Source organism: Pseudomonas sp. WC2401, assembly GCF_041200115.1.
GTDB lineage: Bacteria > Pseudomonadota > Gammaproteobacteria > Pseudomonadales > Pseudomonadaceae > Aquipseudomonas > Aquipseudomonas fragi.
In genome coordinates this window covers 641,745-699,415 of the sequence record NZ_CP165623.1, presented here as the reverse complement: position 1 = coordinate 699,415, position 57,671 = coordinate 641,745, and the positions used below count along the sequence as shown (strand labels likewise).

Sequence of the window (57,671 nt, the reverse complement as noted above, 5' to 3'; positions counted from 1 at the left end):
TTGAAACGGCAGCTGCAAACCCAACATTAGTAGAACGTCACGCATAGGCCGGGCGCGTTGGTTTCAAATTAAGACATGCCGTGTGCAGCCCGGCAGCTAGTCGTTTCATCCGCGGGTGAATCCCTTTATTATGTGTACTCGCGTGAAACGCCTGAGCCCGAGCGGGCTCTCTCTGAAGGAGACGTTTTGCACAGGTTGCTCGAGTCCACCGGACCCACCTGACAACCGTTTTTGAATCTTTCACACAGTGCACCAATCAAACTTATGGCTATTTTGAACATCCTCGAATTCCCAGACTCGCGTCTGCGTACCATCGCCAAACCCGTGGCGGTTGTGGACGACGAAGTCCGTCAGTTGATCGATGACATGTTTGAAACCATGTACGAGGCGCCGGGCATCGGCCTGGCCGCCACACAGGTCAACGTACACAAACGCATCGTGGTCATGGATCTGAGCGAAGACCGCAGCGAACCGATGGTGTTTATCAACCCCGAGTTCGAGATCCTCTCCGACGAGATGGGCCAGTACCAGGAAGGCTGCCTGTCGGTCCCGGGTTACTACGAGAACGTTGATCGCCCGCAGCGCGTCAAGATCAAGGCGCTGGACCGTGACGGCAAGCCGTTCGAAATGATCGCCGAAGGCCTGTTGGCCGTGTGCATTCAGCATGAGTGCGACCACCTCAACGGCAAGCTGTTCGTCGATTACCTGTCTACGCTCAAGCGTGACCGGATCAAGAAGAAGCTGGAAAAACTGCACCGCCAGAACGCTTGATCGACATAGCGAGCGGCTAACACTTTCGAACATGCAGTGACCCGATGTGGGAGCGGGCTTGCTCGCGATCGGGCCAACGCGATCCTGTTGATACACCGGGTAACCCTCATCGCGAGCAAGCCCGCTCCCACATTAGAAATAAGCCAGCCTGTCCGTTCGCTGGCTCAATGCCGCCAGTTCCTGCGCCCCCCATTCCAAGTGAGTAACCCATGACTGAGCCATTGCGCATCGTCTTTGCCGGCACCCCAGAATTCGCCGCCGAACACCTCAAGGCACTGCTAGCCACGCCTTACGAGATCGTCGCGGTCTACACCCAACCGGACCGTCCGGCAGGGCGCGGGCAAAAGCTGATGCCAAGCCCGGTCAAGCAACTGGCGCTGGAACACAACATCCCGGTGATGCAACCACCCACCCTGCGCGCCCCCGAGGCCCAGGCCGAACTGGCCGCACTCAAGCCGGACTTGATGGTGGTGGTGGCCTACGGCCTGATCCTGCCGCAAGTGGTGCTGGATATTCCACGCCTGGGTTGCATCAACAGCCACGCGTCCTTGCTGCCACGCTGGCGCGGGGCGGCGCCGATCCAGCGCGCCATCGAAGCCGGTGACAGCGAAAGCGGTGTGACCGTAATGCGCATGGAGGCGGGCCTGGACACCGGCCCCATGTTGCTCAAGACCGTGACTGCAATCACCGCCGATGACACCGGTGGCAGCCTGCATGACCGCCTCGCCGAACTGGGCCCACCGGCCGTAATCCAGGCCATCGCCGGTCTGGCGGCTGGAACGCTTGAAGGTGAAGTGCAGGATGACAGCCTGGCGACTTACGCCCACAAGCTGAACAAGGACGAAGCGCGTATCGACTGGAGCCGCCCGGCGGTTGAGCTGGAGCGCCTGATTCGCGCCTTTAACCCGTGGCCGATCTGCCACAGCACCCTCAACGGCGAAGCCCTGAAAGTGCTGGCCGCAAGCATGGCTGACGCTCAAGGCCCTGCGGGACAGATCCTCGCCGCCAGCAAGGAAGGCTTGATCGTGGGTTGCGGTGAAGGCGCCTTGTGCCTGACTCGTCTGCAATTGCCCGGTGGCAAGGCGCTGAACTTCAGCGATTTTTTCAACAGCCGTCGTGAGAAGTTTGCCGTCGGTACAGTATTAGGTGCCGCACAATGAATCCTCGTCTGGCCGCCGCCAAAGCCCTGACTGCCGTGCTCAACGGCAAGGCATCGCTCAACAGTTCGTTGCCGCTGCAACTGGACAAGGTTGAGGCGCGTGACCGCGGCCTGACCCAGGACCTGGCCTTCGGCACAGCCCGCTGGCAACCACGCCTGTCGGCGCTGGCCAACAAGCTGCTGCAAAAACCCTTCAAGGCTGCGGACGCTGATGTTGAAGCACTGCTATTGGTGGGTTTGTACCAACTGCTCTACACCCGCATTCCGGCTCACGCGGCCATCGGCGAAACCGTAGGTTGCGCCGACAAACTGAAAAAACCCTGGGCCAAGGCCCTGCTCAACGCCGTGCTACGCAACGCCCAGCGCGAGAGCGAAGCCTTGCTGGCCGAGCTGGAGCATGACCCGGTCGTGCGCACTGCACACCCGCGCTGGCTGCAAAAATCCTTGAAGGCCTTTTGGCCACAGCAGTGGGAGGCCATTTGCGCAGCCAACAACGCTCACCCGCCGATGATATTGCGGGTCAACCGTCGCCATCACAGCCGCGATGCTTACCTGCAATTGTTGGTCGAAGCCGGGATCGAAGCCCAGCCGTGCACCTTTAGCCAGGATGGCATCGTGCTGGCTGAGGCTTGCGATGTGCGCAACCTGCCGGGCTTTGCCGAAGGCTGGATCAGCGTGCAGGACGAAGCCGCGCAACTGGCCGCCGACTTGCTGGACCTGGCGCCGGGCCAACGTGTGCTCGACGCCTGCTGTGCTCCCGGCGGCAAGACCTGCCACATCCTGGAAGTCGAGCCCAAACTGGCCGGCGTGGTAGCCGTGGACCTGGAAGCCAAGCGCCTGGTGCGTGTGCGTGAAAACCTCGAACGGCTGGGCCTGAGCGCCGAGCTGATCGCCGCTGACGGCCGCGACACCGCCACCTGGTGGGACGGCAAGCCGTTCCAGCGCATATTGCTGGATGCGCCTTGCTCGGCAACGGGCGTTATCCGTCGTCATCCGGACATTAAACTGACTCGCCAACCGGACGACATTGCCGCACTCGCCACCTTGCAGGGCGAATTGCTGGACGCGATGTGGCCAACCCTGGAAGTTGGTGGCATCTTGCTCTATGCCACCTGCTCGACGCTGCCAACCGAAAACACCGAAGTGATTGAAGCGTTCCTGGCCCGTACACCGGGTGCCCGGGAGCTGGATATCGCCGGGCAGTTCGGCATCAAGCAGCCTCACGGGCGCCAGCTGCTGGCGCAAGAGGGCGGGCACGATGGCTTTTATTACGCCAAATTGATCAAGATCGCAGCCGCTCGCGGCTAACGGATTAAGGATTGCAGGCATGAAAATCATCATCCTCGGCGCGGGTCAGGTCGGCGGTACGCTGGCCGAACATCTGGCCAGCGAAGCCAACGACATCACCGTGGTCGACACCGACGGTGAGCGCCTGCGCGACCTCGGTGATCGCCTCGATATCCGCACCGTGCAGGGCCGCGCCTCGCTGCCCAATGTACTGCGCCAGGCAGGTGCGGATGACGCTGACATGCTGGTGGCCGTGACCAACAGCGACGAGACCAATATGGTTGCCTGTCAGGTTGCCTACACGCTGTTTCACACCCCGACCAAAATCGCCCGGGTACGGGAAGCGGCTTATCTGACACGCGGCGAAGAACTGTTCGACAACGACGCCATCCCGGTCGACGTATTGATCAGCCCCGAGCAGGTGGTCACCAACTACATCAAGCGCCTGATCGAACACCCCGGCGCCTTGCAGGTGATCGACTTTGCCGAAGGCAAGGCGCAGCTGGTGGCGGTCAAGGCGTATTACGGTGGCCCGCTGATTGGCCAGCAATTGCGCCAGCTGCGCGAGCACATGCCGAATGTGGATACACGAGTGGCGGCGATTTTCCGACGTGATCGGCCGATTACCCCCCGTGGCGATACCATCATCGAGGCTGATGACGAAGTCTTTTTCATCGCCGCCAAGGCCAATATTCGCGCTGTCATGAGCGAAATGCGCCGTCTCGACGAAAGCTACAAACGCATTGTCATTGCCGGCGGCGGGCAGATCGGCGAGCGTCTGGCCGAGGCCATCGAAAGCCGTTATCAGGTCAAGATCATCGAGATGAGCCCGGCGCGTTGCCGCTATCTGTCCGACACCCTGGACAGCACGGTGGTGCTGCAAGGCAGCGCCTCGGACCGTGACCTGATGCTCGAAGAGAACATCGCCGACGCCGACGTGTTCCTGGCCCTGACCAACGATGACGAGGCCAATATCATGTCCTCGCTGCTGGCCAAACGCCTGGGCGCGAAGAAGGTGATGACCATCATCAACAACCCGGCCTACGTAGACCTGATCCAGGGTGGCGAAATCGATATCGCCATCAGCCCGCAGCTGGCCACCATCGGCACCTTGCTGGCCCACGTGCGCCGTGGCGATATCGTCAGCGTGCACTCACTGCGCCGCGGTGCGGCAGAAGCCATCGAGGCGATTGCCCACGGTGATTCGAAGTCGAGCAAGGTCATCGGGCGCAGCATCGGCGAAATCAACTTGCCGCCGGGCACCACGATTGGCGCGATCATTCGTGATGAAGAAGTGCTGATTGCCCACGACTCAACTGTGATCAATGCGGGCGACCACGTCATACTTTTCCTTGTGGATAAAAAGCATATTCGCGACGTAGAGAAGCTGTTCCATGTGGGATTGAGTTTTTTCTAAGGAGTCAGGGATGCTGGAATCACTGGAAAAAATGCTCGCCAAGGGTGTGGATAACTCATTGCTGCGCTTCGGCCTGGGCAAGGGTTATCTCGACCTTGGGGATAACCTCAAGGCGGCGGAACACCTGCAGCGTTGCGTGGGCTTTGATCCCAAGTATTCGGCGGCCTGGAAGCTGCTGGGCAAGGCGCAACTGGCGGCGGGGGATCGAGTGGCAGCGCGGGCGGCGTGGGAGCAGGGGATAGCTGCAGCGCAGGCCCATGGTGACAAACAGGCCGAAAAAGAAATGACCGTGTTTTTGAAAAAGCTGGATAAAACCTCGTAAGACTCCCCCTGTGGGAGCGGGCTTGCTCGCGATGGGATCGCTGCGGTGCAACTGGAGTACCGCATCGCGGGCAAGCCCGCTCCCACAACAAGCCCGCCCCCACAATGGGAATATGGCCTCAGTACCAGCGCGCCTCACCCGGCGGACGCTTCTTGAAGCGCTTCATGCTCCACATGTACTGGCTCGGATACGCCCGCACATATTTCTCGACCACCTTGCTCATGGCCGCGCACGAAGTGGCCGTGTCAGTGCTGTACATCTCTTCGGGTGCCGCTTCCAGAATCACTTTGAATCCCGACCCGTCCGGCAGGCGCAGTGCGTGCAGGAACACCCCCACCGCCTTGCCGCCCGCCAGCATATTGGGCACAAACTTGCTGGTCAGGGCCATCGTGCCGAGAAATGGCACAAAAATACCGGCCGACTCAGCGGGCTCCGGATCTGCCGGAATGCCCACCTGGCCACCTTTGCGCACTTCCTTGATGACACTCAGAATGCCTTCTTTGGTCGACGCAGCCACACGGTTGCCCAGTTGCACACGTTGCTTTTGCAACAGCTCATCAACCGCCTTGAGCTTGGGCGGACGATAGAAAATGATCGGTTTGCACTGGCTGCAATAAAAGTGGTTAAGCACCTCCCAATTGCCCAGGTGGCTGGTGATGCCGACCACGCCCTTGCCTGAAGCCAAAGCGTCCTTGAGCACGTCCAGGCCTTCAACTTCACGCACCAGGTCAATGGAACGCTGAGCTGGCCAGATCCACGCACAAGCGCTCTCGGTCAGGCTTTTGCCGATGTCCTTGAGGCTTTGGCCCACCAGTTGCTCACGGGCAACCGGGTCCATTTCGGGGAAGCACTTGGCCAGGTTGATACGCACCACATCGCGCGAGCGATTAGGCAGTTTCCACATCAACCAGCCGATGGCCGAGCCCACGCGCTGCACCGCGCCCCACGGGAGCATGGCAAACAACCGCAAAGCCCCGACCAGCAAGGCGCCTTTAAACTTTTCCACAGGATAATCTCTCGAAAGCACTCGTAGCAGCTGCCGAAGGCTGCGTCCGATTGCGAAGCAATCGTCAATGCTGAGTGCTTGATTTTACTGACACATCGCAGGGCCTGACTTCACGACGGCTACGCCGCCGGACGCAGCCTTCGGCAGCTGCTACGGGTTATGCGTGTGGCGAAAAAAGACATTCTAACCGCCGTTTGCCAATTCGGCGTAACGGTCACAGGTGGTGGCATGGTCCATGACCATGCCGCTGGCCTGCATAAAGGCGTAACAAATGGTCGGACCGACGAACGTAAAGCCCGCTTTTTTCAGGCCCTTGCTCATGGCTTCGGCCTCTGGCGTTACCGCCGGGAATTCATGGCGCTCGGTAAAGTGATTGATCTTCGGCTTGCCGCCCACAAACGACCATAAAAACTCCACCGGGTTGTCCAGCGCCAGCCAGGCCTGGGCATTGCGCCGTGCTCCGGCCACCTTGAGACGGTTGCGGATAATCCCCGGGTCTTGCAGCAATGCCTCGATTTCAGCGTCCGTCATGGCCGCCAGGCGCTGCACATCAAAGCCGAACATGACCTTGCGATAGTGCTCGCGCTTCTTTAAAACCGTGATCCACGACAAACCCGCCTGGAACCCTTCGAGCAATAACAACTCGAACAGCCCATGCGCATCGCGCAGCGGCACGCCCCACTCTTGATCGTGATAAGCGACATACAGCGGATCTTCTGAACACCAGAAGCAACGTGGCATATAGGCTCCGAGAGGTAGAGGGGCGACCGAATCGGGTATACTCCCGCTCTTTAAATCGCAGCCCAAGAAACAGGTGAATTTGTGAGCCAGCCTACGCCAGCAGTGCGTACCTTCCAAGACTTGATCCTCGCCCTCCAGCAATACTGGGCCGAGCAAGGTTGTGTGGTGCTTCAGCCCTACGATATGGAAGTGGGCGCCGGCACATTCCATACCGCCACGTTTTTGCGCTCTCTGGGCCCGGAAACCTGGAACGCCGCTTATGTGCAGCCCAGTCGTCGCCCGACTGACGGCCGCTACGGCGAAAACCCCAACCGTTTGCAGCACTACTACCAGTTCCAGGTGGTATTGAAGCCAAACCCGCCAAACTTCCAGGAACTGTACCTGGGCTCGCTGAAACACATCGGCCTGGACCCATTGGTCCACGATATCCGTTTCGTCGAAGACAACTGGGAATCGCCAACACTGGGCGCCTGGGGTCTGGGCTGGGAAATCTGGCTCAACGGCATGGAAGTCACCCAGTTCACCTACTTCCAGCAAGTAGGCGGCATTGAGTGCTACCCGGTTACCGGCGAAATCACCTACGGCCTTGAGCGTCTGGCGATGTACCTGCAGGGCGTGGACTCCGTCTACGACCTGGTATGGACTGACGGCCCGTTCGGCAAAGTGACCTACGGCGACGTGTTCCACCAGAACGAAGTCGAGCAGTCGACCTACAACTTCGAACACGCCAACGTCGACAAACTGTTCGAATTGTTCGATTTCTACGAAAGCGAAGCCAAGCGTCTGATCGAACTGGACCAGCCGCTGCCGTTGCCAAGCTACGAAATGGTGCTCAAGGCATCCCACACCTTCAACCTGCTGGATGCCCGTCGCGCGATTTCCGTGACGGCGCGCCAACAGTACATTCTGCGTGTGCGTACCCTGGCCCGTGCCGTGGCTCAGGCCTATCTCGAAGCTCGCGCCAAGCTGGGCTTCCCGATGGCTCCACCTGATTTGCGTGATGAAGTGTTGGCCAAGTTGGAGGCAGTACAATGAGTGCTCAAGATTTTCTGGTTGAACTGGGCACTGAAGAACTGCCGCCAAAAGCCCTCAATACCCTGGCCGATGCATTCCTCGCCGGGATTGAAAAAGGCCTGCAAACAGCCGGTCTGAAATTCAGCGCGAAAAAAGTCTACGCCGCACCGCGTCGTCTGGCCGTGCTGCTGACCCAGCTGGAAACCCAACAGCCGGACCGCAGCATCAATATCGACGGCCCGCCACGCCAGGCCGCTTTCGATGCCGAAGGCAACCCGACCCAGGCAGCCCTTGGCTTTGCCAAAAAATGCGGCGTTGAGCTGAGCGAAATCGACCAGAGCGGCCCGAAACTGCGTTTCAGCCAGGTGATCGTCGGCAAGCCGACCGCCAGCTTGCTGCCAACCATCGTCGAAGATTCGCTCAACGACCTGCCGATCCCCAAGCGCATGCGCTGGGGTGCACGCAAGGTCGAGTTCGTGCGTCCAACCCAATGGCTGGTCATGCTGCTGGGCGATGAAGTGATTGATTGCACGATCCTGGCGCAAAAAGCCGGTCGCGAATCCCGCGGTCACCGCTTCCACCACCCGGAAAACGTGCGCATCAGCGCACCCGCCAACTACCTCGAAGACCTGCGCAAAGCCTATGTGCTGGCAGACTTCAACGAGCGTCGTGAGCTGATTTCCAAGCGTGTAGCCGAGCTGGCGACCATGCAGGAAGGCACTGCCATCGTGCCACCAAGCCTGCTCGACGAAGTGACTGCGCTGGTTGAATGGCCGGTGCCGCTGGTGTGCTCGTTCGAAGAGCGCTTCCTCGATGTACCGCAAGAAGCCCTGATCACCACCATGCAGGACAACCAGAAGTATTTCTGCCTGCTGGACGTTGATGGCAAGTTGCTGCCGCGCTTTATCACCGTGGCCAACATCGAGAGCAAAGACCCGCAGCAGATCATCTCGGGTAACGAGAAAGTGGTTCGCCCGCGCCTGACCGATGCTGAGTTCTTCTTCAAGCAAGACAAAAAACAGACGCTGGAAAGCTTCAACCTGCGCCTGCAAAACGTGGTGTTCCAGGCTCAACTGGGCAGCGTTTACGACAAGGCCGAGCGCGTTTCGAAACTGGCAGCCTTCATTGCCCCGCGCATTGGCGGCGACGCACCGCGTGCAGCCCGTGCCGGCTTGCTGTCCAAGTGCGACCTGGCGACCGAAATGGTCGGCGAGTTCCCGGAGATGCAAGGCATTGCCGGTTACTACTACGCGCTGAACGACGGCGAGCCTGAAGACGTTGCACTGGCATTGAACGAGCAGTACATGCCGCGTGGCGCTGGCGCCGAGTTGCCAAGCACCTTGACCGGTGCTGCGGTGGCCATCGCCGACAAGCTCGACACCCTGGTGGGCATTTTCGGCATTGGCATGTTGCCTACAGGCAGCAAAGACCCGTACGCACTGCGTCGTGCAGCGCTGGGTATCCTGCGCATCCTGATCGACAAGAAACTCGACCTCGACCTGACGGAAGCAGTGAAATTCGCTGTCAGCGCTTTCGGCGCCAAGATCAAGTCGGCCGGTCTGGCGGATCAGGTACTGGAATTCATCTTCGACCGCCTGCGTGCGCGTTATGAGGATGAAGGCGTGGACGTGGCCACCTACCTCTCGGTGCGTGCCCTCAACCCGACGTCGGCACTGGACTTCGATCAGCGCGTGCAAGCGGTACAGGCGTTCCGTCAATTGCCGGAGGCCGCTGCACTGGCTGCCGTGAACAAGCGTGTATCGAACCTGCTGAGCAAGGTTGAAGGCACGGTTTCGACTCACGTTGAAGCCCGTTATTTCGACAATGCCTGTGAGTTCTCGCTGTTCTCGGCCATCCAGAAGGCCGACGAAGCCGTACAGCCAATGGCTGCTGCCCGTCAGTACAACGAAGCACTGACCCGTCTGGCCTCGCTGCGCGAGCCGGTGGATGCGTTCTTCGAAGCCGTGATGATCAACGCAGAAGACCCGAGCGTGCGGGCTAACCGCTACGCATTGCTGGCCCGTCTGCGTGGCCTGTTCCTGGGCGTTGCCGATATTTCACTGCTGAGCTGAGGGGTTGCCGTTGAAACTGCTGATTCTCGATCGGGACGGGGTGATCAATTTTGACTCCGACGCTTACATCAAGTCAGTCGAGGAGTGGATTCCACTGCCCGGCGCGATTGAGGCCATTGCGCAGTTGAGCAAGGCCGGCTGGACGATCGCCATCGCGACCAACCAGTCCGGCATTGCCCGCGGCTACTATGATGTCGCCACCCTGGACGCCATGCACGCCCGTTTACGGGCGCTGGTGGCGGAGCAGGGTGGTGAGGTCGGATTGATTGTCTATTGCCCACACGGGCCCGACGAGGGGTGCGCGTGCCGCAAGCCCAAACCGGGCATGTTGCAAACGATTGCCAAGCATTACGGCGCTGATTTGGCCCAATGTTGGTTCGTAGGTGACAGTTTGGGTGACTTGCAGGCTGCACAAGCCGTCGATTCTCAGCCAGTTTTGGTAAAAACCGGAAAGGGCCTACAAACATTGGCCAAGTCATTGCCGGTTAATACCCTAATATTTGACGATCTGGCGGCAGTTGCCGCAGAACTTATCCACAAATAGAGCATCTTCGAACACCAGCCTGCCCCCTGTGCGCAGGCCTGTCAGGTGATGCTTTATCCGCAACGGTAAAAGTCGCTATGTCGATACTGCAGGCCATCAGAACCTTCTTCTTTTACCTGCTGCTGGGCACCAGCTCTCTGCTGTGGTGCTCGCTGAGCTTTTTTGTCGCTCCATTTTTGCCGTTCCGTGCGCGCTACCGGTTTATCAACGTTTACTGGTGCCGCTGCGCACTGTGGCTGACACGGGTGTTCCTGAACATTGATGTGCGGGTTACGGGCGCGGAAAACATCCCGCAACGACCCTGCGTGATTCTGGCCAACCACCAAAGTACCTGGGAGACATTTTTTCTCTCGGCCTACTTTCAACCGTTGAGCCAGGTGCTCAAGCGTGAGCTGCTGTATGTGCCTTTCTTTGGCTGGGCGATGGCGATGCTGCGTCCGATTGCCATCGACCGCGATAACCCGAAGGCGGCGCTCAAGCACATTGCCAAAAAGGGTGATGAGCTGCTCAAGGACAACATCTGGGTGCTGATCTTCCCGGAAGGCACCCGCGTGCCCTTTGGCCAGGTCGGTAAATTCTCCCGTGGTGGCACGGCTCTGGCAGTCAACGCCGAGCTGCCGGTACTACCGATTGCCCACAACGCGGGCAAGTTCTGGCCAAAGACCGGCTGGGCCAAAAAGCCCGGCACCATCGAGCTGGTGATTGGCGAACCGATGTACGCCAACGGTACAGGCCCACGCGCTATTGCCGAGCTGAATGACCGGGTACAGGCCTGGAACGAACAGGCTCAGCGTGACATGGGTTCGCTGCCTCCAGTGAGTGAACCTGCTGAAACGATTGGCAGCTAAGAAAATGTGGATAACTTGTGCACAAGTTTTTGTTTTTTGCTGAAAAACAGACGTAAGTTTATGATTTGCATGCTTATTTCAGACTGTTACTTTTCACCGAAAAACGTGCATAAGTTTTTCTAAGCACACAAAAAAACCGGCTTATATCAGCCGGTTTTTTTGTGTCTTATACAAAGCTGTGGGGCGTGCTGTTTAGACTTTGTCGATATCCACGTTCCTGGTTTCCTTGAGGCACAGCATACCCACCACCAGGCTGACCCCGGTAATCACCACCGGGTACCACAGGCCATAGAAGATATCCCCGGTGTACACCACCAGCGCAAACGACACGGTGGGCAGGAAACCACCGAACCAGCCGTTGCCGATATGGTAGGGCAGGGACATCGAGGTGTAGCGGATACGGGTCGGGAACAGCTCGACCATCACGGCAGCCAATGGGCCATAGGTCATGGTGGCAATCAGGGTCAGCAGTACCATCATCAGCACCACCATCGGCTGGTTCACCGAACTCGGGTCTGCCTTGGCCGGGTAGCCTGCTTCGGTCACTGCAGCGCGCATGGCCGCTTCGTCAAAACCGCTGATTTTCTGCTCACCCACCGATACCTGTACTTCTGTGCCGGGTGCAGCCGCTTGCGAGGTGTAGGGCAAGCCCTGTTTAACCAGGAAGGTTTTGACCTTGTCACACGGGCTGTCAAAGCGCGCCTTGCCCACCGGGTCAAACTGGAAGGTGCAGGTGGCCGGATCAGCCATCACCACAATCGGTGACTGGCGGCTGGCGGTATCGATTTGCGGGTTGGCGTAATGGCTCAGTGCTTTGAACAGCGGAAAGTACAGTACCGTGGCCAGCAACAGGCCCAGCATCAGGATCGGCTTGCGCCCCACACGGTCAGACAGCCAGCCGAAGAAAATAAAGAACGGCGCACCAATCACCACGCTGATGATCAGTAACAGGTTGGCTTGGGCCGGGTCCATCTTGAGCATCTGCGTCAGGAAAAACAGTACATAGAACTGCGCGGTATAGAAGGTCACCGCTTGCCCGGCATTGATACCGAACAGGGCAATCAGCACGATCTTGAGGTTTTCCCATTTACCGAACGACTCGCGGATCGGCGACTTGCTGGTTTTACCTTCGGCTTTCATTTTTACGAAAGCAGGCGACTCGTGCATGCTCATGCGGATCCAGGTCGAGATGCCCAGCAGCACGATGGACAGCAGGAACGGCAGGCGCCAGCCCCAGACTTCAAACTGGTCGCCGGTCAGGTAGCGGCAACTCAGAACCACCAGCAGCGACAACAACAAGCCCAGGGTGGCGGTGGACTGAATCCAGCTGGTGTTGAAACCGCGTTTGCCGGGAGCGGCGTGTTCCGCAACATAAGTGGCCGCGCCACCATATTCACCGCCCAGCGCCAGCCCCTGGAGCATGCGCAATACCACGAGCATGATCGGGGCCGCGATGCCGATGCTGGCATAGGTCGGCAGCAGGCCGACAGCAAAGGTCGATAAACCCATCAGAATGATGGTCATAAGAAAGGTGTATTTGCGCCCGATCATGTCACCCAATCGGCCGAATACCAGTGCCCCGAACGGTCTGACCAAAAAGCCGGCGGCAAAGGCCATCAAGGCAAAAATAAACGCCGTGGTGTCGTTCACCCCAGCAAAGAACTGCTTGCTGAGCACGGTGGCCAAAGCGCCATACAAGAAAAAGTCATACCACTCGAAAACCGTCCCGAGGGATGACGCAAAAATGATCTTGCGCTCTTCGCGCCCGGTGCTTCCCTTGGCGGTAGCCGCCTGGTGTGCAATTGCGTCTGACATGTGCAAAGTCCTCGGCCCTGTGGGCCACAGTGATTATTGTTGTTGTCCACTGCCGGTCTCGGGTGACTGCGTCCGAGACCACGATCGCCCTCAGACGACCGGTATTGCTGCCGTGCGGTTAACCCCTGCGGTGTGCTGCGCGGTCTCAAGCGCTGACTGCAGAATCAACTGCGCGGCTTTTTCGCCAATCATCAGGGTCGGCGAACAGGTATTGCCCGACACGATGCTCGGCATGATCGATGCGTCCGCCACCCGCAAACCCAGTACGCCGTGGACACGCAATTGCGCATCGACCACAGCTTCGGCGTCATGCCCCATGCGACAAGTGCCCACGGGGTGAAAGATCGTCGTACCAATACGGGCGGCGGCGTCGTAAAGCTCTTGCTCGGTTTGCAGGTCCTTGCCTGGCAGGTATTCCTCGGGCGTAAAGGCCTGCAAGGCTGCGCTGGCCACGATGCGCCGGGTCAGGCGGATGGCATCGGCTGCGACTGTCAGGTCATCAGGGTGGCTCAGGTAATTGGGGTCGATCAGCGGCGCGTCATCCGGGTTGGCCGAACGTATGTCGACCCGGCCCCGACTTTTTGGGCGCAAGTTGCAAACCGATGCGGTAAAGGCGGGGAAGGTGTGCAGCGGCTCACCAAAACGCTCAAGGGACAGCGGCTGGACGTGGTACTGCAAGTTGGCAGAGGGCTGCTCAGGATCGGATTTGACGAACGCACCCAGTTGGCTTGGCGCCATTGCCAATGGACCACTGCGGTCATAGGCATATCGCAGGCCCATGCCGACTTTGCCCCACAGACTATTGGCAACCTGATTGAGGGTGCGGGCCTTGGTCAGCTTGAAGATCAGCCGCAGTTGCAAATGGTCCTGCAGGTTACCGCCTACGCCGGGCAATTCGTGTTGCACAGTTATCCCCAGGCTTTCCAGCAGGGGCCGTGGGCCAATACCCGAGCGCTGCAGGATCCCTGGCGAGCCGATGGCGCCAGCGCACAGGATAATCTCGCGACCCGACGTGAAGGTATGCTGTGCACCTTGCCAACGCGCACTGACCTGGGTGGCCCGGCCGTTTTCAAGCAGCACCTTGTCGACCTGCACATCGGTCAGAACAGTCAGGTTGGGGCGCTTGAGTATCGGCCGCAGAAAAGCCTTGGAAGCATTCCAGCGCACACCGGCACGCTGGTTGACTTGAAAGTATCCACAGCCCTGATTGTCGCCACCGTTGAAATCATCGACGGTGGCAATCCCGCTTTGCGCGGCGGCGTCACGAAATGCGTCCAGAATCGGCCATGAGTAGCGCTGTTGCTCGACCCGCCACTCCCCCTCGCTGCCATGCAGTTCAGAGTTGCCGGCAAAGTGTTTTTCACTGCGCTTGAACAGTGGCAGCACGTCATTCCAGGCCCAGCCCGGATTGCCCAGCTCGGCCCAACGGTCGTAATCACCTGCCTGGCCGCGCATGTAGATCATGCCGTTGATGGAAGAACAGCCACCCAGCACCTTACCCCGCGGATAGCTCAGGCTGCGACCTTGCAAGCCTGCCTGGGCCTCGGTCTTGAAGCACCAGTCGGTGCGCGGGTTACCAATGCAATACAGGTAGCCCACCGGAATATGGATCCACGGGTAGTTATCTTGCCCGCCCGCTTCGAGCAGCAACACTTTGTGACGTGGATCGGCAGACAGCCGATTCGCCAGCACGGAGCCTGCCGGCCCGGCGCCCACCACAATATAGTCATACACCTGATCGGCTGATGGCATTTAACACCTCGCGCCTTTTATTTATTGTTCTTGTCCTACACCATCCTATTGATTATTTTCGTGTTGCAAACGCGAGATTTCACCCATGCCATGTGCATTTTTGCACAGCCAGCCGTAAGCCACGTCTGATGTAGCACTCGGGGAGTTGATCATGTTCGACTGGAATGACATGCGGTACTTCCTGGAACTGCAGCGCAGCGGCCGCTTGCTGACCGCCGCCAAGCGCCTGAACACCACCCACAGCACCGTGGCGCGGCATATCGAGAGCATCGAGCAGCACCTGGGAGCAGCGTTGTTTGTACAGCATGCCCAGGGCTACGAACTGACCCCCGCCGGGCAAGCCTTGCTCAAACACGCCGAAGCGATGGAAAACGTCGCATTGCTGGCCCAGGAAGAAATCAACCAGTCCCTCACCCCCTTGGGCAAGATCCGCCTGGGAGTCACCGAGGGTATTGGCATCATGTTTATCGCCCCTCGGCTGCGGGGCTTGTTTGAACGTTATCCAGGGCTGGAAGTGGAACTGGTCGCGGTACCGCGCTTTGTCAGCATCCTCAATCGCGAGGCAGAAATCAGCATCCACCTGGACCGCCCCAACGCCGACCTGTTGATAACTCGCAAACTCACCGACTACCGACTACCGACTCGCGCTCTACGCCAGCCGTCTGTATCTGGACAAGGCACCGCCTCTGACCAGCCGCGACGATCTGGCAAACCACTACTGGATCGGCTACGTCGACGACCTGTTATTCAGTCAGGAACTGCTGTTTCTCAACACCTTCTGCCGCACCCCGACCGTGACCTTTCGCAGCACCAGCGTGATTGCCCAACAACAAGCCGCGCGAGCAGGGCTCGGTATTGCCGTGCTGCCCAACTATATGGCCGCTGACGACCCCGACCTGGTGCGCGTATTACCTGATGAATCTGTGCAACGCAGCTACTGGATCAGCACCCGCCGCGAACTGCACAAATCGGTAAGGTTGAGAGTGGTGTGGGATTATTTACTGGAGTTGTGTCGCGAGGAGAGGGCGGTGCTGCTGGCGCCATAGTTATTTTTTAGCCATTAAAAAGGCCAACGCTATGCGTTGGCCTTTTTGGGTACTGCGGGTCAAGCCTGGATCAGAAGTCCAGGTTGGACACTGCCAGTGCATTGCTCTCGATGAATTCACGACGTGGTTCTACAGCGTCGCCCATCAAGGTGTTGAAGATCTGATCGGCGCCGATCGCGTCTTCGATGGTAACTTTCAACATGCGACGCACGCTTGGGTCCATCGTGGTTTCCCAGAGCTGATCCGGGTTCATTTCACCCAGACCTTTGTAGCGCTGGATGGTGTGACGCTTGGTGCTTTCAGCCATCAACCAGTCCAGGGCTTCCTTGAACTCGGTCACTTGCTTGCGACGTTCGCCACGCTGGATGTACGCGCCTTCGTCCAGCAAGGTGCTCAGTTGAGCGCCCAGGGTCACAACGGTTTTGTAATCGTTGCTGCCAAAGAAGTCGCGGTTGAAGGTGATAAAGGTCGAGTGGCCGTGGGAGATCAGTTCGACCTCAGGCAACCAGACATTACGCTCACGGTCTTCACGCAGGCTGGCTTTGTAAACCAGACCCGATTTTTCAACCAGGCGCAGACGCTCTTCAAACTTGGCCATCCAGTCCTGCATGGCAGCGTGGTCGCCCAACTGCTCCAGGCTAACGGCTGGCAGGTAGATGAAGTGCTCGGTCAGCTCCTGTGGGTACAATCGCGACAAACGCTTGAGGGTCTTCATCACCATGCGGAAGTCGTACACCAGACGCTCCAGCGCCTCACCGGAGATGCCAGGGGCATCTTCGTTCAGGTGCAGGCTGGCATCTTCAAGAGCCGACTGGGTCATGTACTCTTCCATGGCCTCGTCGTCTTTGATGTACTGCTCTTGCTTGCCCTTTTTAACTTTGTACAACGGCGGCTGAGCGATGTAGATGTAGCCACGCTCGATCAGCTCCGGCAACTGACGGAAGAAGAAGGTCAGCAGCAGAGTACGGATGTGCGAACCGTCGACGTCAGCATCGGTCATGATGATGATGTTGTGATAGCGCAGTTTGTCGATGTTGTACTCTTCGCGGCCGATACCGCAGCCCAGCGCAGTGATCAAGGTGCCAACTTCTTGCGAAGAGATCATCTTGTCGAAGCGAGCTTTTTCGACGTTGAGGATTTTACCTTTCAACGGCAGGATGGCCTGGGTGCGACGGTTGCGTCCCTGCTTGGCGGAGCCGCCAGCAGAGTCACCTTCCACCAGGTACAGTTCGGACAATGCCGGGTCTTTTTCCTGGCAGTCGGCCAGCTTGCCCGGCAGGCCTGCGATATCCAGCGCGCCTTTACGACGGGTCATCTCACGGGCTTTACGCGCGGCTTCACGAGCACGGGCAGCGTCGATCATCTTGCCGACGATCAGCTTGGCTTCGTTCGGGTGTTCCAGCAGGAAGTCGGAGAAGAACTTGCCCATTTCCTGTTCAACAGCGGTCTTCACTTCGGAAGACACCAGCTTGTCTTTGGTCTGGGAGCTGAACTTCGGATCCGGTACTTTCACCGAGATGATTGCAGTCAGGCCTTCACGCGCGTCATCACCGGTGGTGGCAACCTTGTGCTTTTTGGCCAGGCCTTCAGCTTCGATGTAGGTGTTGAGGTTTCGCGTCAGGGCAGAGCGGAAGCCCACCAGGTGGGTGCCGCCATCGCGCTGTGGAATGTTGTTGGTGAAGCACAACAGGTTCTCGTTGAAGCTGTCGTTCCACTGCAGGGCGATTTCTACGCCGATGCCGTCTTCACGCTGAACATTGAAGTGGAACACCTGGTTCACAGGGTTCTTGTTGGTGTTCAGGTAATCAACGAATGCACGCAGGCCGCCTTCGTACTTGAACAGCTCTTCCTTGCCGCTGCGCTCGTCCTTGAGGACGATACCTACACCGGAGTTGAGGAAGGACAGTTCACGAATCCGCTTGGCCAGGATGTCCCAGCTGAAGTGGATGTTCTTGAAGGTTTCAGCCGAAGGCTTGAAGTGGATCTGCGTACCCGTGGTTTCGCTTTCACCCACAATAGCCATAGGCGCCTGAGGAACACCGTGGACGTAGGTCTGTTCCCAGATCTTGCCGCTGCGACGTACCGTCAGGACCAGCAGTTCGGACAAGGCGTTTACCACCGAAACACCTACACCGTGCAAGCCGCCGGATACTTTGTAGGAGTTGTCATCGAACTTACCGCCGGCGTGCAGCACGGTCATGATGACCTCGGCTGCAGATACGCCTTCTTCTTTATGCACGTCCACCGGAATACCGCGGCCGTTGTCGCGCACGGTAATGGACTCGTCCGGGTGGATCGTGATGGTGATGTCGTCGCAATGGCCAGCCAGCGCTTCGTCGATGGAGTTGTCGACTACTTCGAACACCATATGGTGCAGACCGCTGCCATCGTCAGTATCACCAATGTACATACCGGGACGTTTGCGTACGGCATCAAGGCCTTTCAGCACTTTAATGCTCGTTGAGTCGTACGTGTTTTCTTCGCTCAATGCCTTCACTCCCGATGGTCGTGGGTCTGGGTGATACAGCCCTGTTCCACGTGGAACAGGGCAACTGGCGTTTCCGTCTGCCAGCCTTCCCTCAATAATTCGTGGTCTACACAGGTAATGAATACCTGGCAGCGTAAGTCTTCCAACAAGCGACACAATGCGTTGCGATGCTGCTCGTCCAGTTCGGACGGCAAGTCATCCACCAGATAAATACATTGGCCACGCCGGGCCTGGCTGACCAAGTGCCCCTGCGCAATGCGCAGCGCGCAGACCACCAACTTCTGCTGCCCCCGCGACAAGATATCGGCGGCGTTGTTTGCACCCAGCTTAAGGCGCAAATCAGCACGTTGTGGCCCTGCCTGGGTATGACCCATTTGCTGGTCCCGGTGGACAGACGCGGCGAGTACAGCACTCAGCTCACGGTCTTTGTCCCAACCACGGTAATAGCTCAGCGTTAACCCTTCGAGATCAAGCAACTCGCTCAGGGTCTGCTCAAAGACTGGTTTCAAGGCTTTGATATAGGCGCGGCGGTATTCATCAATTTCAGCACTGGCCAGGCACAGTTCCCGGTCCCAGGCCGCTTGCGAAACGGCGTCAAGTGTACCATGCCGCAGCCATGAGTTCCGCTGCCGCAGGGCCTTCTGTAGCCGCTGCCAGGTCGACATGAACCGCGGCTCGACATGGAACACGCCCCAGTCGAGAAACTGCCTGCGGATCTTGGGGGCCCCTTCAAGGAGACGGAAGCTGTCCGGGTTGATCAATTGCAGCGGCAGGATCTCGGCCAGTTGCGCAGCACTGCGCGCATTCTGGCCGTCGATACGAATCTGGAACTCCCCCTGGCGATCCCGCGAGATCCCCAGCGCGCTGTGCCCGCCTTCAGCCAGTTCGACCTGACCAAACACTGTACAGCTCTGCTGCTCGTGCTGAATCACGGGGTTGAGCCGCACACTGCGAAACGAACGCGCCAGCCCCAGCAGATGGACAGCTTCCAGCACGCTGGTTTTTCCGCTGCCGTTGGCGCCGTACAGGATATTGATGCGGGGGGAAGGGGAGAAGGTCACCGGGTGCAGGTTACGCACCCCGGTGACTGTGACACGGCTGAGGGACATCTAGCGTGGGCTGTGCATAAGTTACAGGCGCATCGGCATGACAACGTAAGCCGAGTCGTCGTTATCCGACTCCTGGACCAGGGCGCTGCTGTTGGAGTCCGACAGGATCAGACGCACTTGTTCAGTGGTCATGACGCCCAGCACGTCCAGCAGGTAGCTCACGTTGAAGCCGATTTCCAGCGAGCCGCCGTTGTAGTCGACGCCCACTTCTTCTTCAGCTTCTTCCTGCTCCGGGTTGTTGGCCTGGATTTTAAGCTGGCCATTGGCCAGTTGCAGGCGAATACCACGGTACTTCTCGTTGGACAGGATCGCGGTACGGCTGAATGCTTCACGCAGTGCCTGACGGTCACCGATCACCACCTTGTCACCGCCTTTAGGCAGCACGCGCTCGTAGTCCGGGAACTTGCCGTCTACCAGCTTGGAGGTAAAGGTGAACTCACCGGTGGTGGCACGGATATGGTGTGCGCCCAATACGATGCTCACTTCGCCGTCCGGCTCGGTCAGCAGGCGCGCCAACTCAAGGATGCCCTTGCGCGGTACGATCACTTGATGACGGTCGGGCTGGCCGATATCGGCTTTCATCGAGCACATGGCCAGACGGTGACCGTCGGTCGCCACGGCGCGGATGATGCCGGCCGATACTTCCAGCAGCATGCCATTGAGGTAGTAACGAACGTCCTGTTGCGCCATCGCAAAGCTGGTGCGCTCGATCAAGCGACGCAGTTTGCTTTGCTGCAGGCTGCAGGTCAGCGAGCCCGGGCCTTCTTCAACCGTCGGGAAATCGTTGGCTGGCAGGGTCGACAGGGTAAAACGGCTACGGCCTGCCTTGACTACCAGTTTGTTGTCATCGAGTTTGATATCGATCAGGGCATCGTTGGGCAGGCTTTTGCAGATATCCATCAGCTTGCGCGCAGGCACAGTGATTTCGCCTGGTTCGGCCGGCTCTTCAAGTTGCACACGACCAACCAGCTCGACCTCAAGGTCGGTACCGGTCAGCGACAGTTGCTGGCCTTCGACAACCAACAGCACGTTGGACAATACCGGCAAGGTCTGGCGGCGTTCAACTACGCCGGCGACCAGTTGCAGGGGTTTCAACAGGGCTTCGCGTTGAATGGTGAAATGCATGGTCTAGTCCCTTGCCTTAATAAGCTGCGCTGGTGTCATCAGGTTGTCAGAGTTCGCAGCAGGTTCTTGTAGTCCTCACGGATGTCCGCGTCGGATTCCTTGAGTTCGTTGATCTTGCGGCATGCGTGCAAAACCGTAGTGTGATCACGACCGCCAAACACGTCGCCGATTTCCGGCAGGCTGTGGTTGGTCAGTTCTTTGGACAGTGCCATCGCGACCTGGCGTGGTCGCGCTACCGAGCGCGAGCGGCGCTTGGACAGCAAGTCCGAAATCTTGATCTTGTAGTACTCGGCCACCGTACGCTGGATGTTATCCACAGAGACGAGTTTGTCTTGCAGCGCCAGCAAGTCCTTCAGCGACTCGCGAATCAACTCGATGGTGATGTCGCGGCCCATAAAGTGCGAGTGGGCAATAACGCGCTTGAGCGCGCCTTCGAGCTCACGCACGTTGGAGCGAATACGCTGGGCGATAAAGAAGGCTGCATCGTGGGGCAGGTCAACCTTGGCCTGATCGGCCTTCTTCATCAGGATCGCTACGCGGGTCTCAAGCTCCGGCGGTTCGACGGCAACCGTCAAGCCCCAGCCAAAACGCGACTTGAGACGCTCTTCGAGGCCTTCGATCTCCTTAGGGTAGCGGTCACTGGTCAGAATCACTTGCTGACCGCCTTCAAGCAGGGCGTTGAAGGTGTGGAAGAACTCTTCCTGGGACCGTTCCTTGCGCGCAAAGAATTGAATGTCATCGATCAGCAAGGCATCCACCGAACGGTAGAAGCGCTTGAACTCGTTGATGGCATTGAGCTGCAGGGCTTTGACCATATCCGCTACAAAACGCTCGGAATGCAGATACACGACCTTGGCATTCGGGTTTTTCTTCAGCAGGTGGTTACCCACCGCGTGCATCAAGTGAGTCTTACCCAGACCTACGCCGCCATAAAGGAAGAGCGGGTTGTAACCGTGCTTGGGGTTGTCTGCCACCTGCCACGCCGCAGCGCGAGCCAGTTGGTTGGACTTGCCCTCAACGAAGTTTTCGAAGGTAAAGGTGCGGTTCAGGTAGCTGGTGTGCTTGAGCGCACCTTCAACCTGGACGGTGCGCTGCTCGGCACGCACAGGTGCTTGCTGCGAGCTGGCGCCGGCCATCGGGTCGAAGCTGGCGCGCGAAGGCTCTTCACTGGCGGCCTCGGCCTGCTTTGGAGCAGGCGCGGGCGCCGCTGTAGCCGTTGGTGCAGGAGCGCTCGGCGCCGGGGCCTGTTGGGAGGCCGCTGCAGCCAGAGGCGCATTGGGCGCAGCACGAGGCGCCGAGCTGCGTTTGCTGCCTATTAACAAGGACAACGCTGGCGCCATGCCATTGCTGTGCTCATTAAGCAGTTCAAGCAAACGGCTCAAGTACTTTTCGTTGACCCAGTCGAGAACGAATCGGTTGGGTGCATACACACGCAACTCGTCGCCTTCGGCTTCGACCTGTAGTGGACGGATCCAGGTGTTGAATTGCTGGGCAGGCAGCTCATCGCGCAAAAGCTCCACGCACTGCTGCCAAAGTTCCACTGACACGGATATCCCCTAAGTTGAAAGCCGGTGAGGCAAAAACAGGCGCCATTGTAGCGACCGCGGTCGCACTTATCCACATGTAGCTTCGCTGCATATAGGGGGTTAACCGGCTTTTTGCTGTGAACAAAGCGACAAATGGTATGTGCATAAGGTCTGTGGATAAGCGGGCCTGAGCTCGTTGCACAAGTGGGGGTAAAACTCTGTGCATAACCAGCCTGTGGATAAAGAGCCCTTTCATGCACAGCTTATCCGCGTGCGCAGCACAGGCAAAGCACGGCTTGTGGACAACCTTTCTGATCTCTGAAAACCTTGCTGTACAAGGGCTGCGTAGAGTTATCCACAGATAACGGGCTCTATAAGAGTAGTAAGTTCTTTAAAAGAGCTTTAAATACTTCGTTTTTTTATTTCTATAGTTGGCAGGCGCCAGGAAGGTGCAAAACGGCAAACATCTATTTAGCAGTAAACGTTGGTTGGAAATTGACCTATCGGCTTGCATTCTCTAGAATCGCCGGTCTCTTAAAACGGGGGCCATTCCGGCCCGTTGTGGACGAACCAGGTAGCACGACATGAAACGTACTTTCCAACCAAGCACTATCAAACGCGCCCGCACTCACGGTTTCCGTGCTCGCATGGCTACTAAAAACGGCCGTGCAGTCCTGTCGCGTCGCCGCGCCAAAGGCCGTGCACGTCTGGCAGTTTGATAATCAGACAATGGTGGTGAGTCAGGACTTCAGTCGGGAAAAGCGGTTACTCACTCCCCGACATTTCAAGGCAGTCTTTGACTCCCCCACCGGCAAGGTTCCGGGGAAAAATCTCCTGCTCCTTGCGCGTAGCAACGATCTTGATCACCCCCGCCTGGGGTTAGTGATCGGGAAAAAGAGCGTAAAGCTCTCCGTTGAGCGCAATCGCCTTAAGCGTTTGATGCGTGAATCGTTTCGTCTCCACCAGGATTTACTGGTTGGTTGGGATATCGTTATCGTCGCGCGCAAAGGTTTGGGTGACGTAGAGAACCCCGAATTGATTCAGCATTTCGGCAAACTCTGGAAGCGTCTGGCCCGTAACACGCCAGTTCCAGCGGTTAAAACCGAAACTGTAGGGGTAGGCAGTCCTGATGCGTAAACTGGCACTCGTTCCGATCCAGTTTTATCGCTATGCCATTAGTCCTTTGATGGCCAGCCACTGCCGTTTCTACCCCAGTTGTTCCTGCTACGCGTTGGAAGCCATCGAAAATCATGGCCTTCTGCGCGGCGGCTGGCTGACCTTTCGTCGTTTAGGTCGCTGTCACCCGTGGAATCCCGGTGGTTACGACCCGGTTCCGCCTATCCCTACCTCCCGTTCTTCTTGATGGCCGAGTAATCATGGATATTAAACGCACGATCCTGATCGTCGCTCTCGCAGTCGTGTCCTACGTTATGGTTCTGAAATGGAACCAGGACTACGGCCAAGCTGCCCTGCCGACTCAGAATGTTGCCGCCAGCACCACCGCGCCGGCTTTGCCCGACACGGTTTCAGGTAACAACGCTTCGAACAGTGCCGATGTACCCAGCGCCAATACTGATACCAGCACACCGACTGAAACCCCGGTGGCTGCAAGCAAAGACCTCATCCATGTAAAAACGGATGTTCTGGATATCGCGATTGATCCACAGGGTGGCGACATTGCCCAGCTGCGTCTGCCGCTGTACCCACGTCGCCAGGATCACCCGGATGTTCCTTTCCAGTTGTTCGATAACGGCAACGAACGCACCTATCTGGCACAAAGTGGCCTGACAGGCGTTGATGGCCCGGACGCCCGTCCGTCAGGTCGTCCTGTTTTCAGCACTGAGAAAAAGACCTACGAACTGGCCCCAGGCCAGGATCAACTGGTTGTTGACCTGAAATTCAGCGAAAACGGCATCAACTACATCAAGCGCTTCACGCTCAAGCGTGGTTTGTACGATGTACAAGTCAGCTATCTGATTGATAACGAGAGCGGCAAGCCGTGGAACGGCAACCTGTTCGCGCAATTGAAGCGTGACGCCAGTTCCGATCCTTCTTCCAGCACCGCCACCGGCACTGCGACTTACCTGGGCGCAGCCCTGTGGACAAGTGCAGAGCCGTACAAAAAAGTGTCGATGAAAGATATCGACAAGGCTCAGCTGAAAGAAACCGTACAAGGCGGCTGGGTTGCCTGGTTGCAGCACTACTTTGTGACCGCGTGGATCCCTCAGAAAGGCGATAACAACGTCGTTCAGACCCGCAAAGACAACCAGGGCAACTACATCATCGGTTTCACTGGCCCAACCTTGACCGTTGAGCCGGGCAAAACCGCTGAAACCAGCGCTACCCTGTACGCCGGTCCGAAAAGCCAGGGTGTACTCAAAGAGTTGTCCCCAGGCCTGGAACTGACCGTCGACTACGGCATCCTGTGGTTCATTGCCCAGCCTATTTTCTGGCTGCTGCAACATATCCACAGCCTGGTCGGTAACTGGGGCTGGTCGATCATCTTCCTGACCATGCTGATCAAGGGGATCTTCTTCCCTCTGTCGGCCGCCAGCTACAAGTCGATGGCCCGCATGCGCGCCGTGGCACCAAAACTGGCCGCTCTGAAAGAGCAGTTCGGTGATGACCGCCAGAAAATGTCGCAAGCGATGATGGAGCTGTACAAGAAAGAGAAGATCAATCCACTGGGCGGCTGCTTGCCGATCCTGGTGCAGATGCCGGTCTTCCTGTCCTTGTACTGGGTACTTCTGGAAAGTGTTGAAATGCGCCAGGCGCCGTTCATGCTCTGGATTACCGACCTGTCGATCAAGGACCCGTTCTTCATTCTGCCGATCATCATGGGCGCAACCATGTTTATCCAGCAGCGTCTGAACCCGACTCCGCCGGACCCGATGCAGGCCAAGGTGATGAAGCTGATGCCAATCATCTTCACCTTCTTCTTCCTGTGGTTCCCGGCTGGTCTGGTGCTGTACTGGGTTGTGAACAACTGCCTGTCCATCGCTCAACAGTGGTACATCACGCGTAAAGTCGAAGCGGCTACCAAAAAAGTCGCTGAGTAACTTACTCTGATAAGCACCACTCAAAACGCCCCCTAGTGGGGCGTTTTGCTATCCGTCACTTTTGTTTTGAGGCCTGTTTATGAGTGTTCCGGCTGAGACCATTGCCGCAGTAGCGACCGCCCAAGGCCGAGGTGGTGTGGGGATCGTACGTATTTCCGGGCCGCTCGCCCGTGTTGCGGCCAAAGCGTTCAGTGAACGCGAACTGAAACCGCGCTATGCCCATTACGGCCCTTTTTACGGCGAAAACCGTGAAGTGCTCGATGAAGGCATTGCGCTGTATTTCCCGGGCCCGAACTCCTTTACCGGCGAAGACGTGCTTGAACTGCAGGGCCACGGCGGCCCGATCGTTCTCGACATGCTGCTGCAGCGCTGCATCCAGCTGGGCTGCCGACTGGCACGCCCCGGGGAATTCAGCGAGCGGGCATTTTTGAATGACAAGCTCGACCTGGCCCAGGCCGAGGCGATTGCCGACCTGATCGAGGCAAGTTCTGCACAGGCTGCGCGTAATGCATTGCGCTCCCTGCAGGGGGCTTTCTCTCAACGTGTGCATAACTTGACCGAGCAATTGATCAGTTTGCGTATCTATGTCGAAGCCGCGATTGATTTCCCGGAAGAAGAAATCGACTTTTTGGCCGATGGCCATGTGCTCGGTATGCTCGACAAGGTGCGCGAAGAGTTATCCACAGTTCAGCGCGAAGCCGGGCAGGGGGCCTTGCTGCGCGACGGCATGACCGTGGTGATTGCCGGGCGGCCCAATGCTGGCAAGTCGAGCCTGCTCAATGCCCTGGCCGGTCGTGAAGCGGCAATCGTGACCGAGATCGCCGGCACTACCCGTGATGTGTTGCGCGAACATATCCACATCGATGGCATGCCGTTGCACGTGGTCGACACGGCCGGCCTGCGCGACACCGACGATCATGTGGAAAAAATCGGCGTGCAGCGGGCACTCAAGGCTATTGGCGAAGCTGATCGGGTGTTGCTGGTGGTCGATGCCACGGCGCCGGAAGCGGATGACCCGTTTGCCCTGTGGCCAGAGTTTCTGGAACAGCGCCCGGATCCGGCGAAAGTGACCTTGATCCGCAACAAGGCGGATCTGAGCGGTGAGAACATTGCCCTGGAAGTCAGCGAAGATGGCCATGTCACCATCAGCCTGAGTGCCAGATCCACAGAAGGGCTGGACTTGCTGCGCGAACACCTCAAGGCCTGCATGGGCTATGAGCAGACCTCGGAGAGCAGTTTCAGCGCACGCCGACGCCATCTGGAGGCACTGCAGCACGCCAGCCATGCACTTGAGCACGGCAGGGCACAATTGACCCTGGCGGGTGCAGGGGAGCTACTGGCCGAAGATTTGCGCCAGGCGCAACATTCCCTTGGCGAAATTACCGGGGCGTTCAGCTCGGATGACCTGCTGGGACGGATTTTCTCCAGCTTCTGCATCGGTAAATAATCCCTCAACCTTGTAGGAGCGGGCTTGCTCGCGATTGGATCGCCGTGGTGTGACAGGTACACCGCGTCACTGCCATCGCGAGCAAGCCCGCTCCCACAAGTCTTGCACTATAATTTTGCGGTACACATTCACACGAGGTATTAGTCCAATGCGCCATTGATGCCGCCGCGATGCTTGCGGCCAGTTCTTCATTCCCCTGCAACAGGGGGTAGATCTGTGCATCTTTGGAGTGCGTATGGCTCTCGTGACCTGTGTGACGCTGGAAAGCGTTTCTTATCATCTGCCCGGTGGCAGTTGCCTGTTTTCCGATCTTGATCTGCACCTCGACCAGCGCCGCACCGGCCTGGTGGGTAGAAATGGTGTGGGTAAAAGCATATTGGCGCAGCTGATCGCCGGAGATATTTCCCCCTCAAGAGGCCGCTGCATTCGCAACGGCTCTGTGCATTACCTGACACAGCAAATCAGTCCGGATCCTGAACAGACCGTTGCCAGCCTCGCCGGTGTGCAACCCATCCTTGCCGCGCTTGAGCGCATTGAGCAAGGCAGCAGCGCGCAAGCGGACTTTGACTGCGTCGGTGATCGCTGGGCTATCCGCCAGCAATTGCACGATCAACTTGGGCACAACAACCTTTCACACCTGACACCCTCCACACCCGCCTCAAGCCTGAGCGGTGGCGAAGCCATGCGCGTGGCACTAATGGGCGCCCTTATGTCTGAAGCCGACCTGCTGATCCTGGATGAACCGACTAATCATCTGGATCGACAACACCGCATGGCCCTTCATGAGCAGTTAGAGCGGTGGCCCAACGGCTTGCTGGTCATCAGTCATGATCGCGATTTGCTCGAACGGATGGAGCGCATCCTTGAGCTTTCATCCTTGGGGCTCACTGGATACGGCGGTGGTTACTCGTTTTATGCACAGGCCAGGGCCCAGCAAGGGGAGGCAGCGCAACATCAACTGGCCTTGGCCAGGCTTGAGCGCAAGCGGCAGGAACAGGTATTGCGTGAGCAAAGGGAAAGCCTTGAGCGCAGACAATCGCGGGGTAACAAGCAGGCCAGCGAGGCCAATCAGGCAAAAATCCTGCTGGGACGTCAAAAGGAGCGTAGCCAGGCCAGTAGCGGCAAACTGCGCATGCAACAGGATGCAGCGCGTGAGCTGTTGGATACTCAAGTTCGCCTGGCCGCGAACCGGGTTGAAGAGCAGCAGGCTATCTTTGTCCATCCACCTCAAGACTGTTTGACTACACCGGTGCAAATTGCAGAATTGATCAATGCGCGCCTGCCCCAGGGTGCAGAACATTTGCGCGCCATCGATCTGACCCTTACCCGTGGCCAGCGCGTGGCTTTGCTGGGACCGAACGGTTGCGGCAAATCGACATTGCTCAGGGTGCTGGCCGGGCAACTGCCGGTTGTTTCAGGCCGGGCACATACCTTCGTCAGCACCGCTTATCTGGATCAGAACCTGGAGATATTGGCAGCTGATCGCTCAGTCCTTGATCAATTGCAGTCTCTCAACCGGCAACTCAATGAAGGCCAATTGCGTACCCGGCTGGCGCAATTGGGCCTCAATGCCGATCAGGTCTGCATGCCATGCGGGGAGCTCAGTGGTGGTGAAAGATTGAAAGCCGCGATGGCCTGCGTATTTTATGCTCAGGTGCCACCACCGCTGCTGTTACTCGATGAACCCGCCAATCATCTGGATTTGCCTTCGATTCTGGCACTTCAAAGCATGCTCAATCAGTACCGGGGAACGCTGGTGGTCACTTCTCACGATGAGCTGTTTATCACGGCAATCGGAATGACCCACAAGCTCCAGGCATCACCCACAGGCTGGCTGAAAACTGCTGTTTAAGCCTGCCGGCCTCTACCGTTTATCACTTCAATCACTGACCGATCATCCGACCGCTTGCTGGAATGCGCCTGCAAGCGGTTTTCGGCTGCCTGTTTATGGGCCCTGAAACGCTCAAACACGGGAATAAGCCCTGTGCATAACTGCCCTTCAGGTCAGTGGGTAAGTAGGCCTTAAAACTGAAGATAACCACATCTGTGGATAAGCGCCTGTTTTACCCACAGGCTTAAAGCACTTATCCCAACCCCTCATCGGTGCATAACCACAGACTTTTGATTCTCTGTACAGTACATAGAATATGGGCTGTAGCAATCTATCCACAGAAAAGTGCCTCAGTAGAAATAAACATAAAAACAAAGCTTTATAAATTTCTTCTCTATTTATTTATCTATCTTGCCCTTATCCACAGCTGGTTAAATTTTGTGCAAAGGGTTCTTTAAGAAGGGCGAAGTCCCTATACTTCGCGGTCTATCCAAAAAACCCCTAGTAACAGGCACGAGGTGCGTGGTGAATTTCCCTTCCCGTTTTGCAGTGATCGTCATCGGCGGCGGTCACGCCGGAACCGAGGCTGCACTTGCTTCAGCACGCATGGGCGTAAAAACCCTGCTGTTGACCCACAACGTGGAAACCCTCGGGCAAATGAGCTGCAATCCTGCAATTGGCGGGATTGGTAAAAGCCATCTGGTTAAAGAAATCGACGCCCTGGGCGGCGCGATGGCGATTGCCACCGATAAAGGCGGCATTCAGTTCCGCGTACTCAATGGCCGTAAAGGCCCGGCAGTGCGGGCAACCCGCGCACAGGCCGACCGCATCTTGTACAAGGCGGCGGTACGCGAAATTCTGGAAAACCAGCCCAACCTGTGGATATTTCAACAGGCCGCTGATGACCTGATCGTTGAACAGGATCAAGTGCGTGGCGTAGTGACCCAAATGGGCCTGCGTTTCATGGCTGATGCCGTGGTTTTGACAACAGGCACCTTCCTCGGTGGACTTATCCACATCGGGATGCAGAATTACTCGGGCGGCCGCGCCGGTGATCCACCTTCGATCGCCCTGGCACACCGTCTGCGTGAACTGCCGCTGCGAGTGGGCCGCCTGAAAACCGGTACACCACCGCGTATCGATGGCCGCTCTGTGGATTTCTCGGTCATGACCGAGCAACCGGGCGATACCCCGATTCCCGTGATGTCGTTCATGGGTAACAAGGAACAGCACCCGGCCCAGGTCAGTTGCTGGATTACCCATACCAACGCACGGACACACGAAATCATCGCGTCCAATCTTGATCGTTCACCGATGTATTCCGGTGTGATCGAAGGTATCGGCCCGCGTTATTGCCCGTCGATCGAAGACAAGATCCATCGCTTTGCCGACAAGGAAAGCCATCAGGTCTTTATCGAGCCGGAAGGTTTGACCACCCACGAGCTGTACCCGAACGGGATTTCCACCTCCTTGCCGTTCGACGTGCAAATCCAGATCGTGCAATCGATTCGCGGCATGGAAAACGCCCATATCGTGCGTCCGGGCTACGCCATCGAGTACGACTACTTCGACCCGCGTGACCTCAAGTACAGCCTCGAAACCAAAGTTATCGGCGGCTTGTTCTTTGCCGGGCAAATCAATGGCACCACCGGCTACGAAGAGGCCGGTGCGCAAGGTTTGCTGGCTGGCGCCAACGCTGCATTGCTCGCACAGGGCAAGGAAAGCTGGTGCCCGCGTCGTGATGAGGCGTACATCGGAGTATTGGTCGACGACCTGATTACCCTGGGTACTCAAGAACCGTACCGGATGTTCACTTCCCGCGCCGAATACCGCCTGATCCTGCGCGAAGACAACGCCGACATGCGTTTGACCGAAAAAGGCCGCGAACTGGGCCTGGTCGACGACGCCCGTTGGGCGGCTTTCTGCACCAAGCGCGAAAGCATCGCGCAGGAAGAACAGCGCCTCAAAAGTACCTGGGTTCGCCCGGGTACCGAGCAGGGCGATGCCATTGCAGCCAAGTTCGGCACGCCGCTGACCCATGAATACAATTTGCTCAACCTGCTGACCCGCCCCGAAATCGATTACGCCGGTCTGGTTGAAGTGACCGGGCAGGGCGCAGAAGACCCGCTGGTTGCCGAGCAGGTTGAAATCAAGACCAAGTACGCCGGTTATATCGATCGTCAACAGGACGAAATTGCCCGTCTGCGTGCCAGTGAAAACACCAAGCTGCCTGTGGATATCGATTACACGACCATCTCCGGTCTGTCGAAAGAGATCCAGAGCAAGCTGGGCGCTACCCGTCCCGAGACCCTGGGCCAGGCTTCGCGTATCCCGGGTGTGACCCCCGCGGCGATTTCCCTGTTGATGATTCACCTGAAAAAGCGCGGCGCTGGCCGCACGTTGGAGCAAAACGCTTGAGTTCGCTGGTAACCGCACAACACGCCGAAGAGTTATCCACAGGTGCACGCCAGTTGGGCGTTGCACTGACCGAAAGCCAGCATCAGCAATTGCTGGGTTATCTGGCCCTGTTGATCAAATGGAACAAGGCCTACAACCTCACGGCTGTGCGTAACCCGGACGAAATGGTGTCACGCCATTTGCTCGACAGTCTGAGTGTGATGCCCTTCATCGAAAACGGCCGTTGGCTGGATGTGGGCAGTGGCGGCGGCATGCCGGGTATTCCCCTGGCGATCCTGTTTCCCGAGTCGCAAGTGACCTGCCTGGACAGCAACGGCAAGAAAACCCGTTTCCTGACCCAGGTAAAACTCGAACTCAAGCTGGATAACCTGCAAGTTATCCACAGTCGCGTCGAAGAGTTCCAGCCTGAGCAGCCTTTCAACGGAATTGTTTCCAGGGCTTTCAGCAGCATGGAGAATTTCAGCAACTGGACCCGTCACCTGGGCAACAGCGAAACCCGCTGGTTGGCAATGAAGGGCGTCCATCCGGCCGATGAGCTGGTAGCATTGCCGTCTGATTTTCGTCTAGATAGCGAACACGCCTTGACCGTTCCGGGTTGCCAAGGCCAACGCCATCTGCTGATACTGCGCCGCACGGCATGATTGGGAACGCAAGCAAGAATGGCTAAGGTATTCGCAATAGCGAACCAAAAGGGTGGTGTGGGTAAAACCACCACCTGTATCAACCTCGCAGCATCGCTGGTCGCCACCAAGCGCCGCGTGCTGCTGATCGACCTTGATCCACAGGGCAACGCCACCATGGGTAGCGGTGTGGATAAACACGGTCTGGAGAATTCGGTCTACGACCTGTTGATCGGCGAATGCGACCTGGCGCAAGCCATGCATGTATCCGAGCACGGTGGTTACCAGCTTCTGCCGGCCAACCGCGATCTGACGGCAGCCGAAGTCGTGCTGCTCGAAATGCAGATGAAGGAAAGCCGTCTGCGCACGGCCCTGGCACCGGTTCGCGAGAGCTACGATTACATCCTGATCGATTGCCCGCCGTCGCTGTCGATGTTGACCCTGAATGCTCTGGTGGCTGCCGATGGGGTCATTATCCCCATGCAGTGCGAGTACTTCGCACTCGAAGGCTTGAGCGACCTTGTGGATAACATCAAGCGCATCGCCGAGCTGCTGAACCCGAACCTGAAGATCGAAGGCCTGTTGCGGACCATGTATGACCCGCGCCTGAGCCTGATGAACGACGTTTCGGCGCAGCTCAAGGAACACTTCGGTGAGCAGCTCTACGACACCGTGATTCCGCGCAACATCCGCCTGGCCGAAGCACCGAGCTACGGCATGCCGGCGCTGGCGTATGACAAAAATTCCCGTGGCGCGATTGCTTACCTTGCCCTGGCGGGCGAGCTGGTTCGTCGTCAACGTCGTTCTACCCGCACGCCTCAGCCAACTTAAGGAAATCCCATGGCCGTCAAGAAACGAGGTCTCGGACGCGGACTGGATGCACTCCTGAGTGGTCCAACGGTCAGCTCGCTGGAAGAGCAAGCGGTCAAGGTTGATCAAAGCGAACTGCAACACCTGCCCCTGGACCTGATCCAGCGCGGCAAGTACCAGCCTCGTCGCGACATGGATCCGCAGGCACTTGAAGAACTGGCCAGCTCGATCCGCACCCAGGGCGTGATGCAGCCGATCGTGGTGCGCCCGATCGAAGGCAATCGCTTCGAGATCATCGCTGGTGAGCGTCGCTGGCGTGCCAGCCAGCAGGCTGGCAAAGACACGATCCCGGCGATGGTCAAAGACGTGCCGGACGAAACCGCCATTGCGATGGCGTTGATCGAGAACATCCAGCGCGAAGACCTCAATCCGATTGAAGAAGCCGTCGCCTTGCAGCGCTTGCAGCAAGAGTTCCAGCTGACTCAACAACAGGTGGCCGACGCTGTGGGCAAGTCCCGGGTGTCTGTGGCCAACTTGTTGCGATTGATTTCCTTGCCGGAAGTGATCAAGACCATGTTGTCCCACGGCGACCTGGAAATGGGCCACGCACGCGCACTGCTCGGTTTGCCTGATACTCAGCAGGTTGAAGGGGCGCGACACGTTGTCGCACGCGGTCTGACCGTACGTCAGACTGAAGCCCTGGTTCGCCAGTGGTTAAGCGGCAAACAAGAGCCCGCTGAACCGGTAAAAGCCGATCCGGACATTGCCAGGCTCGAACAGCGTCTGGCAGAGCGGCTAGGCTCTGCGGTGCAGATCCGCCACGGAAAGAAGGGAAAAGGCCAGTTAGTGATTGGTTACAATTCTCTGGATGAGCTGCAAGGAGTGCTTGCTCACATCCGCTGAAACATTTCCTCATGTAGCGCGCAGTCGGAAATCACTACCTGACAGTTGAATAGGGGCTTCGTCGCCCCTATACTCTGCGCGCATTTTGTCGGCACAAATTATGCCAAGTTTTCAATCTTTGGTAGCCGACCTTTGAGGAGCAGTTGTGATGGAAACCCGCACGCCAAACCGCTTGCCGTTCCATCGCTTGGCGGTTTTTCCGGTTTTGCTGGCTCAATTTGTCGTTTTATTGCTGGCTGCTCTGGGGCTCTGGCAATGGCATGGAGTCGTCGCCGGATATTCAGGACTCTGCGGAGGCCTGATAGCTTTGCTACCCAATGTGTATTTTGCTCACAGGGCTTTTCGGTTTTCCGGCGCCCGAGCAGCGCAAGCCATCGTCCGGTCGTTTTACGCCGGCGAGGCAGGCAAGTTAATTTTGACGGCAGTGCTGTTCGCGCTGACGTTTGCAGGTGTGAAGCCATTGGCGCCGCTAGCTGTATTCGGCGTCTTCGTGTTGACCCAACTGGTCAGCTGGTTCGCTCCCCTGCTAATGAGAACAACACTTTCGAGACCTTAGGGCGTTTGAGGCAACCATGGCAGAAACAACCGCTTCGGGCTATATCCAGCACCACTTACAGAACCTGACCTTTGGGCAGCTACCTGATGGCGGCTGGGGCTTTGCCCACACCGTTGCAGAAGCTAAATCAATGGGCTTTTGGGCGTTCCACGTCGATACCCTCGGCTGGTCGCTGTTTGTTGGTCTGATCTTCATCCTCGTATTCCGCATGGCGGCCAAGAAGGCAACTTCCGGTCAGCCAGGCGCACTGCAGAACTTCGTAGAAGTCCTGGTGGAATTCGTTGATGGTAGCGTAAAAGACAGTTTCCACGGTCGCAGTGCTGTTATCGCACCGCTGGCGCTGACCATTTTCGTGTGGGTGTTCCTGATGAACGCCATCGACCTGATCCCGGTTGACTGGATTCCTCAGTTGGCGATCCTGATCACTGGCGATGAACACTTCCCGTTCCGTGCCGTACCGACGACAGATCCAAACGCGACAATGGGCATGGCCCTGTCGGTGTTTGCACTGATCATCTTCTACAGCATCAAGATCAAGGGCATCGGCGGCTTCATCGGTGAACTGACCCTGCACCCATTCGGCAGCAAGAACATTTTTGTTCAGGCGCTGCTGATTCCGGTGAACTTCCTGCTCGAATTCGTGACGTTGATTGCCAAGCCTATTTCGTTGGCTCTGCGTCTGTTCGGCAACATGTACGCTGGCGAACTGGTGTTTATCCTGATCGCCGTAATGTTCGGCAGCGGCCTGCTTTGGCTTAGCGGTCTGGGCGTGGTGCTGCAATGGGCGTGGGCTGTATTCCACATCCTGATCATCACCTTGCAAGCGTTCATCTTCATGATGTTGACCATCGTCTACCTGTCGATGGCACACGAAGATAATCACTAAGATCCGCTTCGGCGAATCTGGTGCTCCTCTCACCTTCGGGTGAGAGGGCGTCGCAAAATGATTTTGTTTTACCGCTTTAATCTAAAAACCTAAACCATACGACGTAAAAGTCGGGAGGAAAGATGGAAACTGTAGTTGGTCTAACCGCTATCGCTGTTGCACTGTTGATCGGCCTGGGCGCACTGGGTACCGCAATTGGTTTCGGCCTGTTGGGTGGCAAGTTCCTGGAAGGCGCAGCGCGTCAACCAGAAATGGTTCCAATGCTGCAAGTTAAAATGTTCATCGTTGCCGGTCTGCTCGACGCCGTAACCATGATCGGTGTTGGTATCGCACTGTTCTTCACCTTCGCTAATCCTTTCGTTGGTCAACTCGCTGGCTAATCACTCGAATTTTCGAGTTGATTAGAGTGATGGACAACGAACGAGCGAGGTGTTGGCGTGAACATTAATGCAACCCTGATTGGCCAGTCCGTTGCGTTCTTCATTTTTGTACTGTTTTGCATGAAGTTCGTGTGGCCTCCGGTCATCGCGGCATTGCAAGAACGTCAGAAGAAGATTGCGGCTGGACTGGACGCTGCTAACCGAGCAGCTCGCGACCTGGAGTTGGCCCAAGATAAAGCGGGTCAACAACTGCGCGAAGCTAAGGCTCAAGCAGCTGAAATCATTGAGCAAGCCAAGAAACGCGGTACTCAGATCGTAGACGAAGCCCGTGAACAGGCTCGCGTTGAAGCTGACCGTGTGAAGGCTCAGGCTCAGGCCGAGATCGAACAGGAACTGAACAGCGTTAAAGACGCCCTGCGTGCCCAATTGGGTAGCCTGGCTGTTGAAGGCGCAGAGAAGATCCTGGGTGCCACAATCGATCAAAACGCGCACGCGGAGCTGGTTACTAAACTGGCTGCTGAAATTTAAGCGAGGGCGATCATGGCAGAATTGACCACGTTGGCCCGACCTTACGCTAAGGCAGCCTTCGAGCACGCCCAGGCCCACCAGCAACTGGCCTCTTGGTCAGCCATGCTCGGCCTGGCTGCAGCAGTGTCGCAAGACGACACTATGCAGCGCGTGCTCAAGGCCCCGCGACTGACGAGCGCAGAAAAGGCCGCCACATTTATTGATGTGTGCGGCGACAAGTTCACTGTAGAAGCACAGAGCTTCATCAACGTCGTTGCCGAAAACGACCGTCTCCCGCTTTTGCCGGAGATCGCCGCTCTGTTTGACCTGTACAAGGCCGAACAAGAGAAATCGGTAGACGTTGAAGTGACCAGTGCTTTTGCATTGAACCAAGAACAGCAAGACAAACTCGCCAAGGTTCTCAGTGCACGACTCGACCGGGAAGTGCGCCTGCAAGTTGCGGAGGATGCCAGCCTTATAGGTGGTGTCATCATCCGCGCCGGCGACCTGGTTATCGATGGCTCGGTTCGCGGGAAACTCGCAAGCCTTGCCGAAGCATTGAAATCTTGAGTTTGAAGGGGCAGCAGAGCAATGCAGCAACTCAATCCTTCCGAAATAAGTGAAATTATCAAGGGCCGCATCGAAAAACTCGATGTGACCTCCCAAGCCCGTAACGAAGGCACTGTCGTCAGCGTATCTGACGGCATTGTGCGGATTCACGGTCTGGCCGACGTAATGTACGGCGAGATGATCGAGTTTCCGGGCAGCGTCTTCGGTATGGCTCTCAACCTCGAGCAAGACTCTGTAGGTGCCGTAGTACTGGGCGCATACACGACTCTGGCTGAAGGCATGAGCGCCAAGTGCACTGGCCGTATCCTGGAAGTTCCGGTTGGTAAGGAACTGCTGGGTCGCGTTGTCGACGCACTGGGTAACCCTGTTGATGGTAAAGGTCCACTGGGCAACACCGAGACTGATGCAGTCGAGAAAGTTGCTCCAGGCGTGATCTGGCGTAAGTCGGTAGACCAGCCTGTACAGACTGGCTACAAGGCTGTCGATGCCATGATCCCTGTCGGCCGTGGCCAGCGTGAGCTGATCATCGGTGACCGTCAGATCGGTAAAACCGCTCTGGCGATCGACGCGATCATCAACCAGAAGAACAGCGGCATTTTCTGTGTATACGTAGCGATCGGTCAGAAGCAATCGACCATCGCCAACGTGGTTCGCAAGCTGGAAGAAAACGGCGCGCTGGCTAACACCATCGTCGTTGCTGCCAGTGCATCCGAATCCGCAGCGCTGCAGTTCCTGGCACCGTACTCCGGTTGCACCATGGGCGAATACTTCCGCGACCGCGGTGAAGACGCGCTGATCGTTTATGACGATCTGTCCAAGCAAGCAGTGGCTTACCGCCAGATTTCCCTGCTGCTGCGCCGTCCACCAGGCCGTGAAGCTTACCCAGGCGACGTGTTCTATCTCCACTCCCGTCTTCTGGAGCGCGCATCCCGCGTATCCGAAGAATACGTAGAGAAGTTCACCAACGGCGCAGTGACCGGCAAAACCGGTTCCCTGACCGCACTGCCGATCATCGAAACCCAGGCTGGCGACGTTTCCGCGTTCGTTCCGACCAACGTGATTTCCATCACTGACGGTCAGATCTTCCTGGAATCGGCCATGTTCAACTCCGGGATCCGTCCTGCAGTGAACGCCGGTGTTTCGGTATCCCGTGTGGGTGGTGCCGCTCAGACCAAGATCATCAAGAAGCTGTCCGGTGGCATCCGTACCGCTCTGGCTCAGTACCGTGAACTGGCAGCATTTGCCCAGTTCGCTTCTGACCTGGACGAAGCGACCCGTAAGCAACTTGAGCATGGTCAGCGCGTTACCGAGCTGATGAAGCAGAAGCAATACGCACCAATGTCGATCGCTGACATGGCGCTGTCGCTGTATGCCGCTGAGCGTGGGTTCCTGACTGACGTCGAAATCACCAAGGTCGGTAGCTTTGAACAAGCGCTGATTGCTTACTTCAACCGCGATCACGCCGAGCTTATGGCGAAGATCAACGTTAAAGGTGACTTCAATGACGAAATCGACGCTGGCATCAAAGCCGGTATCGAGAAGTTCAAGGCCACCCAAACCTGGTAAGCCGCAGCGGGAGCCGCAAGGCTCCCGCTTGCTAACCTGATAGGTGTTACATGGCAGGCGCAAAAGAGATTCGCAGTAAGATTGCGAGCATCAAAAGCACGCAAAAGATTACCAGCGCCATGGAAAAAGTGGCGGTCAGCAAAATGCGCAAGGCACAAATGCGCATGGCTGCTAGCCGTCCTTATGCGGAGCGTATCCGCCAGGTTATTGGGCATTTGGCCAACGCCAACCCGGAATACCGCCACCCGTTCATGATCGACCGCGAAGTTAAGCGTGTGGGTTATGTGGTTGTGAGCAGTGACCGTGGTTTGTGCGGTGGTTTGAATACCAACCTGTTCAAGGCTTTGGTCAAGGACATGGCGGTAAACCGTGAAAACGGCGTCGAGATTGATCTGTGCGTGGTCGGCAGCAAGGGTGCGGCATTTTTCCGTAACTTCGGCGGTAACGTCGTCGCTGCTATCAGCCATCTGGGTGAAGAACCGTCGATCAATGATTTGATCGGCAGCGTTAAGGTGATGCTGGATGCTTACCTGGAAGGCCGTATTGACCGCCTGTCCGTGGTATCCAACAAGTTCATCAACACCATGACGCAACAGCCTACTGTGGAGCAATTGATTCCACTGGTGGCGACCCCGGATCAAGAACTCAAGCACCACTGGGACTATCTCTACGAACCGGATGCCAAAGAGCTGCTTGACGGCTTGATGGTGCGTTACGTGGAGTCGCAGGTGTACCAGGCGGTGGTCGAGAACAGTGCAGCTGAACAAGCTGCGCGGATGATCGCAATGAAGAACGCCACTGATAACGCCGGTGACTTGATCAGCGATTTGCAGCTGATCTACAACAAGGCGCGTCAGGCTGCGATCACCCAAGAGATCTCGGAAATCGTCGGCGGCGCTGCCGCGGTTTAACGGTTCAAATATTCAGAGGATCCAGCTATGAGTAGCGGACGTATCGTTCAAATCATCGGCGCCGTGATCGACGTGGAATTTCCACGCGAAAACGTACCGAGCATCTACAACGCGCTGAAAGTACAAAGCGCGGCCGGAACCACTCTGGAAGTTCAGCAACAGCTGGGCGACGGCGTGGTTCGTACCATTGCGATGGGTTCCACCGAGGGCTTGAAGCGCGGTCTGGAAGTCACCGACACTGGCGCAGCCATCTCCGTTCCAGTCGGTAAAGCGACTCTGGGCCGGATCATGGACGTTCTGGGCAACCCGATCGACGAAGCTGGCCCGATTGACACCGAAGAGCGTTGGGGCATTCACCGCCCAGCGCCGTCCTTCGCTGAGCAAGCTGGCGGCAACGACCTGCTGGAAACCGGCATCAAGGTTATCGACCTGATCTGCCCGTTTGCAAAAGGCGGTAAGGTTGGTCTGTTCGGTGGTGCCGGTGTAGGCAAAACCGTAAACATGATGGAACTGATCCGTAACATCGCCATGGAACACAGCGGTTACTCTGTGTTTGCTGGTGTGGGCGAGCGTACCCGTGAGGGTAACGACTTCTACCACGAGATGAAGGATTCCAGCGTACTGGACAAAGTGGCACTGGTTTACGGTCAGATGAACGAGCCGCCGGGTAACCGTCTGCGCGTAGCACTGACCGGCCTGACCATGGCCGAGAAGTTCCGTGACGAAGGTAACGACGTACTGTTGTTCGTTGACAACATCTACCGTTACACCTTGGCCGGTACTGAAGTATCCGCACTGCTGGGCCGTATGCCTTCTGCAGTAGGTTACCAGCCGACTCTGGCTGAAGAGATGGGTACTCTGCAAGAGCGCATCACTTCGACCAAGAACGGTTCGATCACTTCGATCCAAGCGGTATACGTACCTGCGGATGACTTGACTGACCCGTCGCCTGCGACCACGTTTGCCCACTTGGACGCCACCGTCGTTCTGTCCCGTGACATCGCTTCCCTGGGTATCTACCCAGCAGTAGATCCACTGGATTCGACTTCGCGCCAGCTGGACCCGAACGTAATCGGCCAGGAACACTACGACACCGCTCGCGGCGTTCAGTACGTGTTGCAGCGTTACAAAGAACTGAAGGACATCATTGCGATCCTGGGTATGGACGAGCTGTCGGAAACCGACAAGCAGTTGGTGTCCCGCGCTCGTAAGATCCAGCGTTTCTTGTCTCAGCCGTTCTTCGTGGCTGAAGTCTTCACTGGCGCTTCGGGTAAATACGTTTCCCTGAAAGACACCATTGCTGGCTTCAAAGGCATCCTCAACGGTGACTACGACCACCTGCCAGAACAAGCGTTCTACATGGTCGGCGGCATCGAAGAAGCGATCGAGAAAGCCAAGAAACTGTAATTCCAGCGCCCGGCAACGGGCGCTAATCAGGTTGAGGCAATCAGATGGCTAATATGATGACAGTCCATTGCGATATCGTCAGTGCGGAAGGAGAAATCTTTTCCGGTCAGGTCGAGATGGTGATTGCGCACGGCAGCCTGGGTGATCTTGGTATCGCTCTGGGTCACGCTCCGCTGATCACTGAACTCAAGCCAGGTCCGATCCGCCTGATCAAGCTGGGCGGGGAATCGGAGGTGTTTTACATCTCCGGTGGTTACCTCGAGGTTCAGCCGAACATGGTCAAGGTTCTTGCCGACACCGTGCAACGTGCTGCCGACCTGGATGAAGCCTCTGCTCAGGAAGCCGTAAAGGCTGCCGAGAAGGCACTGAACGAAAAAGGCGCAGATTTCGATTATGGATCTGCTGCTGCACGTCTGGCCGAAGCCGCAGCTCAGCTGCGCACCGTCCAGCAAATCCGCAAGAAGTTCGGCGGCTAAGCCTCCTGTCTTATTGTGTGATTGATTAAAAAGGGTAGCCTCGGCTACCCTTTTTCTTTTTCCGCGAAATACTTTTTGGTCGCAACCGCTGACCACCCAGGATTGGTAGCCAGTCATGTCTCTCGATATCGTTATTCTCGCCGCAGGTCAGGGCACCCGCATGCGTTCCGCCTTGCCCAAGGTTCTGCACCCCGTAGCCGGAAACTCCATGCTGGGTCATGTTATCCACAGCGCCCGCCAGCTGAAGCCGACCGGCATCCATGTTGTTATCGGCCACGGTGCCGAACTGGTGCGTGAACGCCTGGCAGCCGATGATCTGAATTTTGTCCTGCAAGACAAGCAACTGGGTACCGGCCACGCCGTGGCTCAGGCGTTGCCGTTTTTGACCGCGCAAAATGTGTTGATCCTGTACGGCGATGTACCGCTGATCGAGGTCGAGACCCTGCAGCGTTTGCTCAAGCAAGTGGGCCCCGAGCAACTGGGCCTGCTGACCGTCAACCTGGCCGACCCGACTGGCTATGGCCGTATCGTGCGTGATGCCAGCGGCAAGGTCAGCGCTATTGTTGAGCACAAGGATGCGACTGAAGCTCAACGTGCCATCACCGAAGGCAACACCGGAATCCTGGCCTTGCCGACTCAGCGTCTGGCTGACTGGATGGGCCGTCTGTCGAACAACAATGCACAGGGTGAGTACTACCTGACTGACGTAATTGCGATGGCGGTGAACGATGGCCTGGTGGTGGCCACCGAGCATGCACTGGACCCGATGGAAGTGCAGGGCGCCAACGACCGTAAACAGCTCAGTGAGCTGGAGCGTCATTACCAGTTGCGCGAAGCCCGTCGCCTGATGGCATTGGGTGTGACCTTGCGTGACCCGGCCCGTTTCGATGTGCGTGGTGAAGTGACCGTTGGTCGTGATGTGCTGATCGATATCAACGTGATTCTTGAAGGTCGCGTGGTGATTGAAGACGACGTGGTCATCGGCCCGAACTGCGTCATCAAGGACAGCACCTTGCGCAAGGGGGTGGTGGTCAAAGCCAATAGCCATCTCGACGGTGCCGTGATGGGTGAGCATAGCGATGCGGGCCCGTTCGCTCGTCTGCGCCCGGGCAGCGTGCTGGATGCCCGTGCCCATGTGGGTAACTTTGTCGAATTGAAAAACGCCCACCTGGGTGAAGACGCCAAGTGCGGCCACCTGACTTACCTGGGTGATGCCGAAGTCGGCCCACGCACCAATATCGGTGCGGGCACCATCACCTGCAACTACGATGGCGCCAACAAGTGGAAGACCGTGTTGGGCGCCGATGTGTTTATCGGTTCCAACAACTCGCTGGTTGCACCTGTGGATATCTCCAACGGTGCCACCACTGCAGCGGGTTCGACCATCAACCAGGACGTCGCCCAGGAGCAACTGGCCGTTGGTCGTGCGCGCCAGCGCAATATTGATGGCTGGAAGCGTCCGGTCAAACAACCAAAGCCTTGATTTAAACTTATCCACAGCTACGGGGTGACGATTTAGCGTTATTAACAAGTCATCCTATAACTGTTTTAAATCAATAGGTTACCTAAAGCCTTATCCGCGCCCTGTGGATAAGGCTTTATTTTTTGCGAGGATAAACAAGGGTTTTGGCCAATAAATACAGGCCTATATCGACTTATTCACAGAAAATAACCCGCAACATTTTCTTGACGAAGGTTTCGAGATACGGTTTCATTGCTTTCGTTATCTTTCGAAACGAAACTTAAGCCGTTATGTCTAAACGTAATACGCCACAACGCAGACACAACATCCTGGCCATGCTTGCCGAGCAGGGCGAAGTCAGTGTGGATGAACTGGCCAAGCGCTTCGAAACCTCCGAGGTTACGATTCGCAAGGACCTGGCTGCACTCGAAAGTAACGGGCTGTTATTACGTCGTTATGGCGGTGCCATCACCATGCCGCAAGAACTGGTCAGTGATGTACCGCAACCTGTTTCTCTTTATAAGCAAGCCATTGCCCGCGCGGCAGTGGGGCTGATTAAAGAGCACGCCCGCATCATCATCGACAGTGGCAGCACCACAGCCTCGATGATTCCACAACTGGGCCTGCAACCTGGCCTGGTAGTGATGACCAACTCCCTGCACGTCGCCAATGCACTCAGCGAACTGGAACATGAGCCTGTATTGCTGATGACCGGGGGCACCTGGGATCCGCATTCCGAGTCCTTTCAGGGACAGGTTGCCGAGCAGGTGTTGCGCTCCTACGACTTCGATCAACTGTTCATCGGTGCTGACGGCATAGACCTGCAGCGCGGCACGACAACTTTTAACGAGTTGTTGGGTCTGAGCCGGGTCATGGCTGACGTTGCGCGTGAAGTGATCGTGATGGTCGAGTCGGACAAGATTGGTCGCAAAATACCCAACCTGGAACTGCCCTGGAGCAGCGTCCATACCCTTATTACCGATGATCGCCTGCCCCTTGAGGCACGCGAACAGATTCAGGCCCGGGGCATAACACTGTTATGCGCGGCTCTAAGCTAGGAGAACTTTATGTGTGGGATCGTTGGCGCAGTCGCTGAACGTAATATCACGGCCATTCTGCTGGAAGGCCTGAAACGTCTTGAATACCGTGGTTACGACAGCGCAGGTGTGGCTGTCTTCACCAACAATGGCACCCTGGAGCGCATGCGCCGCAACGGTAAAGTGGCCGAGCTGGAGCAAGCCCTGGCCGGTGAACCCCTGGCCGGCCGCCTGGGTATTGCCCACACCCGTTGGGCAACTCACGGTGCGCCTTGCGAGCGTAACGCTCACCCGCATTTCTCCGGTTCCGATCTGGCTGTAGTGCACAACGGCATCATCGAAAACCATGAAGCCCTGCGTGAACAGCTCAAAGGCTTGGGCTATGTGTTTACTTCGGACACCGACACCGAAGTGATTGCTCACCTGCTCAACCACAAACTCAAAGACCACAACGACCTGACTGCGGCACTCAAGGCCACCGTCAAGGAGTTGCATGGTGCCTATGGTTTGGCCGTGATCAGCGCCAAACAACCGGATCGTCTGGTTGCAGCCCGCAGCGGCAGCCCGCTGGTGATTGGCCTGGGCCTGGGTGAAAACTTCCTGGCCTCAGACCAACTGGCATTGCGCCAGGTCACTGACCGCTTCATGTACCTGGAAGAAGGCGATATCGCTGAAATCCGTCGTGACAGCGTGCAGATCTGGGATGTGAACGGTCAGAGCGTTCAGCGCGAAGCCGTGCAATACAGCGATGGCGCAGAAGCGGCCGATAAGGGCGAATACCGCCACTACATGCTCAAGGAAATCCACGAGCAGCCTGCAGTCGTGCAGCGCACCCTGGAAAACCGTCTGGGCCAGGACCATGTATTGGTTCAGGCTTTCGGTCCACAGGCGAAGGAATTGTTCGCCAAAGTCCGCAATGTTCAGATCGTCGCTTGTGGTACCAGCTACCACGCAGGCATGGTTGCCCGTTACTGGCTTGAAAGCCTGGCCGGTATTCCGTGCCAGGTCGAAGTGGCCAGCGAGTTCCGCTACCGCAAAGTTGTGGTGCAACCGGACACCCTGTTTGTTTCGATCTCGCAATCGGGCGAAACCGCCGACACCCTGGCCGCACTGCGCAATGCCAAAGAATTGGGCTTCCTGGGTAGCCTGGCGATTTGCAACGTCGGTATCAGCTCCTTGGTTCGTGAGTCGGATCTGACGCTGCTGACCCAAGCCGGTCGCGAAATCGGTGTCGCTTCCACCAAGGCATTTACCACCCAGCTGGTAGGCCTGTTGCTGCTGACCCTGTCCCTGGGTCAAGTGCGCGGCACCCTGGAAGAGGGTGTCGAAGCACAGCTGGTTGAAGAGCTGCGCCGTTTGCCAGCGCGTCTGGGTGAAGCCCTGGCGATGGATTCGGTGGTCGAAAAAGTAGCTGAGTTGTTTGCCGACAAACACCACACCCTGTTCCTGGGTCGCGGCGCTCAGTTCCCGGTAGCAATGGAAGGCGCACTCAAACTCAAAGAAATTTCGTACATCCACGCTGAAGCCTATCCGGCGGGCGAGTTGAAGCACGGTCCGCTAGCGCTTGTGGATAACGACATGCCGGTGGTAACTGTTGCACCGAACAATGAGCTGTTGGAAAAACTGAAATCCAACCTGCAAGAAGTGCGTGCCCGCGGTGGCGAGCTGATCGTGTTTGCTGATGAACAGGCAGGTATGAGCAACGGCGAAGGTACCCATGTGATCAACATGCCGCATATCCACGATGTGCTGGCGCCGATCCTCTACACCATCCCGCTGCAACTGCTGTCGTACTACGTTGCCGTACTTAAAGGCACCGACGTGGACCAGCCGCGTAACCTGGCTAAATCCGTGACTGTGGAATAAATCGCAGCTGCGACACTACTCAGTGGTTTTTGAGAGTTAAAACTGTCGCGAAAAAAGGGAGCCACTAACTGGCTCCCTTCTTCCAGGTTGCTTGACCAACACTGAGCAAAAGACTCAATTACAGGTGGAAATGCCCCGCAGCCTCCGGCTGGTAAAGCACTTTCCTGATCTCAATCCTGCGGGTCCGATCAGAAATTCGCCAGTCAATGGCGTCCCCCTCCTGATAACCCAGGATGGCAGCACCAATGTCGGAATACACAGAGTGCTTCCCTGAGTTGCTGTCCGCGTCCTGCGGGTAGACCAAGGCCACTTCGATCTCTTCGTCGTCCAGTTGCACCAAAGCCCTGGAGTTCATCGTGACGACATTGCTCGCCACCTGCTGCGGCTTGACGACAATGGCTCGTTCAAGCTCATGTTCGAGCTCAACAACCGTCGGACCTTGCTCAAGAGCGATTAGATTCTCGAGCCTGGCCTTGTCGATTTCAGTGATGTAGATCTTGGTGCTATCGCTAACGGAACCTTCGCGCAAGAACTGGAGATAGCGCCCTGCCGTCATGGAAAACGACTTCAATGTCGGCGTTTCGCTCTCAAGCACAAAGCCGCTGCGCACAAAGGCTTTCAGCGAGCGTGCGTTGTCCGGGTGGATCTTGGCGATGAGTTTTTTGGCCCGCATGTCGAGGAAGGCCAGTTTCATGCCTTCGCGGATCGTGCGTGCGCCAAGGTTTCTGCCCCATTTGTCGCTGTCTCCGATGACCAGGACTATCTCGCAATTTGAGCCGGTCTTGATGAGACGGACAAAGCCCACCGGGGCGTCATGCCGGTCATAAGCCATGAAGAATCGGCCACCCTGGTTGAACAGATGGGTCAGGATTGGCAATTGGGTTCGATCGATGGCTTGCTCGATTGAGCGGGAGACATAACGTGAATCGCTCAGATAACAGGTGACGCGCTCATCCTCCAACCAGTCCATCAACGTCAACGCATGCGCCCGAGTAATTTCAGGGCACAGCGAAATGAAAGGCTTGTTCATCTTCACCACACTTATTTTCAAGGGATGAAAGCCCTTCATGGCTACGGCCATGACGGTTCTTTCGGCAACCGGCTATTTTAAGATATATCGCGAGTAAAGCCGAATAGCCTGGAGCGTTCGAGAAAACCATCGTTTTGCCCCTTGATCCGCCCCGGATTCTCGCCCCAGGCGGCTCCATCAACTTGTCTTGTGATTACTGGGAGCAACAGTTCTAATTCTCTAAATTCAGCACCCACTCGACCCGCGCTGCGGGTCGAGTGGTAGTTGGGCTGTGGATAAAATCAGCAAGGAGCTGGCATGCTGTACACCAATGCGTTGAAACAATTGGATATGCAGGATATTTCGATTGTTTTGTTGTTGATCGAAAACCGCAGTGCCAAACGCGTTGCAGAAATATTGAATCTGAGCCAGTCGAGCATCAGTTACAGCCTGAAAAAACTTCGGCATTGTTTTGACGACAAACTGTTCGAGAACACTGAGGGCGCCATGCAGCCCACGGCACGGGTGCTGGCGCTCAAGCCCTATCTGCAAAATATCCTGCAGTGCATCAACCAGTGTGCCAAGGAAGGAGCAGGGCAGGGCACCGCGCTGCGTCAGTGGAATATCACGGCCCCGGAATATTTTGAAATTCTCATGTTGCCCGCATTGTTGCAGCAGGTGCGCTCAACCGGACGCAACTGGTCGTTGAGTGTGAGCCGCCTGGGCAAGGATTTGCCCATCAATGAGTTACTGACTTCTGACACCGACGTTTGCTTTGGCTTCGGCCCGGGCTATCACCAACGGCATCCGTTGCTGGGCTATCGCAGCCTTACTGAAGATTCTTTTGTGTGCCTGTCCAGCGTGGCAAAACATCGGCCCAAATCTTTTTTGGATATTGATGAGTTTTGTGACGCGCCACACATATTTCCTACGCCGTGGCTGTCGGAAAAAAACATGGTAGATGGCTGGCTGGAAAAACAGTCGCGATCCAGAAATATTTTTACCCGGGCCAATTCTTATCACGCCGGGGTGAATATTTTATTGGCGGTACCGGCACTGATCGTGATCCCGGAAAAAATAGTGGCGACCCTGAATGTGCCGCCAACCGTCAAAATACTCCAGCCGCCGCCCGGGTTTCCGACCTTTACTCTGGACATGATCTGGAGCCGTGAACGAACGGTCCACAGCGACTTTCATGAGCTGGAAGCGCTGATCGAAAAAATAAAAACATGAATAAAACCCGGCTGCCCAACCTGTGGGCGCCGGGGTGGGCTATACATTCCCACTGCTTCTATCGCAAGGTGGTGTGCGGCCTTGAACTGAAAAGGAAAATTCGATGTTTAAACACTTTCTAAAACCGGCGCGTGTCAGCGCGGTTTTTTTACTGTCTTGCCTGGCCGCTTCCATCGCCTGTGCCTCCGATAAAACCAGCTACCCGGATGCCGCCGCCAGCGACCCGGCGAAGATGGGCTGGATGGTCGGCGCGCCGCCACCGCCGGATCGCATCGTGCGGTTTGCCGACGGCAGTTATTTCCAGTTTCCGGCCATGCGCTGGAGTGTTTCCAACTTCCGTCAATTGATGCCCACCACCAATGTCTCCCGTGGCCTGGGCGCGCCGGTGCCGCTGGCCAAAGCCTTGCGCACGGATATCGACGCATTGACCTTCCTGCCGTTGGGCAGCAAGGAGCCGATGACCTGGGAGCAGTCGCTGGCGGCGAATTACACCGACGGCATAGTCGTGTTGCACCGCGGCAAAATTATTTATGAGCGTTACTTTGGCGTGTTGACCCCCGAAGGCCAGCACGGCGCCATGTCCATGACCAAATCGGTGGTGGGCACGATGGGCGCAATGCTGGTGGCTGATGGCACCCTCGATGCCAATAAAAAAATCGTCGACTATGTGCCCGAGCTGGCCAAGTCGGCGTTTGGCAACGCCACCCTGCGCCAGGTACTGGACATGACCACAGGGCTTAAATACAGCGAGGATTATGCCGACCCCAATGCGGAAGTCTGGAAGCATGCCCAGGCCGGTAACCCGCTGCCAAAGCCCAAGGACTACACCGGCCCGCAAAGTTATATGGAATATTTGCAAACGGTTGAGCCAGAAGGTGAGCACGGCGAGGCATTCGCCTATAAAACCGTCAACACGGATGTGTTGGGCTGGGTGATTGCACGGGTGACAGGGCGCAACGTTGCGCAACTGCTATCGGAGAAAATCTGGCAGCGTATCGGCGCTGAACAATCGGCATATTTCACCGTCGACTCCATCGGCACACCGTTTGCCGGCGGCGGTTTGAATACCGGGCTGCGGGATATGGCGCGGTTTGGCGAAATGATCCGCAACAATGGCCAGTATCTTGGCCAGCAAATCGTGCCCAAGGCGGTGGTCGACGACATTCGTGGCGGTGGTGATAAAGCGGCCTTTGCCAAGGCCGGTTACGATTTGCTCAAGGGCGCCAGCTATCGAGACATGTGGTGGGTGACGCACAACGCTGATGGTGCCTTTATGGCGCGTGGTGTTTACGGCCAGCGCACTTATATCGATCCAAAAGCCGAGATGGTTATTGTGCGTTACGCCTCCAACCCGATTGCCAGCAACTCGGCAAACGACCCGGTAACGATCCCGGCATTCGAGGCCTTGGCCAAACAGCTGATCAGCCACCCTGACTGATTAACGCAAAAATCTGTGGCTGGCTTCCCCACCCGCCTTTGTGGGAGCGGGCTTGCCCGCGATGGCATCCCTGCGGTTTAACAGACAGACCGCAGTGTTTGCATCGCAGGCAAGCCAGCTCCCACAGGCAGAGCGGTGCGCGCGCAATCTGCAATTCCCCCCCCCAGCCATTGTGGGAGCGGGCTTGCCCGCGATGGCAAAAAGCCCAACCCCACAGGTTAACGCGCCGTTTTCAAGCCAAGATGAAGAATCGGTAAGCTGGACAAAAGTTTGATCATTTGTGCGATATCGTTACTAGATATTTCATAAGTGAGTGTTTCCATGCGCGTCGATTTAGATGCCGAGGAGGTGAGGCTTGAGTCCTTGCCCCGTTTTCAAAGCGCCGCAGTTCAGGCCCGTCAGCTCTATCAGTTGGGGGTGGCACTGGCGCTTCTGGCGCTGCTGGCGTGGGCGCTGGCTTTTTTTATTGGTCTGTTTTCATCGGAGTCACTGTGGCCGGTACTGCTGGGCAATAACGCAGCCGCCATGCTGGTGCTGGCCGCAGGTGCCCAATCGGCTTTTTGGGTGGCGGACTGGCGCAATGGCGCACTCAACCCCCCACCACCAGCGATTGCGGCCGCGCCCGACGAACAGGTGCGTGGCATTGAGCGTTTTAACCAGCGGGTCGATGCCGGGGCCAGGCGTTTGCTGGTTACCATCGGCGCGCCTGTCTTGTGGCTGACAGGTGTAAGTGGGGCCGCCTGGTGGAGCGTGCAACACACCTGGAACCTGGCCTTGCCGGGTTTGGCACTGGGGACTTGGGGTAGCGTCGCGGCAGGCATCGCGGTTTTGCTCGCGTTTGCGCTGCTGGTGTTTGAACGTTACCTGACCCAGCAGCAACCGGGCCAATGGCCGGAAGCCCGCTTGCTGGCACCGCTGGTGCGCGTGCCCATCCTGACTTTGCTGCTGAGCGCCGTATGCCTGATTTTCAGCAGCGACGATGCGGTGTGGCCGGCACGCCTGGCTGTTTTGACAGGGTTGCTGCCAGCAGCCGTGGCCATTGAGCTGATTCTGCGGGCGCTGGCAGCGCTGTTCAGCCCGCGCCGCGACAGGCTGGAACCGCGCATGATCGGGCAAAGCTTTGTTGCCGGCATGTTGCGTTGGCCGCCGCAGCCATTGCTGGCGCTGCAGAGCGAATTGCATAACCGGTTTGGCATCGACCTGCGGCAAATCTGGGCCTTTACCTATATGCGCAAAGCCTTCTTGCCGGTACTGGCGGTGGTTGCTGCTGTCGGTTGGGTATTGAGCGGCGTGAATGAAATCCCGCTGCAAGGTCGTGGGATTTATGAGCGTTTTGGCGAGCCGGTTGCCGTGTTGGGCCCCGGTTTGCACACGGGTTTACCTTGGCCTCTGGGGCGGGTGCTGGCGGTGGAAAACGGTGTGGTGCATGAGCTGGCCACTAGCACGGAATCGACTGTCGATCCGTTGTTAACGCCTGCCGATGCTTTGCCACCGCTGACAGCCAATCGCCTGTGGGATGCCACCCATGTGAACGACAAGTCCCAGGTAATTGCCAGCGGCAGCGGCGACAAGCAGGGCTTTCAGATCGTCAATATGGATGTGCGCTTTGTCTACCGCATTGGCTTGGGCGACCGCGCCGCTATTGCCGCCACGTATCACAGCGCCGATGTACCGACGCTGATTCGCAGCACCGCGAGCCGCATTCTGGTTCATGACTTTGCCTCACGCACGCTCGATGGCGTGCTGGGCGAGCAGCGCAGTGCCTTGGCCGATGATATTGGCCGCGCGGTACAGGCCGATCTTGATGCTCTGGACAGCGGTGTCGAAATTCTTGCCACGGTAGTGGAAGCCATTCACCCGCCGGCGGGGGCAGCCAATGCCTATCACGGTGTACAGGCTGCGCAGATCAGTGCCCAGGCGCTGATTGCCCGCGAGCGGGGAGCGGCCAGCGAACAAACCAATGTGGCGCAATTGCAGGCCAGCGTTGCACTGGACCAGGCCCATGCGCTGGCGCGTGAAGTCGACGCCACCGCACAAACGGCCGACCTGCGCTTTGGCGCCGAGCAAAAAGCCTACGCCAGTGCCGGTCATGCGTTCCTGTTGGAACAGTACCTGAGCCAGTTAAGCCTGGGGCTGAACAACGCCAAATTGCTGATCCTCGACCATCGCCTCGGGGGCAGCAGTGCGCCGACCCTCGACCTGCGTTCTTTCACGCTGCCGGCCGATCCTGTCGCGCCGCGTAAAGCTGCTCAGTAAGGAGCCTTCTCTTGTCTCAATCCCACGATCACAGCGGCCATCATCACGGCTGTTCACACCACGGCCATCACCACCCGGGCGATGCCCATGAGCCAGGCCCCTTCCCGTGGCGACGCATGGGCTGGGCGGCGTTGCTGGTGCTGTTTGCCGTTGCGGCGGCGAGCCTGGTGCAAGTGCGCTCCGGCGAAGCGACGGTGATTACCCGCTTCGGCAACCCGGCCCGGGTGCTGCTGGAGCCCGGCCTGGGCTGGCGCTGGCCGGCGCCGTTCGAAGTCAGCGTGCCGGTGGACCTGCGTTTGCGCACCACTTCCAGCGGCTTGCAAGACGTGGGCACCCGCGATGGTCTGCGGATTATTGTGCAGGCTTATGTGGCGTGGCAGGTGCAGCCCGATGCCGACAATGTGCAGCGCTTTATGCGCGCCGTGCAAAATCAGCCTGATGAAGCGGCCCGTCAGATTCGTACCTTTGTAGGCTCGGCACTGGAAACCACCGCTGCCAGTTTCGACCTTTCAAGCCTGGTAAATACCGATGCCAGCCAGGTCAGAATTGCCGACTTCGAAGCGCAACTGCGCCAGCAGATCGAACAGCAATTGCTCAGCACCTATGGTGTGCGTGTGTTGCAGGTGGGGGTTGAGCGCCTGACGTTGCCCTCGGTCACGCTCACGGCCACCGTTGACCGCATGCGCGCCGAGCGCGAAACCATCGCCACTGAACGCACTGCCGTAGGCAAACGCGAAGCGGCGCAAATCCGCTCCGCTGCCGAGCGCGATGCGCGCATCCTGCAGGCCGATGCCAGCATCAAGGCGGCTGATATCGAAGCCCAGTCCCGGGTTGAAGCTGCGCAAATCTATGGCCGCGCCTATGCCAGTTCGCCTGCGCTGTACAACGAGCTGCGCTCCCTGGATACCCTGGGCAGCATGGTCAATCCGGGCACAAAAATTATTTTGCGCACCGATGCGGCGCCGTTCCGGGTGTTGGTTGACGGCCCACCGACGCTGGACGCCAAGGCCGGGTCGCAACCATGAGCCAGGCCCATGACGAGATAAAAGGTGTCAGCAGCCCCTGGCAACAGGCCGGGCGGTTGGCATTTTTGGGCTTGTACGCGGTGACGGTGTTCGCGGCGGTTGCCTGGGGTGTTTCCAACGTGCGTCAGATCGATCCGCAAAACCGCGCCGTGGTGTTGCGCATGGGCGCGCTGGATCGCATTCAAAATTCCGGTTTGTTGTGGGCCTGGCCAAGGCCTTTCGAGCAAGTGGTGATCGTGCCGGCAGCTGATCGCGTGAGCGAACGCCGGATTGAAAACCTGCTGCGTTCGGATGTGGCGTTGCAGGCCGATCGCAAAGCTTCGTTTGCCACACCGGTCAGCGATGCCCTGGCCGGCTCCGGGTATTTGTTAACCGGCGATGCCGGGGTGGTGCAACTGGATGTGCGGGTGTTCTACAACGTTACCGAGCCTTATGCCTTTGTGCTGCAAGGCGAGCATGTACTGCCTGCGCTGGACCGGTTGGTGACGCGCAGTGCCGTGGCGCTGACCGCCGCCCGCGATCTGGACACGATCCTGGTGGCGCGCCCGGAATTAATCGGCACTGACAGCCAGGCCGCCGAACGCCGTGAGCGTTTGCGTGGTGATCTGGTACAGGGCATCAACCAGCAACTTGCAGCCCTGAGTGCCACCGGGCAGGGCATTGGCGTGCAAGTGGTACGGGTGGACGTGCAATCGAGTTTGCCCGGCCCGGCCGTGAATGCCTTCAATGCGGTACTGACGGCCAGTCAGCATGCCGAGCAAGCGGTGGCCACGGCGCGCAACGAGGCAGCCAAGGTCACTCAGTCAGCCACGCAACAGGCCGATCGCGCCGTCGAGCAGGCGCAAGCCCAGGCCAGTGAGCGTGTGGCCAAGGCCCAGGCGGATACAGCCACCATCAGCAATCTGGCCAAGGTGCAGCAGGCTGGCAACGACCCGGGCTTGATGCTGCGTTTGTATCGCGAACGCATGCCACGGATTCTGGGGCAGGCCGGATCGGTCACCAGTGTTGATCCCAACGATGATTCCCGCCTGATTATTCAGGGAGCTGAACAATGAACGCGTCTGCCACTCAACCCGTCGCGAGCCTGCTGACAGGTACTGAACAACGTCGCGCTGCGCGCCAGTTGACCCTGGCCATGCTGGCGCTGGGCCTTTTGGCCTTGGGGCTGGTGTGGCGCTGGCTGATGCCTGCGCAGGTCGGTGTCAGTCAGTTGCTGCTGGGCGTGGCTTCATTATTGGTGGCCGTGCCGGTGATGCGTTCGGCCTGGTACAGCCTGCGTTACCCCAGTTTGCATGGCATCACTGATCAGTTGATTGCCTTGGCCATGCTCGGTGCCTGGGCTACCGGTGATTTGCTGACGGCGGCATTGCTGCCGATCATCATGATTTTTGGCCATGTGCTGGAAGAGCGCAGTGTGATTGGCTCCCAGGAAGCCATCCATGCCCTGGGCAAACTGACCCGCAGCCAGGCGCGTTTGTTTCAGGCTGACGGCAGCTTGCGGGAAGTCGATAACGCCACCCTCAAGAGCGGTGATCAGGTCGAGGTGCGTGCCGGTGACCGGGTACCCGCCGATGGCCTGGTACTGGCAGGGCAGGCCAGCCTCGACACGGCCTCGATTACCGGTGAGTCAGTGCCGCTGGAAGTTAGCAGCGGCATGCCGATCTTTGGCGGTGCCATTAACCTGGATGGCCTGCTGCGGGTGCAAGTGACCCGTACCGGCGAGGAATCGACACTGGGTAAAGTCATCGCCCTGATGCAGAGCGCCGAGCGTGCCAAACCGCCGATCACCCGTTTGCTCGAGCGCTATGCAGGCAGCTATATGGTGCTGGTGTTGATGATCGCGGCTGTCACCTGGTTTATCACCAACGATGCCCAGGCCATGCTCGCGGTGCTGGTGGCGGCCTGCCCGTGTGCGTTGGTGTTGTCGGCACCGGCTACGGCGATTGCCGGGATTGCCGTGGCTGCGCGTCACGGGATCCTGATCCGCAGTTCGGCGTTTCTGGAAGAGCTGGCCGACCTCACGTCACTGGTTGTGGATAAAACCGGCACCCTGACCTATGGCACTTTGCATCTGCAAGCAGTTGAAACCGATGTGACAGACCCGCAGCCGCTGCTGCAACTGGCTGCCAGTTTGGGCGCGGCCAGTAGCCACCCGGTAAGCCGGGCCCTGGCCGGATTGGTGAGCCACGAGCAGATGCTGCCCCTCACTGATGTGCGCGAGCGTCAGGGGTTGGGGGTTGTGGCTGGCACCGGGCAGGGCGAAGCGGCATTGGGTCGCCCCGAGTTGTTTCGCCAATTGCAGATCACCACCACCGCCGTGCCTGAGCACGACGGGCCCATCGCCGGGCTATCGCTCAATGGCCAGTTTCTGGGCTGGATGTTGTTGGCTGACAGCATCAAACCCGAAGCCCGGCAGGCGTTGAGTGAACTGCGCGAACTGGGGCTCGGGCGCCAGGTGCTGCTGACCGGTGACCGCCAGAGTGTGGCTGAGCATTTGGCACACGCAGTGGGCATCCACGAAGTCCAGGCGCAGGCGTTGCCCGAAGACAAGCTCGACCGTGTACTGAGTGAAATCGGCAACGGTTTCCGGCCGATGGTGGTGGGCGATGGCATCAACGATTCGCTGGCGCTCAAGGCCGGAGTGGTTGGCGTTGCGATGGGGGCAGGCGGTGCGGATATCGCGCTGGCGTCGTCGGATATCGTATTGATCGGCAGTGACTTGCGTCGGCTGGGCACCTGCGTGCGTCTGAGCCGTGAGTGCCGTCACACCTTGCAGGTCAACGTGATCATCGGCCTGGGCTGGACCCTGGCCATTGTCGCGGCTGCGGCTTTTGGCTGGCTGGGTGTTGCCGGGGCGATGATCGCCGCGGTGCTGCATAACCTCAGCACATTGTTGGTGCTGGGCAATGCCGGGCGCCTGCTACGTTTTCATGAACCCCTGCAGGCGTTGAAGCCTGCGTGAAAGTGATTCGGATAAACGGTCGCGCCCGCTCTAGCGTCGACCTCCTGTCCGCGAAACTGACAGTTTTGGTTATTCGGCTAACCTATAGTTTTGATATCTGAAATGAAGGAGGAACACAGATGCTCGCGCAACTTCCACCGGCCTTACAGAAACTTCAACTTCCATTACGGCTAAGGCTCTGGGACGGACACGAGTTCAATTTCGGCCCGACGCCCAGCGTCACGATCGTGGTCAAGGACCCGACCCTGGTAGCTCAATTCACCCACCCCAGTCTCGACTTGCTGGGCAGCGCTTTTGTTGAGGGCCGGCTGGAGCTGGAGGGCTCCATCAGCGAAGCGATCCGCGTATGCGATGAGTTAAGCCAGGCACTGGTGGACGATGATGACTACGCTCCGCCACCGCGGGTTTACCACGACAAGGCGACCGACGCCGAATCCATCTCTTATCACTACGACCTGTCCAACGACTTCTACCAGTTGTGGCTTGACCGCGACATGGCCTATTCCTGTGGATATTTTGAAACCGGGGAAGAGAGCCTGGACGAAGCCCAGCAAGCCAAGTTCCGCCTGCTGTGCCGCAAGCTGCGGCTCAAGCCCGGCGAATACTTGCTGGATGTTGGCTGTGGCTGGGGTGGGCTGGCGCGTTTTGCCGCGCGGGAATATGGCGTCAAGGTGTTCGGGATTACCTTGAGCAAGGAGCAGCTCAAACTCGCTCGCGAGCGGGTCAACGCCGAAGGCCTGCAAGACAAGGTCGACCTGCAACTGCTCGATTATCGTGACCTGCCTCAGGATGGCCGGTTCGACAAGATTGTCAGCGTCGGGATGTTCGAACACGTCGGGCACGCCAACCTGCGCGAATATTGCGAAATCCTCTCCAGAGCGGTGCGCGAGGGCGGGTTGGTCATGAACCACGGCATCACCTCCAAGCACACCGATGGTCGTCAGGTCGGGCGTGGCGCGGGGGATTTTATCGACCGTTATGTGTTCCCCAACGGCGAGTTGCCCCATCTGTCGATGATGACTGCCGAGATCAGCGAAGCCGGGCTGGAAGTGGTCGATGTTGAAAGCTTGCGTCTGCATTACGCGCGTACGCTGGATCATTGGAGCCAGCGCCTGGAGCAAAAGCTGGATGCCGCCGCCAAGCAAGTGCCGGAGCAAGCCCTGCGGATTTGGCGTTTGTACCTGGCAGGCTGTGCCTACGCCTTTGCCCACGGCTGGATCAACATCGACCAGATTCTGGCGACCAAACCCCATGCCGATGGCTCGCTGGAGCTGCCACCGACCCGGGCGGACATTTATCGCTGAGTGTGGTTTTCCCAGGTGATGGGTTGCGGGTCTTGTACCCGGTTTTGGTCCAGGACAAAGCGCCCATCCTGCAGGCCGATGTTTTGGTCAACCTTGGCCAGGGCTTTTTGTTCAAACGTCAGTGAGCTTTTGTTGAATACAAGATCGTGGCGGGCAACATTGCCGCCCCAGTCCGGTGAGGGGAGGGAGATGTAACTGATGCGGTACTGGTCGTCAGTGAACGCTCCCTCCACCACATACACCCCGTAGTGGTTCTCTCCCGGGGAGATGATTTTGTAGAGACCATTGTCGTAGTAATACAGCACCGCTTCTTCAAAGGGTTTTTCGCTGTACATCTTCTTGTAGTGCAGCCGGTGGATAAATGTCGGCTGGCCTACTTCCACGTTGATTAGCGGCGGGGAGAGCGGTGTGACCTTGGTTTGAGCTGAAGCAAGCGTGCTGATGCTAAAGAGCATGCCCAGTAACGAGAATCGCATTGTTTTTATTCCTTACACTGAACGGCCCGGGGTATTCCGGGCCGTTCAGTTTATGCAAACCTGCTTTATGCTTTTGCTTGCTCCGAGAAATTCAGACCCTTCCTACAGGCTTATAGAACAGGCGAAACCAGCCGCGCTACTCGCATGCCCAGTTGCTGCAGCCGGTGCGTGGACTTGATATCCGCTTCGGTGATTTCACGCGCCAGGGCGAAGTCATCGAGCAACATATGCTCGACCTCACGGGCAAACGTTTCATCGACGGTCAGCAACATCACTTCAAAGTTGAGACGGAATGAACGGTTGTCCATGTTGGCGCTGCCGATGGCGCTGATTTCGTCGTCTATCAACACTACTTTTTGATGCACAAAACCGGGCTGGTAACGGAAGATCCGCACGCCTGCGCGAACGGCTTCGAAGGCATAGAGGCTGGACGCTGCGTAAACAATCTTGTGGTCCGGGCGGGACGGGATCAGGATGCGCACATCCACACCGCGCAGAACGGCCAGCCTGAGCGCGGAAAACACCGCTTCGTCAGGCACAAAGTAGGGGCTGGTAATCCACACCCTTTGATTGGCGGCATGGATGGCCTCAACGAAAAACAGCGAGCAGGTTTCGTATGGATCTGCCGGGCCGCTGGCCAGGAACTGGCAAAGCACGCCACCGTCGGGGTAGCTCTGTGGCAGAAGCAAAGGCGGCAGTTTGCGGGCGGCCCAGAACCAGTCTTCGGCAAAGGACTCCTGCAGGCAGGCGACCACAGGCCCGGTGACCTCCACATGGGTATCGCGCCACGGTGACAACGGCGGCTTGGCGCCAAGGTACTCGTCACCTACGTTGTGCCCGCCGACAAAACCGCGCACGCCATCCACCACCACCACTTTGCGATGGTTACGGAAGTTGACCTGGAAACGACTGATCCAGCCGCCACGGGTGGCAAACGCATAAGTTTGCACGCCACCTGCGCGCAAGGTCTCGGCATAAACTTTTGGCAGGGCATGGCTGCCGATGCTGTCATAGAGCACATGCACCGCAACCCCTTGAGCGGCTTTTTCAAGGAGTAGCGCCTGCAGCCTCATGCCCAGGTCATCGTCCTTGATAATGAAAAACTGCACCAGGACCACTTCTTTCGCACTGCGGATGGCAGCGAAGATTGCGTCGAAAGTGGCCGTGCCATTGATCAGCAACCGTACCGAGTTGTTTGCCAGGCAAGGCATGCG

General features: G+C 57.7%; 49 protein-coding genes and 1 pseudogene (1 of these 50 only partly in view). 39 read left to right on the top strand and 11 right to left on the bottom strand.

The genetic code is table 11. From position 1 onward, the window contains the following. Positions 1–264 precede the first annotated feature (264 nt). The 5 genes from def (at position 265) to AB3G35_RS03020 (ending at position 4,956) form a co-directional block, all read left to right on the top strand. On the top strand, positions 265–771 hold the full coding sequence (def, locus tag AB3G35_RS03040) for a peptide deformylase (RefSeq protein WP_016782844.1): 507 nt from the start codon (positions 265–267) through the stop codon (positions 769–771). Positions 772–980: 209 nt separating this feature from the next. Continuing rightward, positions 981–1,931, top strand: a complete 951-nt coding sequence (fmt, locus tag AB3G35_RS03035; RefSeq protein ID WP_016782845.1) for a methionyl-tRNA formyltransferase — start codon at positions 981–983, stop codon at positions 1,929–1,931. After that, entirely contained in the window at positions 1,928–3,238 is a 1,311-nt protein-coding gene (gene rsmB, locus AB3G35_RS03030) for a 16S rRNA (cytosine(967)-C(5))-methyltransferase RsmB (protein ID WP_086795568.1), read from the top strand. Before fmt ends, rsmB begins: the two co-directional genes overlap by 4 nt. A 10-nt stretch (positions 3,239–3,248) precedes the next feature. Then, the gene (gene trkA / locus AB3G35_RS03025; protein ID WP_324187942.1) at positions 3,249–4,634 is read left to right on the top strand and encodes a Trk system potassium transporter TrkA; all 1,386 of its coding nucleotides are present in this window, start codon (positions 3,249–3,251) and stop codon (positions 4,632–4,634) included. Positions 4,635–4,644: 10 nt separating this feature from the next. Continuing rightward, positions 4,645–4,956 (top strand): hypothetical protein, encoded by a 312-nt coding sequence (locus AB3G35_RS03020; RefSeq protein ID WP_016782849.1) that lies wholly within the window; start codon positions 4,645–4,647, stop codon positions 4,954–4,956. A 118-nt stretch (positions 4,957–5,074) separates the two neighbouring features. On the opposite strand, the gene AB3G35_RS03015 is transcribed toward AB3G35_RS03020, so the two are convergent. Continuing rightward, a complete protein-coding gene (locus tag AB3G35_RS03015; RefSeq protein ID WP_016782851.1) occupies positions 5,075–5,962 on the bottom strand; it encodes a lysophospholipid acyltransferase in 888 nt (295 codons plus the stop codon). A 183-nt stretch (positions 5,963–6,145) separates the two neighbouring features. Then, positions 6,146–6,703 (bottom strand): DNA-3-methyladenine glycosylase I, encoded by a 558-nt coding sequence (locus AB3G35_RS03010; protein WP_029611649.1) that lies wholly within the window; start codon positions 6,701–6,703, stop codon positions 6,146–6,148. A gap of 81 nt (positions 6,704–6,784) precedes the next feature. Between AB3G35_RS03010 and glyQ the strand changes: the two genes are divergently transcribed. The 4 genes from glyQ to AB3G35_RS02990 all read left to right on the top strand — a co-directional run bounded on the left by glyQ (position 6,785) and on the right by AB3G35_RS02990 (position 11,181). Further along, positions 6,785–7,738: a glycine--tRNA ligase subunit alpha gene (gene glyQ, locus AB3G35_RS03005; protein ID WP_029611650.1), complete on the top strand. Its 954-nt coding sequence runs from the start codon at positions 6,785–6,787 to the stop codon at positions 7,736–7,738. After that, a complete protein-coding gene (glyS, locus tag AB3G35_RS03000) occupies positions 7,735–9,789 on the top strand; it encodes a glycine--tRNA ligase subunit beta (RefSeq protein WP_095041344.1) in 2,055 nt (684 codons plus the stop codon). The genes glyQ and glyS overlap by 4 nt, the downstream gene beginning before the upstream one ends. Before the next feature lie 4 nt (positions 9,790–9,793). Next, entirely contained in the window at positions 9,794–10,333 is a 540-nt protein-coding gene (gmhB, locus tag AB3G35_RS02995; protein ID WP_169909931.1) for a D-glycero-beta-D-manno-heptose 1,7-bisphosphate 7-phosphatase, read from the top strand. A 77-nt stretch (positions 10,334–10,410) separates the two neighbouring features. Continuing rightward, on the top strand, positions 10,411–11,181 hold the full coding sequence (locus AB3G35_RS02990; protein WP_106116986.1) for a 1-acyl-sn-glycerol-3-phosphate acyltransferase: 771 nt from the start codon (positions 10,411–10,413) through the stop codon (positions 11,179–11,181). Positions 11,182–11,373: 192 nt separating this feature from the next. Here AB3G35_RS02990 and AB3G35_RS02985 read toward each other — a convergent pair whose 3' ends face one another. After that, positions 11,374–12,996, bottom strand: coding sequence for an MFS transporter (locus AB3G35_RS02985; RefSeq protein WP_086795566.1), 1,623 nt, complete (start codon positions 12,994–12,996; stop codon positions 11,374–11,376). Between the two features lie 90 nt (positions 12,997–13,086). Then, positions 13,087–14,748 carry a GMC family oxidoreductase gene (locus tag AB3G35_RS02980; protein WP_369782295.1) on the bottom strand — a complete coding sequence of 554 codons (1,662 nt, stop codon included), beginning with the start codon at positions 14,746–14,748 and terminating at the stop codon, positions 13,087–13,089. A gap of 151 nt (positions 14,749–14,899) precedes the next feature. On the opposite strand from AB3G35_RS02980, the pseudogene AB3G35_RS02975 reads away from it, so the two are divergent. Next, positions 14,900–15,794: pseudogene (locus tag AB3G35_RS02975) on the top strand (LysR family transcriptional regulator). Between the two features lie 70 nt (positions 15,795–15,864). On the opposite strand, the gene gyrB reads toward AB3G35_RS02975, so the two are convergent. From gyrB to dnaA, 4 genes are read right to left on the bottom strand one after another with little or no spacing between them, the layout of a single operon-like run. Beyond that, positions 15,865–18,282: a DNA topoisomerase (ATP-hydrolyzing) subunit B gene (gyrB, locus tag AB3G35_RS02970; protein WP_016782862.1), complete on the bottom strand. Its 2,418-nt coding sequence runs from the start codon at positions 18,280–18,282 to the stop codon at positions 15,865–15,867. A gap of 5 nt (positions 18,283–18,287) precedes the next feature. After that, positions 18,288–19,391 carry a DNA replication/repair protein RecF gene (gene recF / locus AB3G35_RS02965; protein WP_016782863.1) on the bottom strand — a complete coding sequence of 368 codons (1,104 nt, stop codon included), beginning with the start codon at positions 19,389–19,391 and terminating at the stop codon, positions 18,288–18,290. A 21-nt stretch (positions 19,392–19,412) separates the two neighbouring features. After that, positions 19,413–20,516: a DNA polymerase III subunit beta gene (gene dnaN, locus AB3G35_RS02960; protein WP_016782864.1), complete on the bottom strand. Its 1,104-nt coding sequence runs from the start codon at positions 20,514–20,516 to the stop codon at positions 19,413–19,415. 38 nt (positions 20,517–20,554) lie between these two features. Continuing rightward, positions 20,555–22,063, bottom strand: a complete 1,509-nt coding sequence (gene dnaA, locus AB3G35_RS02955) for a chromosomal replication initiator protein DnaA (RefSeq protein ID WP_083369697.1) — start codon at positions 22,061–22,063, stop codon at positions 20,555–20,557. Between the two features lie 563 nt (positions 22,064–22,626). Between dnaA and rpmH the strand changes: the two genes are divergently transcribed. The 22 genes from rpmH to glmS all read left to right on the top strand — a co-directional run bounded on the left by rpmH (position 22,627) and on the right by glmS (position 44,754). Then, the gene (rpmH, locus tag AB3G35_RS02950; protein ID WP_003213577.1) at positions 22,627–22,761 is read left to right on the top strand and encodes a 50S ribosomal protein L34; all 135 of its coding nucleotides are present in this window, start codon (positions 22,627–22,629) and stop codon (positions 22,759–22,761) included. 16 nt (positions 22,762–22,777) lie between these two features. Next, complete coding sequence (gene rnpA / locus AB3G35_RS02945; RefSeq protein ID WP_019828646.1) at positions 22,778–23,179, top strand: ribonuclease P protein component; 402 nt, start codon at positions 22,778–22,780, stop codon at positions 23,177–23,179. Further along, positions 23,172–23,405, top strand: coding sequence for a membrane protein insertion efficiency factor YidD (yidD, locus tag AB3G35_RS02940; RefSeq protein WP_019828647.1), 234 nt, complete (start codon positions 23,172–23,174; stop codon positions 23,403–23,405). Before rnpA ends, yidD begins: the two co-directional genes overlap by 8 nt. A 13-nt stretch (positions 23,406–23,418) precedes the next feature. Then, positions 23,419–25,101 (top strand): membrane protein insertase YidC, encoded by a 1,683-nt coding sequence (gene yidC, locus AB3G35_RS02935; RefSeq protein WP_016782866.1) that lies wholly within the window; start codon positions 23,419–23,421, stop codon positions 25,099–25,101. 79 nt (positions 25,102–25,180) lie between these two features. After that, positions 25,181–26,548 (top strand): tRNA uridine-5-carboxymethylaminomethyl(34) synthesis GTPase MnmE, encoded by a 1,368-nt coding sequence (gene mnmE, locus AB3G35_RS02930; protein WP_086799506.1) that lies wholly within the window; start codon positions 25,181–25,183, stop codon positions 26,546–26,548. 235 nt (positions 26,549–26,783) lie between these two features. Next, positions 26,784–28,400 (top strand): ATP-binding cassette domain-containing protein, encoded by a 1,617-nt coding sequence (locus AB3G35_RS02925; RefSeq protein ID WP_340079228.1) that lies wholly within the window; start codon positions 26,784–26,786, stop codon positions 28,398–28,400. A 504-nt stretch (positions 28,401–28,904) separates the two neighbouring features. Continuing rightward, positions 28,905–30,797 carry a tRNA uridine-5-carboxymethylaminomethyl(34) synthesis enzyme MnmG gene (mnmG, locus tag AB3G35_RS02920; protein WP_016782869.1) on the top strand — a complete coding sequence of 631 codons (1,893 nt, stop codon included), beginning with the start codon at positions 28,905–28,907 and terminating at the stop codon, positions 30,795–30,797. Then, the gene (rsmG, locus tag AB3G35_RS02915; RefSeq protein ID WP_086799502.1) at positions 30,794–31,438 is read left to right on the top strand and encodes a 16S rRNA (guanine(527)-N(7))-methyltransferase RsmG; all 645 of its coding nucleotides are present in this window, start codon (positions 30,794–30,796) and stop codon (positions 31,436–31,438) included. The genes mnmG and rsmG overlap by 4 nt, the downstream gene beginning before the upstream one ends. A gap of 18 nt (positions 31,439–31,456) precedes the next feature. Further along, the gene (locus AB3G35_RS02910) at positions 31,457–32,248 is read left to right on the top strand and encodes a ParA family protein (protein WP_016782871.1); all 792 of its coding nucleotides are present in this window, start codon (positions 31,457–31,459) and stop codon (positions 32,246–32,248) included. A 9-nt stretch (positions 32,249–32,257) separates the two neighbouring features. Beyond that, complete coding sequence (locus tag AB3G35_RS02905) at positions 32,258–33,130, top strand: ParB/RepB/Spo0J family partition protein (protein WP_016782872.1); 873 nt, start codon at positions 32,258–32,260, stop codon at positions 33,128–33,130. Positions 33,131–33,278: 148 nt separating this feature from the next. Next, the gene (locus AB3G35_RS02900) at positions 33,279–33,686 is read left to right on the top strand and encodes a F0F1 ATP synthase subunit I (protein ID WP_003437994.1); all 408 of its coding nucleotides are present in this window, start codon (positions 33,279–33,281) and stop codon (positions 33,684–33,686) included. A 16-nt stretch (positions 33,687–33,702) separates the two neighbouring features. Continuing rightward, positions 33,703–34,572 carry a F0F1 ATP synthase subunit A gene (gene atpB, locus AB3G35_RS02895; RefSeq protein ID WP_016782873.1) on the top strand — a complete coding sequence of 290 codons (870 nt, stop codon included), beginning with the start codon at positions 33,703–33,705 and terminating at the stop codon, positions 34,570–34,572. 122 nt (positions 34,573–34,694) lie between these two features. Beyond that, complete coding sequence (gene atpE / locus AB3G35_RS02890) at positions 34,695–34,952, top strand: F0F1 ATP synthase subunit C (RefSeq protein WP_002555987.1); 258 nt, start codon at positions 34,695–34,697, stop codon at positions 34,950–34,952. Positions 34,953–35,009: 57 nt separating this feature from the next. Beyond that, positions 35,010–35,480, top strand: coding sequence for a F0F1 ATP synthase subunit B (locus tag AB3G35_RS02885; protein WP_016782874.1), 471 nt, complete (start codon positions 35,010–35,012; stop codon positions 35,478–35,480). Between the two features lie 12 nt (positions 35,481–35,492). Beyond that, on the top strand, positions 35,493–36,029 hold the full coding sequence (locus AB3G35_RS02880) for a F0F1 ATP synthase subunit delta (RefSeq protein ID WP_369782294.1): 537 nt from the start codon (positions 35,493–35,495) through the stop codon (positions 36,027–36,029). 21 nt (positions 36,030–36,050) lie between these two features. After that, positions 36,051–37,595: a F0F1 ATP synthase subunit alpha gene (atpA, locus tag AB3G35_RS02875; protein WP_086799496.1), complete on the top strand. Its 1,545-nt coding sequence runs from the start codon at positions 36,051–36,053 to the stop codon at positions 37,593–37,595. Positions 37,596–37,645: 50 nt separating this feature from the next. Then, positions 37,646–38,506 carry a F0F1 ATP synthase subunit gamma gene (gene atpG, locus AB3G35_RS02870; protein ID WP_003438003.1) on the top strand — a complete coding sequence of 287 codons (861 nt, stop codon included), beginning with the start codon at positions 37,646–37,648 and terminating at the stop codon, positions 38,504–38,506. 27 nt (positions 38,507–38,533) lie between these two features. After that, positions 38,534–39,913, top strand: a complete 1,380-nt coding sequence (gene atpD, locus AB3G35_RS02865) for a F0F1 ATP synthase subunit beta (RefSeq protein WP_019828667.1) — start codon at positions 38,534–38,536, stop codon at positions 39,911–39,913. A gap of 56 nt (positions 39,914–39,969) precedes the next feature. Next, entirely contained in the window at positions 39,970–40,389 is a 420-nt protein-coding gene (locus tag AB3G35_RS02860) for a F0F1 ATP synthase subunit epsilon (protein ID WP_029611653.1), read from the top strand. A gap of 115 nt (positions 40,390–40,504) precedes the next feature. Then, on the top strand, positions 40,505–41,872 hold the full coding sequence (gene glmU / locus AB3G35_RS02855) for a bifunctional UDP-N-acetylglucosamine diphosphorylase/glucosamine-1-phosphate N-acetyltransferase GlmU (RefSeq protein ID WP_086799493.1): 1,368 nt from the start codon (positions 40,505–40,507) through the stop codon (positions 41,870–41,872). Between the two features lie 269 nt (positions 41,873–42,141). After that, on the top strand, positions 42,142–42,909 hold the full coding sequence (locus AB3G35_RS02850) for a DeoR/GlpR family DNA-binding transcription regulator (protein WP_088378585.1): 768 nt from the start codon (positions 42,142–42,144) through the stop codon (positions 42,907–42,909). Between the two features lie 9 nt (positions 42,910–42,918). Beyond that, a complete protein-coding gene (glmS, locus tag AB3G35_RS02845) occupies positions 42,919–44,754 on the top strand; it encodes a glutamine--fructose-6-phosphate transaminase (isomerizing) (protein ID WP_086799491.1) in 1,836 nt (611 codons plus the stop codon). A 118-nt stretch (positions 44,755–44,872) separates the two neighbouring features. Here glmS and AB3G35_RS02840 read toward each other — a convergent pair whose 3' ends face one another. Continuing rightward, on the bottom strand, positions 44,873–45,835 hold the full coding sequence (locus AB3G35_RS02840) for a bifunctional GNAT family N-acetyltransferase/nucleoside diphosphate kinase regulator (protein WP_169884551.1): 963 nt from the start codon (positions 45,833–45,835) through the stop codon (positions 44,873–44,875). Positions 45,836–46,081: 246 nt separating this feature from the next. On the opposite strand from AB3G35_RS02840, the gene AB3G35_RS02835 reads away from it, so the two are divergent. The 7 genes from AB3G35_RS02835 (at position 46,082) to cfaB (ending at position 55,981) form a co-directional block, all read left to right on the top strand. Further along, positions 46,082–46,996: a LysR family transcriptional regulator gene (locus AB3G35_RS02835; RefSeq protein WP_203304382.1), complete on the top strand. Its 915-nt coding sequence runs from the start codon at positions 46,082–46,084 to the stop codon at positions 46,994–46,996. A 103-nt stretch (positions 46,997–47,099) separates the two neighbouring features. After that, positions 47,100–48,434, top strand: coding sequence for a serine hydrolase (locus tag AB3G35_RS02830; RefSeq protein WP_169845757.1), 1,335 nt, complete (start codon positions 47,100–47,102; stop codon positions 48,432–48,434). 321 nt (positions 48,435–48,755) lie between these two features. Next, positions 48,756–50,690, top strand: coding sequence for a protease modulator HflK (hflK, locus tag AB3G35_RS02825; protein ID WP_369782293.1), 1,935 nt, complete (start codon positions 48,756–48,758; stop codon positions 50,688–50,690). An 11-nt stretch (positions 50,691–50,701) separates the two neighbouring features. Further along, positions 50,702–51,715: a protease modulator HflC gene (gene hflC / locus AB3G35_RS02820; RefSeq protein WP_088378580.1), complete on the top strand. Its 1,014-nt coding sequence runs from the start codon at positions 50,702–50,704 to the stop codon at positions 51,713–51,715. Next, complete coding sequence (hflK, locus tag AB3G35_RS02815) at positions 51,712–52,770, top strand: protease modulator HflK (RefSeq protein WP_369782292.1); 1,059 nt, start codon at positions 51,712–51,714, stop codon at positions 52,768–52,770. Before hflC ends, hflK (AB3G35_RS02815) begins: the two co-directional genes overlap by 4 nt. Continuing rightward, positions 52,767–54,677, top strand: coding sequence for a cation-translocating P-type ATPase (locus tag AB3G35_RS02810; protein WP_369782291.1), 1,911 nt, complete (start codon positions 52,767–52,769; stop codon positions 54,675–54,677). The genes hflK (AB3G35_RS02815) and AB3G35_RS02810 overlap by 4 nt, the downstream gene beginning before the upstream one ends. A 119-nt stretch (positions 54,678–54,796) precedes the next feature. Further along, the gene (gene cfaB, locus AB3G35_RS02805) at positions 54,797–55,981 is read left to right on the top strand and encodes a C17 cyclopropane fatty acid synthase CfaB (protein WP_029611656.1); all 1,185 of its coding nucleotides are present in this window, start codon (positions 54,797–54,799) and stop codon (positions 55,979–55,981) included. Here the strand turns inward: cfaB and AB3G35_RS02800 are convergent. Both AB3G35_RS02800 and cls read right to left on the bottom strand, forming a co-directional pair. After that, complete coding sequence (locus AB3G35_RS02800) at positions 55,972–56,436, bottom strand: hypothetical protein (protein ID WP_369782290.1); 465 nt, start codon at positions 56,434–56,436, stop codon at positions 55,972–55,974. The two genes, cfaB and AB3G35_RS02800, sit on opposite strands and share 10 nt — an antisense overlap. Positions 56,437–56,567: 131 nt before the next feature. Beyond that, a protein-coding gene (gene cls / locus AB3G35_RS02795) for a cardiolipin synthase (RefSeq protein ID WP_016782903.1) crosses the window boundary here: on the bottom strand, positions 56,568–57,671 show its 3' portion. Its footprint extends 336 nt past the window's final position; the window shows 1,104 of its 1,440 coding nt (coding positions 337–1,440); the start codon falls outside the window, past its right edge — the gene reads right to left on this strand; it ends in the stop codon at positions 56,568–56,570.

Excerpts from the sequence above, each read along its gene's own strand:
- def (WP_016782844.1), top strand. The coding sequence starts at position 265 with ATGGCTATTTTGAACATCCTCGAATTCCCAGACTCGCGTCTGCGTACC.
- fmt (WP_016782845.1), top strand. The coding sequence starts at position 981 with ATGACTGAGCCATTGCGCATCGTCTTTGCCGGCACCCCAGAATTCGCC.
- rsmB (WP_086795568.1), top strand. The coding sequence starts at position 1,928 with ATGAATCCTCGTCTGGCCGCCGCCAAAGCCCTGACTGCCGTGCTCAAC.
- AB3G35_RS03020 (WP_016782849.1), top strand. The coding sequence starts at position 4,645 with ATGCTGGAATCACTGGAAAAAATGCTCGCCAAGGGTGTGGATAACTCA.
- AB3G35_RS03010 (WP_029611649.1), bottom strand. The coding sequence starts at position 6,703 with ATGCCACGTTGCTTCTGGTGTTCAGAAGATCCGCTGTATGTCGCTTAT.
- glyS (WP_095041344.1), top strand. The coding sequence starts at position 7,735 with ATGAGTGCTCAAGATTTTCTGGTTGAACTGGGCACTGAAGAACTGCCG.
- AB3G35_RS02990 (WP_106116986.1), top strand. The coding sequence starts at position 10,411 with ATGTCGATACTGCAGGCCATCAGAACCTTCTTCTTTTACCTGCTGCTG.
- AB3G35_RS02985 (WP_086795566.1), bottom strand. The coding sequence starts at position 12,996 with ATGTCAGACGCAATTGCACACCAGGCGGCTACCGCCAAGGGAAGCACC.
- AB3G35_RS02980 (WP_369782295.1), bottom strand. The coding sequence starts at position 14,748 with ATGCCATCAGCCGATCAGGTGTATGACTATATTGTGGTGGGCGCCGGG.
- recF (WP_016782863.1), bottom strand. The coding sequence starts at position 19,391 with ATGTCCCTCAGCCGTGTCACAGTCACCGGGGTGCGTAACCTGCACCCG.
- dnaN (WP_016782864.1), bottom strand. The coding sequence starts at position 20,516 with ATGCATTTCACCATTCAACGCGAAGCCCTGTTGAAACCCCTGCAACTG.
- rpmH (WP_003213577.1), top strand. The coding sequence starts at position 22,627 with ATGAAACGTACTTTCCAACCAAGCACTATCAAACGCGCCCGCACTCAC.
- yidD (WP_019828647.1), top strand. The coding sequence starts at position 23,172 with ATGCGTAAACTGGCACTCGTTCCGATCCAGTTTTATCGCTATGCCATT.
- yidC (WP_016782866.1), top strand. The coding sequence starts at position 23,419 with ATGGATATTAAACGCACGATCCTGATCGTCGCTCTCGCAGTCGTGTCC.
- mnmE (WP_086799506.1), top strand. The coding sequence starts at position 25,181 with ATGAGTGTTCCGGCTGAGACCATTGCCGCAGTAGCGACCGCCCAAGGC.
- AB3G35_RS02925 (WP_340079228.1), top strand. The coding sequence starts at position 26,784 with ATGGCTCTCGTGACCTGTGTGACGCTGGAAAGCGTTTCTTATCATCTG.
- AB3G35_RS02910 (WP_016782871.1), top strand. The coding sequence starts at position 31,457 with ATGGCTAAGGTATTCGCAATAGCGAACCAAAAGGGTGGTGTGGGTAAA.
- AB3G35_RS02905 (WP_016782872.1), top strand. The coding sequence starts at position 32,258 with ATGGCCGTCAAGAAACGAGGTCTCGGACGCGGACTGGATGCACTCCTG.
- AB3G35_RS02900 (WP_003437994.1), top strand. The coding sequence starts at position 33,279 with ATGGAAACCCGCACGCCAAACCGCTTGCCGTTCCATCGCTTGGCGGTT.
- atpB (WP_016782873.1), top strand. The coding sequence starts at position 33,703 with ATGGCAGAAACAACCGCTTCGGGCTATATCCAGCACCACTTACAGAAC.
- atpE (WP_002555987.1), top strand. The coding sequence starts at position 34,695 with ATGGAAACTGTAGTTGGTCTAACCGCTATCGCTGTTGCACTGTTGATC.
- AB3G35_RS02880 (WP_369782294.1), top strand. The coding sequence starts at position 35,493 with ATGGCAGAATTGACCACGTTGGCCCGACCTTACGCTAAGGCAGCCTTC.
- atpA (WP_086799496.1), top strand. The coding sequence starts at position 36,051 with ATGCAGCAACTCAATCCTTCCGAAATAAGTGAAATTATCAAGGGCCGC.
- atpG (WP_003438003.1), top strand. The coding sequence starts at position 37,646 with ATGGCAGGCGCAAAAGAGATTCGCAGTAAGATTGCGAGCATCAAAAGC.
- atpD (WP_019828667.1), top strand. The coding sequence starts at position 38,534 with ATGAGTAGCGGACGTATCGTTCAAATCATCGGCGCCGTGATCGACGTG.
- AB3G35_RS02860 (WP_029611653.1), top strand. The coding sequence starts at position 39,970 with ATGACAGTCCATTGCGATATCGTCAGTGCGGAAGGAGAAATCTTTTCC.
- glmU (WP_086799493.1), top strand. The coding sequence starts at position 40,505 with ATGTCTCTCGATATCGTTATTCTCGCCGCAGGTCAGGGCACCCGCATG.
- AB3G35_RS02850 (WP_088378585.1), top strand. The coding sequence starts at position 42,142 with ATGTCTAAACGTAATACGCCACAACGCAGACACAACATCCTGGCCATG.
- glmS (WP_086799491.1), top strand. The coding sequence starts at position 42,919 with ATGTGTGGGATCGTTGGCGCAGTCGCTGAACGTAATATCACGGCCATT.
- AB3G35_RS02840 (WP_169884551.1), bottom strand. The coding sequence starts at position 45,835 with ATGGCCGTAGCCATGAAGGGCTTTCATCCCTTGAAAATAAGTGTGGTG.
- AB3G35_RS02835 (WP_203304382.1), top strand. The coding sequence starts at position 46,082 with ATGCTGTACACCAATGCGTTGAAACAATTGGATATGCAGGATATTTCG.
- AB3G35_RS02830 (WP_169845757.1), top strand. The coding sequence starts at position 47,100 with ATGTTTAAACACTTTCTAAAACCGGCGCGTGTCAGCGCGGTTTTTTTA.
- hflK (WP_369782293.1), top strand. The coding sequence starts at position 48,756 with ATGCGCGTCGATTTAGATGCCGAGGAGGTGAGGCTTGAGTCCTTGCCC.
- hflK (WP_369782292.1), top strand. The coding sequence starts at position 51,712 with ATGAGCCAGGCCCATGACGAGATAAAAGGTGTCAGCAGCCCCTGGCAA.
- AB3G35_RS02810 (WP_369782291.1), top strand. The coding sequence starts at position 52,767 with ATGAACGCGTCTGCCACTCAACCCGTCGCGAGCCTGCTGACAGGTACT.
- cfaB (WP_029611656.1), top strand. The coding sequence starts at position 54,797 with ATGCTCGCGCAACTTCCACCGGCCTTACAGAAACTTCAACTTCCATTA.
- AB3G35_RS02800 (WP_369782290.1), bottom strand. The coding sequence starts at position 56,436 with ATGCTCTTTAGCATCAGCACGCTTGCTTCAGCTCAAACCAAGGTCACA.